Genomic DNA, 57671 nt, shown 5'->3' with positions numbered 1-57671 from the left:
TAATGTTAGTAATTTCTAATTCAAGTTCTATTCGTATAGATTTATAAATAGTATCATAAGTCGCAACTTCTTCTGTTTTGTTATTTATATAAATAGTTTTAAAATAAATAGTATCAATAAAATCCCGCAAGTTTTTAATTGATTGATCATTGAACATCCATATTTGGGAATTAATTGTTAAATGTGGAGACTTAAAAGATTTTTTGAGATCATCAAGTGATGAGGCAATACAATAATTTTTTATTTTAATTAAAGTATTCCAAATTTGATTAACTGTTTTTTTAAGCTTCGGTTCTACAAATTTTAATTCCATATTACTATCTCAAAATAATTAAAAAAATATTAAACGAATACGCCCAACTCTCCTACGCTTACGGAGAACTAGAAAGACAACTAATTATAGACCAAACCGCCAACCATTACCTACTACTAACACCCTTGCTGGGAAAATAATCAACAGCAGGAGGAGCATTTGTTTGGTTAGTCATAATTTTTATAATAATTACTTAATTTTTAGTATAGCTTATTATTTATTTATGATAAATCTCAACTTCCATCTCTCTCGCTTGACGCAACTTATCCAAATTAATATAGTATATACTGTAATATAAATTTAGCCCTATGCCAGCTAAAGACACTTACCATAATGCCGTTAGAAATGCCCTAGAAAAAGATAGTTGGCAAATCACCAAAGATCCATTTATTCTCAAATGGGGTACAAGAGATTTATATATTGACTTAGGTGCAGAAAAACTCATAGCCGCCGAAAAAAGCGGAGATAAAATAGCAGTCGAAATTAAAAGCTTTATAGGTGCTTCTCCAGTCACCGACCTAGAAAATGCTTTAGGGCAATATATCTTATATTACGATATTCTCGCTCGCTTAGAATCTGACCGCCGCTTGTATCTGGCTATTCGTCAAGAAACCTACTCAGAACTATTTCAAGAACCAATTGGTAAAATATTATTAGAAAATCAACGCCTTTGTTTACTTGTCTTCGATTCAAAACGAGAGGTGGTACTGCAATGGATACCTTAGATAATTATCGCCAAATCATTCAAAAAGTATTAACCGAATACGCCCAACTCCCCTACGCTTACGGAGAATTAGAAAGACAACTAATTATAGACCAAAGCGCGAACCATTACCTACTACTAACACTCGGCTGGGAAAATAATCAACGGGTACATGGTTGCTTAGTTCATATTGATATTATCAACGACAAAATCTGGATTCAAAGAGACGGTACAGAATACGGTATGGCCAACGAACTTGTTAACGCTGGTATTCCTAAAAATCAAATTGTTCTCGCCTTCCAACCAGCCGATATCAGACAGTATACTGAATTTGCAGTTAATTAAGCTTAAAAACTGCTGCTAAATCTGGAATAGTAATTGCTATAACTTAAAACTCTCAAGTTGATATACTAGAAATATTCATACATACACATCTCATGTTAACCGTAACAATTGATGAAATCCAGCGAAATCTAACTAGCTATCTTCAACAAGTGGCAGCAGGAGAAAGTATTATTATCATGCAAGCAGATAAACCTATTGCAGAAATTAAACAAGTTTCACCCACCTCTAAACAAATTAGACCTGATGGCTTATGTGCTGGTGAGTTCATTGTTCCAGATGATTTTGATAGTCCCTTATCTGAAGAGATTTTAAATAGTTTTGGAGGTAAATGAAACTATTATTAGATACCCATATTTTCTTATGGGTTACTCAAAATCTAGAATAGCCTAGACATTTTAAAAGTGCATAAGAGTATGTTTTTTTTCAACATTAAATAATCAGCGCTCACTCTCAGCGATGCCTGCGGCGGGCTACGCCTACGCAACAATAATCTATCTGATTGACTTACTTGATTTTTCTCTAAAAGCCGATCGCTCCGACTCAGTTTTCCAATTATGATGGACTCAAAGGCTTAAGTTTCAACCTCAGAAGCTCAAAAGCACCTTCCTAGCACTCTGGTAAAAAATACTTAAACTATTAAGATTAGAAGCATCTACCTACTGAATACCCACTAATCTTTCCCAACCATGCCTCTGTCACGCATAGTAACGCTGATTGTTGGTCTGATCGTCATTTTGGGGCTAGCCCTATGGCTAATTGATTCCCTATCGCGCCTCTATTGGCAATTGTCCTATTCGCCGTTGCTGGGCAATTTACTGCTGTTGCTGCTGATTATCCTCATCGGAGCGTTGGTTGCCGCTTTCGTTTATTATGTATTGGTGATTCAATCAGGGGAAAAGCGATCGCGCCGCAACCCGAAGCGAGTGACTGCGGCACAAATTCCTGCTGGCAAATCTGACGCTGCTTCTACAACTCTCCAGGCTGTGCGCCAACAGGTAGGGCAAATTCAAGATGAAGTAGCACGTCAAGCTTTATTAAGTAAATCGCGGGAGATTGAAGCGAACTTAGCACGGCGTGAGATTCAAGTAGTGGTATTTGGTACCGGGAGTGCTGGTAAAACTTCCCTAGTTAATGCGATTATGGGACGCATGGTTGGTCAAGTGGATGCACCGATGGGTACAACCCAAGTTGGGGAAACCTATTGTTTACGGTTGAAGGGATTAGAACGCAAGATTTTAATTACAGATACGCCGGGGATTTTAGAAGCAGGGGTGGCGGGAACGGAACGGGAACAAATGGCGCGAGAACTGGCAACAGAAGCAGATTTACTGTTGTTTGTGGTGGATAATGACTTACGGCGCTCAGAATATGAGCCACTACGGGGATTGGCAAAAATTGGTAAGCGATCGCTTTTGGTGCTTAATAAAACTGATTTATATACAGATGAAGATAAAGAAGCCATCCTCGCTAGATTGCGCCAACGGGTACGGGGATTTATTGCTACTAATGATGTGGTAGCGATCGCTGCTAATCCCCAATCTGCACAACTAGAAACTGGCGAAACTTTCCAGCCGGAACCGGATATTATTCCTTTGCTGCGGCGCACGGCTACTGTTTTACGGGCTGAAGGCGAAGATTTGGTGGCGGATAACATTCTTTTGCAATCTCTGCGATTGGGAGACGAGGCGCGAAAACTCATCGATGGCCAGCGTCGCCGTCAAGCTGACAAAATCGTAGAACGGTTTCAGTGGATTGGTGCTGGTGTAGTATCAGTCACACCTATACCAGTTGTAGATTTATTGGCGACAGCTGCTGTTAATGCTCAAATGGTTGTGGAAATTGGCAGAGTGTACGGCTGTGAATTGAATATGGAACGGGGACGAGAGTTAGCCCTTTCTTTAGCGAAAACGATCGCTAGTTTAGGCATTGTTAAAGGAGCAATTCAATTATTATCTACAGCTTTGCAGCTGAATGTTGCCACCTTTATTATTGGTAGAGCAATTCAAGGTGTAACGGCAGCTTATTTAACGCGAATTGCTGGTAAAAGTTTTATTGAATATTTTCGTCACGATCAAGATTGGGGTGATGGTGGGATGACGGAAGTTGTACAGCGACAGTTTCAAATTAATCGCAGAGATGAATTTATCAAGGCTTTTATTCAAGAAGCGATCGCGCGGGTAGTAAAGCCGTTAACAGATAAATCTGAAGTAGTTGAACACGATGAAGAAGTCAATAGTTAAACCCGAAGAACCCCACCCCGCCGGCGGGGAGGGGATTAAGGGGTGGGGTGGAATGACTATGGAATCATAACTAATTCTACAGACATGATATAACAGACACTCACACACTGCTCTTGTACGTAAAAATACTTAAAAAATTAAACTTGCATTCAAGGTATCAAAATTCTTCTTCAATTATTTTTAAAACTTTCCGGAAACTGGAGAAAATGCCAGTAAATCTAAACAAAAGGACTTACTGAGTAACCAGGTCATGACCTACCACATAATCGGTAAATTACTACAAGGGCGTTACCAAATTGTCCAAACCCTTAGTGCAGGGGTGTTTGGAGAAACATATATTGCCGTGGACGTAGATTATCCACAGAATCCCAAATGCGTTGTTAAGCAGATTAAAGTTAGCAGTTCCGAACCCGGTTACTTGGAGATGCTGAGGTTACTGTTTCTGACTGAAACCCAAACCCTGAAGCTTCTGGGAAGCCATCAGCAAATTCCTGAATTCATCGCCTGCTTTGAAGAAAACGAGCAATTTTATTTAGTGCAAGAGTGTATTGAAGGACACGCACTGACTGCGGAATTGCCCATCAATCAACAGTGGGGATGTCTATGGACTGAAAGCGAAGTTGTAGAATTTCTGATAGATGTCTTAGGTATTCTAGAATCTGTTCACTCTCAAGGCTTTATCCATTGCGATATCAAACCGGAAAACTTGATCAGACGTAATAGCGATCGCAAGTTAGTTTTGATTGACTTTGGCTCAATCCAGTCTATCGATTTTGGCATAGGTGCGGAATTGCCCATTTATAGAATTCCCGTCACTTCATTGGGATATATACCGCCAGAGCAATTTATTGGACAAACACAGCCCAACAGTGATATTTATGCTTTGGGTATGATTGCTATTCAGGCTTTAACAGGGTTAGAACCATTACAATTAAAAGCTGATCCTTATGCTAATAATAATGAAATTTTTTGGCGTTCTCAAAACACGCCAGTTAACGATTATCTAGCTGCTATTCTCAGCCAAATGATCCGCTACGATTACCAAAACCGCTTTCAGTCTGCGGGTGAGGTACTGCGGGTACTCAAACAAATAATATGGGAAACTCAGCCATCAGAAATATTAGAAGCAGATTCTCAATTTCTCCTAAAGGCGGCGATTGAAAATGATAATCCTCAGAATCCGGCATCTAGGAAATTATCGCCATTATTAACAGGAATGAAAGTAGGACTGGCGGCTAATTCTTTATTAATGGGATTTGGTGTATATTCTTTAGTTAATAGTTCACCTGCATACTCAGAAACAGATACTTTATATAAAGCAACCCAAGAATATCAAGCAGGAGATTTGCAAGAGGCGATCGCACTCGCTAAATCAATTCCCTCCCACAGTAATGTTTATCCAGAAGCGCAAGCGACAATCGAAGAATGGCAACAGCAATGGCAAGTAGCCGCACAGCAATATCAAATAGCTGAAACAGCTTTTCATGAGAGCAGATGGTCAGATGTTCTTCATGCTGCTTCTGAAGTTCCAAATATTTTATATTGGCAATCTAAAACAGGTAAACTAGTTCAGCAAGCATCGATCAACATTGAAACACAGACGCAAGATTTATTAGCCAAAGCTTACGAAAGAGCTAGGGAAAAAGATTTTTCTAGTGCATTACAATATCTGCGTCAAATTCCTCAAGAAAGTCATGCTGGTACTTTAGTTCAAGAAAAGTTGGCTGAGTACAATCGAAAGCGGCAAATCAGAGCAGCCTACTTTTTAAAAAAAGCCTACAAACAAGCATCTATTGGTGATTTTGATCGGGCTGTAAAATTTCTCCGAAATATTCCCCAAGATACTTTAGTTTATGCTCAAGCTCAAGTCAAATTGAATGAGTATACTCAAAAACAGCGCCTGCGGATTGACAATCAAAAGGTAGCTTCTGTAAACAGAATAAATTCATTTGTTCCCAAAAACTCAGTTACTAGGGTTGAATATCTTCAGGAAGAAAATTATCTGCAAGAAGTGAATATTCGCTAGCTTTAGTAATTTTTAGATGCATGAAATACAGTCATTGTAGGGGCACAATATATTGTGCCCCTACGCGTGTTCTCAATTAACGGGACTTAAACATTTTTTAGGGATAAACAAGCCTCAAACCCATACAGGGTAAGGGAAATACATCAAATGCTCAAAAACGGCTCAAACCCAGATATATCAATCAACCAAGCAAAACGATGTCAAAGTCTCTCTGTATATAGATTTGAGGCTTTTTTATGGGTGTTTTTTGTCCAAGTCCCATTAACTAAACAAGGGGCTTAAGCTTTTCACGGGATCTAGAAAACCTCTCTCTTGCAAGGAAAAAGGCTTTAAATTCTCCCCCTTCCCTAGTAGGGAAGGGGGCTGGGGGGTTAGGTTTTTGATTACTGAATCGATGCTTAGGGTCTTGTCTGCGGTGGATTATTAAGATTAGGAACTGGGATGATTGGCACGACGATTACAGGCTTTGATTTTTCGCCTTGCAGTTGAATTTGAGCTAGATTACGGGCGTCTATTGCTTGTTGATAATTAGGCTTGTATTTTATTGCTTGATTGTAAGAAGCGATCGCATCCTGATAGCGTTTTAAATTTAATAGGGCATTACCTCTGCTATACCAGCTTTCAGAATGGTCTGGTTTATAACGAACTGCCTTATCATAAGACGCGATCGCATCTTCGTATGTCTGCAATATGTATTGTGAATTCCCCATATTATACCATAAATTATAGTCATTTTGCTTAATTTTTGCGGCTTTATCATAATACTTTATTGCTTCTACATAGCGTTGTGTTTGATGCGACGACCAGCCCAAATTATACCATGCTTGATAGTTGCCAGGATTTAATTTAATTACTTGATTAAAAGATTCAATTGCTTCTGGATAACGTTGTAAATTCAGCAGTACATTACCTCTTGATAACCAAGCTTGATAATAATTTGGCTGGTATTGCACGGCTTTATCATAATCCGTAAAAGCATCTTTATAGCGTTGCAAATTCACTAAAGCATTCCCGAAATTATACCAAGCTTGCTCGTAGTCTGGCTTTAAATCAACAACTTTTTGATAGGCTGCGATCGCTTCTTCATATCGCTGAGAATTCTGCAAAGCTAATCCTTTTTTATACCAAGCTTCGTAATTATCTGGTTTGAGTTCAATCGCTTTTTCATAAGATTGAATTGCTTGGTCATATTGATTTAAATTACTGAAAGCTTCACCCTTAGCATTCCAGACTTCTGAGTTATCATTCTTTAATTCTAAGGCTTTGTCAAAAGAAGCGATCGCTTCTCGATATCGTTGTAAATTTCCTAAGACAAAACCCCGTCCAATCCAAGCTTCTAAATAATCTGGCTGAATTTGAATTGCTCTATCATATGCCGCTAATGCTTCTTTGTATTTTTTTAATTTATCCAGCGTTTTGCCTTGACCATTCCAGCCTTGAGAATAATCTGGTCTAATATTAACTGCTTTTTCATATACTTCTAGCGCGTCTTGATAGCGTTGCAAATCAAAAAGCGTATTTCCTTGTTTAGATAATTCTATGGCGTTATTAGAATTAATGTGATTCAAAACCAATATTGATGCTACTCCGCTAACACCAATTAAAAATATCGTTAGTAAAATTTTACCCAATATACCTTTTTTCGGTTGAGGTTTGCTGATATTTTTCGGTGGAGAAATAGGAGTTAACGCTATTGTGGCAACAGGTGGTAGTGTTAACTCTTTCAGCGCTTGTAATGCCACTGTTGCCGAAGGGTAGCGTTGCCGAAAGTCGTAGCACACCATTTTATCTAAGAATTGAGCGAATTCTGGCGTTACCGTGGCTTGATTATGCCAGATAATTTCATTAGTATCAGCATCTTTTACTATTTCCTCTGGTGATAATCCAGTCAGAGCTTGAATAGCAATTATTCCCACAGCATAGATATCACTACTTAATTTTGGCGTACCATGAGCTTGTTCACTAGGAATATATCCAGGCGTACCGATAGCAACAGTAGCTTGTGTTTGACCTTGGGGAGTAATCACTTGAGTAGCAATTTGTTTAACTGCACCAAAATCAATTAAGATTAATTTGCCATCTGGTTGGCGTCTGAGAATATTTCGGGGATTGACATCACGGTGAATTACATTCTGTTGATGGACAAATTCTAAGATTGTCAAAAGTTCTTGTAAAACTGAAATTACTTGCTCTTGACTTAGGGTTTTACCTGGTGTTAATTCTTGACTCAGGTCGTGACCTTCAATCAATTCCTGTACGAGATAGAATTCAGCATTATCCTCAAAGTAAGCTAAAAGTTGGGGAATGCGATCGTGAGTTCCTAATTTATATAGAACTTGTGCTTCTGTATCAAATAAACGCCTAGCTGTCTCCAAAGTTACAGGATCACTTGCCTGGGGTTTGAGTTTCTTAACGACACATAAAGGTGAACCGGGTAATTGAGTATCACAAGCCACAAAAGTTTCACCAAAACCCCCACCTCCCAAGTTGCTAATAATTTGGTATCTTCCTACAAGTGTGTTTCCCAGCATCTCGTTTGCCTACTTAAGTGCGATGCGATCTGATTTCAATCTTGCCACAGGTTAAGGAGTGGGGAGATGAGGGAGATGAGGGAGATGAGGAAGCAGGGGAAGAAGAACTATTGATTATTGCCCAATGCCCAATGCCCAATGCCCAATGCCCCATGCCCCATGCCCCATGCCCCATGCCCCATGCCCCATGCCCAATGCCCCTAACTCATATGATTCCTATTAGTGATAATATTCGTTGTCGGAATAAGCCAATTATTAATTACTGGCTGATTGGCATTAATCTTGCTGTATTTTTATGGGAACTTCAACTAGAATTTAGTGGTGAATTGGGCTATTTTGTCAATAGTTGGGGTCTGATTCCAGCCCAGATTAGTGGGGCAATTACAAATGCACTCTTCTTCAACAACTCTGCTGCATGGATAATTGTAGTGTGGCGAACATTTTCGCTATTTGTGGGAATATTTCTACATGGCAGTTTTAGTCAAATATTGGGAAACCTGCTATTTTTGTGGGTTTTTGGGAAGACTGTAGAAAATATTCTGGGACATCGAGGCTATCTCGGATTTTATCTGGCTGCTGGCGCGATCGCTTCTTTTGTCCAAATTTTAGCTGAACCGAGTTTGACAGTACCATTGATTGGGGGCAATGGCGCGATCGCAGCTATTTTAGGAGCATATATTATGAAGTTTCCTAAAGCTAAAATTGACACAATTTTGCCGCTAATAATCGTGTATATCCCCATCCAACTCCCAGCCTTTTTTTATATATTTTGGTGGTTTGTGCAGCAATTATTTTATGGTATTGGCAGTTTAAATATTCCTCCCTTTGGCGTAAATCAATCGGGTGTTGTCTTCTGGGGGCAGGTTGTGGGATTATTGATTGGTGCAGGTTTTATGCGATTGAAGAGATAAACAAAAGTTGTATTTTAAAATTTTGAATGCGTAAATTTTGAATTGTTTATGTGCCTTTTGAGGGATTACATTTTTTAGCTGAAAAATCCATAGTAAAAGTAGCGGATGCCTACTCTTCAAGTTGGTGTTATTAAGTATAAGCGGTGTACAGCAAGATGCCAAATGTTGATATTAACTTTCAACTCACTGATGAATTAGCAGTTATGCGGCAACGTGTAGCTGAGTTAGAGCAATCAGAGATATCTTATCAACAAAGGCAAGCAGCGCTTGAGGAACAATTAGCAGAACTAGAAAAAAAACTGGCAATAGCAGCACAAAATCCCCAGATTCAAGTTGTCGAGCATGACATTGAATGTCATCTTGAACAGGGGACATTCACAGCCTTAAATCTGCCAACAGATGCGGCAGCAATTTTACAGCAACTCCAACAAGAAATTGCACAGCGACAGCAGGTAGAAGCCTCCCTAAGGGAGAGTGAAGAACGGCTGAGGCTAACTCTAGAGGTTTCCCAGATGGGCTTGTGGGATTGGAATATTCTTACCAATAAAGTCATCTGGTCTGAAAATTATGATGTGCTTTTTGGTGTGCTTCCAGGTAGTTTTGACAGCCCTTATGAGGTGTTTCATAAGTGCGTTCATCCTGAAGACAGGCAATCTGTAATGCAAGGGATCACCCAGGCTTTAGGGCAAAAGACTGACTACAACGATGAATTTCGGATAGTTCGATTAGACCAAAGTGTACATTGGATTTCTGCCAAGGGAAAATTTATCTATGACGACCAGGGGCAAGCGGTGCGAATGATCGGAGTTTGTATGGAAAATACTGTCTGCAAGCAGGCAGTAGAAAGTACTCGCGAACTAACAAGCCAAGTACAAGAACAGGCAAATATTTTAAATGCCATCCTCACCGCATCAGTCGATCACATTTATATCTTTAATCGCACAGGTTGCTATCAATATGTCAGTCGTGATGGAGCTACTTTATTAGGCTTAAAACCCCAGGATATTATCGGCAAGACTTTGCAAGAAGTGGGTTTCCCCGCAGACATTGTAGAGCAGGTAGAGAATCAACGACAAGCTGTGATGAAAACTGGGCAGCCAATCAAGGATGAGTGTAAATATATTAGCGCCGATAGGGTGCATTATTATGAATACATCCTCACACCATTACGGAATTGCAACCAAACTATTGACGGTGTAATTACTGTTTGTCGTGATATTACAGAACACAAACGGGCAGAAAAGATATTACGTGAAAGTGAAGCGCGATTTCGGCGTTTGTTTGAATCTAATCTGATCGGCGTCGCTTTTTGGAATGTGGATGGCTTTATTATTGATGCCAATGATGCCTTTCTTCAACTAGCTGGTTACACTCGTGATGAATTTGCCATTTTAGATAGATTTAATTGGAAAGAACTTACTCCTGTGGAGTATAAGCATTTAGACGATCGCGCCCTTTTGGAGGTGCAAGCCACTGGAGTTTGCAGAATTTATGAGAAAGAATACATCCACCGCAACGGAAAACGAGTACCAATTGTTTTGGGGAAAGCCTTACTGAATGACTCCAAGGATAATGGTGTTGCTTTTGTACTGGATATTACCGATCGCAAATTGGTAGAGAAAGAATACGCTAATTTACTCCAACGAGAACGGACAGCACGCCAACAAGCAGAAATCGCCAACAAAATCAAAGATGAATTTCTGGCGGTTCTCTCCCATGAACTGCGAACCCCACTCAACTCCATCCTGGGGTGGTCGAAAATGCTGCGGACTCGTAAGTTTGATGAAAAAACCACTAACCACGCTTTGGAAACCATTGAACGCAACGCCAAGTTACAAACCCAGCTAATTGAAGATTTGTTAGATGTGTCTCGCATCCTCCAAGGAAAATTAAACTTGAATATCTGTCCAGTGAACTTGGTAATGGTAGTTGAAGCAGCTCTAGAGACAGTAAAATTAGCAGCACAAGCTAAGTCAATTCAAATTCAAACCATATTTGATCCCACTTTGGGACAAGTGATGGGCGACTCAAATCGACTTCAACAAGTTGTGTGGAACTTGCTCTCCAATGCTGTAAAATTTACACCAACAGGAGGACGGGTAGAAGTTCGACTTATGGAAGTTGATAAGCAAGCTCAAATTCAAGTCAGCGATACAGGTAAGGGAATTCCGCCAGACTTTTTGCCTTATCTGTTCGATTACTTTCGCCAAGCTGATAGCACAACTACCCGAACATTTGGTGGACTAGGTTTAGGATTAGCGATCGCGCGTAAGCTTATAGAGATGCATGGGGGAAATGTTCAAGCCGAAAGTCCTGGAGAAGGATTGGGTGCAACCTTCACTGTTGAGTTACCGCTTTTGGTCAGAAGTGAACAGGTTCGACGTGAAGAGAATGAGTCTTTAGATTCTCAGCCGGAATCCTCGCTGCTTTCGGACACTCAAGTTTTGGTGGTGGATGATGAACCCGATATCCGCGACTTAATTAGCTTTATTTTGCAAGACTACGGCGTGGAAGTGACCGCAGTAGCATCAGCACAGGAAGCATTACAAGCGCTGTCTGAGTCGATACCAGATGTTTTAATTAGCGATATTGGAATGCCAAAAACAGACGGTTATATGCTGATGCGGGAAGTGCGATCGCGATCGCCTCAACAAGGAGGATTAGTACCTGCGATCGCTCTGACAGCCTATGCAGGGGAAATGAATCAACAGCAAGCACTAGCAGCAGGATTTCAAATGCATATTTCCAAACCAGTAGATCCAGATGTATTGGTAAAGGCGATCGTTGATTTGATTAAAGGAAGCTGATATAGCAGTCTGCTTTGATTTTTGTTCGCGCAGGGTGGCGTAGCCATAATTATTTGCGTAGACAGGGAGTAGGGAGTAGGGAGTAGGGAGTGGGGAAGAAGCCTTAGCTTTGCCCAGTGCAGCGAGAGTATTGTTGGCAGAAAAGCTGGTTGAAAGTCTTGAGTTTGATGTAGACGAAATACTTCAAATGCTGTGGACAGATGAAGCCAAGAAGCGTAGAGATGAAGTCCGAAGCGGTGCAGTTTCTACCATTCCTGGAGAGGAAGTTTTAGAAGTTGTTTGAAAAGTCCTGTTGTCGGTATCAAAAGTTTTAGATCCCTCTAAATCTCCCGATAAAAAGGGAGACTTTGATTCCGGTTCCCCCTTTTTTAAGGGGAGCCAGTGCGTTGGGCGGCGAGCCACTCTTGTTGCACCTGGCGTGGGTTAGGGGGGATCTAAAAGTGCCTAAAGTCACAGCGAAAAACTTTTCAAACAACCTCTAAGGCTACGGTGTACACACAAGTCATCGAATGACCCAAAACAAAAACCTCAAAGAGTCCTAACGGACATCCCTCTCCTTACCAAGGAGAGGGACAGGTTTTGCGTAGCAGAACCAGGGTGAGGTTTCTTTGGGCTATTCGATAAACCGTAAATCCTATCATTGGAAATCAAAGGGTTGAAGACGCCTTCTCTACGAGACGCGGCGCGAACAATTTTGAATTGTTCGTTGTTAGACAGATTTCTTTCTACGTATTTTATCGTAGGTTTTTTTCAAAAATCAAATCTGATTCCTATATAAATATATTCAGGACTTACGCAAACAATAGCCGAAACCCTTATTTTCAGGTAGGGGCAATTCATAAATTGCCCCTACAGCGTGTGGTTTTGCGTAAGTCCTAATATTGTTTATTTTGTGATGGGTAACAGTCAAGGCTGCGATTATCAATGATTTTTTGGGCAATCTAAGTATAGTCCTTTTTTCTAGTTAGCGAACCAATTGTTTAAGGAAGGAATATTTGATAAGAGCCAACTCCAGCCCATCTGATGCCAAAATTCATTCCTCGCACAGTTTGCTGATCCGATTTCTTGTCGGCGGTACTACTCTTATTGTGAGTATTTCTGCTTATTTTAGCTATCAAGCTGCTCGGAAAATAACGCTAGAAGAGTTGAGAGGAAGAGCTTTTTTAGAAGTAAAAAGAGGGGTTGATGAAATTGAGGAGTGGTTACATGTTCGGAAAGTGGAGGTGCAAACCCTTGCTCAGACTTCAACTGTACGCTCCTTAGACTGGTCTGTAACAGAACCCTATTTAAAGTCAGAAGTTGACCGGATCAATGAATTTTTCGTTTTCCAAATAGCTACCCCAGATGGCTCGTATTTTAATACTATGGTTGGTCGGTCAAATAAGAATATTAAGGATCGAAACTACTTTCAAAAAGCACTAGCCGGAAAAAGTAACATTTCCGATCCCTTCATCAGCCGTTCCACAGGCATTCATTTAATTGCGATCGCCACCCCAATTTGGTCAAATCCTTCTCAAAGTCGTTCACCAATTGGTGTCTTCAACGGCAACGTTAAAGTCGATCATATTGTTGAAGTTGTCAACTCGCTGCGCTACGGCGAAAACAGCTATGCATTTGCTTTAAATTCCCAAGGAGAAGCGATCGTCCATCCCAACTCAACGTTAATGTCAACCTTAGAAAAACCTGCACCCAGCCTGCTGAAAATTCCCGATCGCAATTTAAATGCGATCGCGCAGCAGATGGTAAATAAACAACAGGGAATTCAGTTGATGGAAATTGACGGCACCAAAAAGTATGTTGCCTATGTACCGTTGCAAGAAGCTAATTGGTCTGTAGCTCTGGTGATTCCGCGCCAAAATATTGAATCTCGACTACAATTCCTCGATTTTATTGCCCTAATTCTGGGCGGACTAACAGTGATGATGATCACTGTCTTATGGAGAGTGCAAGCGTTTGAACAGGCTCAACTGAAAAAGTCCAAAGCGGCTGCTGATACCGCAAACCATGCTAAAAGCGAATTTTTAGCTAACATGAGCCATGAACTGCGAACGCCCTTGAATGGTATTTTAGGTTGCGCTCAAATTTTGCTGCGTTCCCAAGATTTGCCAGAGCCACAGCAATATCATGTAAACATCATTGAACAGTGTGGCTCTCATCTGCTGACTTTAATCAATGACATTTTGGATCTTTCTAAAATTGAAGCGCGAAAACTGGAACTGTATCCTCATGATCTGCATTTCCCGTCTTTTTTACAGGGAATCGCGGAAATTTGCCAGATTCGGGCAGAACAAAAAGGCATTTTGTTTGTCTATGAATCCGCGATCAATTTACCGACTGGGGTTCATGTCGATGCCAAAAGATTACGTCAAGTTCTCTTGAATCTGCTGGGGAACGCGATCAAATTTACAGATGAGGGTAAAGTTACTTTCAAGGTTGAGGTAATCGATCAACTTCCTGCTGATGGGGAGACGGTGAAATATCGCATTCGCTTGAGTGTAGAAGATACGGGAATTGGGATAACTCCAGCCGAGTTGGGCAAGATTTTTTTACCATTTGAACAAGTAGGAGAGAAAAAGCGTCAGACCGAAGGGACGGGGCTGGGTTTAGCTATTACTCGGCAGTTGGTACAGATGATGGGTAGCGATATCCATCTTAAGAGTCAGATCGGTCAGGGTAGTACTTTCTGGTTTGAAATAGCGATCGCCGAAGCAAGTCAATGGGTGCAGTCTGCGATGGCTGCATCAAAGAGACAAATCATTGGCTTTGAAGGTAGGCCGCGCACCATTCTGATGGTAGACGATCGCTGGGAGAATCGCACAGTAATTACAAACTTACTGCAACCACTGGGTTTTAATGTGGTTGAAGCTATCAACGGTAAAGAAGGTTTAGAAAAAGCGATCGCTCTGAAACCAGACCTGATGATTACAGATTTATTCATGCCAGAAATGGATGGGTTTGAATTGATTCAACACCTGCGTCATACCCCAGATATTGCAGATGTCAAGATTATCGTTTCTTCCGCTAGTGTCTTTGAAACTGACCAAAATCGCAGTCTAGAAGCAGGAGGTGACACCTTTTTAAATAAACCTGTACAAGTAGATGAATTACTGCATCAATTAGAGTTTAACTTAGGTTTGGCGTGGATTTACCAGCAATCTGAGTCTGAAATCAACTCTTTGGCTATAACAAGCGATCGCCCATCAGATAAATTGACTCCTCCTGCCCCCGATGTATTGCAAGAACTGCTGACCTTAGCCAGTAAAGGTAACTTCAATGCCATCCTCAAATTAGCCGATCAACTAGAGCAAACAGACACAAACCTCGCTCCCTTTGCTAACCAATTGCGCCAACTAGCGAGGCAGTTTGATGAAGATTTAATCCTCAACTTCTTGACTCAATATCAGGTAAAAACAGCATGAGCGCGACAATAGGCAACCAAAAAAACTCTCTGAATTGCGATCCTGCCAGAGGAATTATTTTAGTGGTTGACGATAACCTTGCCAACTTAGAAGTTTTATCGAGCTTTTTGGATCAGTCTAACTTTGAAGTTTGGGCGACTCGTAGTGGTAAAAAAGCCATTCAAAAATTAGACACCGATCATTTACCTGATTTAATTTTGCTTGATGTGATGATGCCGGGCATGGATGGGTTTGAAACTTGTAAACACCTAAAAAGCGATCCTCGTATCCAAGATATTCCAATTATTTTTATGACTGCTCTTTCAGATACTGCTGATAAAGTTAAAGGATTGCAATTGGGAGCCGTAGACTACATTACCAAACCTTTTCAGTATGAAGAGGTCTTCGTGCGAATAGAGCAACAACTGAAGCTGAGAAATTTGACCAAAACCTTGATTGCCAAAAACGCCGAATTACAACAGGCTCAAACCCAACTGATCCAAGCAGAAAAGATAGCAACCTTAGGACATCTGACAGCAGGAATTGCCCATGAGGTGAATAATCCGATCAATTTTATAGCTGGCAACTTAAATTTTGTAGAAGAGTATGTTCAGGAAGTTGTTGATTTACTCAAGCTATATCAAAAATATCTGCCCGACCCACCTGTGGAAATTAAAAATGCTATTAAAATAAAAGATATCAGCTTTTTGTTAAATGATTTATCTAAAATTATTCAATCCATGCAAGTTGGTACAGATCGTGTTATAGAAATTGTGTCATCCTTGAATAACTTCTCTCGCCACAGAGAAGCAGGCAATAAACTAACTAACCTGCATGAAGGTCTAGAAAGCACGCTACTCATTCTCAGTCATCGACTCAAAGCAAATGCTCATCGTCCGACAATCCAACTAATCAAAGAATATGGAGAATTGCCACCTATTCAGTGCTATCCAGGCGAAATAAATCAGGTCTTTATGAATTTGATTTGCAATGCGCTCGATGCAATTGAAGAAATCCAAAAAAATCAAGACTTTGAGGAAATCTCCAAATATCCTGGTGTGATTCGGATTCAAACTGAGTCAATTGGAGAACGAGTTATTCTCCGAATTGCCGACAATGGCTCAGGAATCAGTGAAGCAGACCGGACAAAAATATTCGATGCTTTCTACACCACAAAAAGCATCGGGAAAGGAACAGGACTAGGTTTATCTATTGCTTACCAAATTGTAGTTAACAATCATCGCGGCAAGTTAACTTTTCATTCAACAGAAAGTGACGGCACAGAGTTTGTGATTGAATTACCTATCCGTTGAAGAAGAATTCAGAATTCAGAATTCAGAAGCGGAGCTTGGGATTGCTCCGCCGAGGCGTCAGAATCAATCAGTCGGGGATTGGGACCCGCGACTGATTGAAGTATGTTATTATACCTCAATCTTTGTCGCCAATTTTGATGGGTTTGCCCTGGAGGCAATAGAGAAGCTACCCATTAAGTACCTTGCAACAATGCATGGTTCTATTATTCACGGGGAGTCCATCTCGAAGCTTCTTTCAAAAATGAAGCGAACCTTTGGTTCTTAAGTTGATTGTAGCCGTGAAAAGTCAGGCTTGTTAACGAGTAATGGGGATTGGGGACTGGGGATTAAATTATTTGTTGATACTTAATGCCCAGTCTTAAAATATCTGCTCAAAACCCTCAATTAGGCTGTTAACTTCCTCAAGAGTGTTGTAATGCACCATACTCACCCGGACTATTCCACCTTGCGATGCTAACCCCAGATATTCAATCAGCCGTTTAGCATAAAAGTCCCCGTAGCGAATCCCAATATAATGTTGGTCAATTTTTGCCGGAATGGTTGAGCTATTTATTCCATCTACCACAAAAGATATAGTTGGCACACGGGATTGACGGTCAGCTTTTGATTTACCAATCACTCGTACATTAGATTTGCTATTGAGATAATTTAGGAGGCGATCGCTAATCTTTTCTTCATGTATGCTAATTAAATCAAACGCCTGCACCATTTGATTTCTCAAATCAGGTGCAGTTTCATTACCGTAGTGCAATTGTGCTAACTCACTGAGATAATCACATAAACCCAACATTCCATAGCTTAATTCAAAATTGACATTCCCTAACTGAAATTTATAAGGTATATCTGTCTGTTCAATAAAATAATGGTTCAGACCAGGCAATCTTAATAAATGTTCTTCTTTACCATAAAGTAAGGCATGATGTGGCCCATAGACTTTATAGCAACTCAAAGTATAGAAATCAACATCTAAATCTTGCACATCAACTAATCTGTGGGGTGCATAAGCTACACCATCCACACAAATCATCGCGCCGCGATCGTGTACAAATGCAGCAATTTCTTTGATCGGGTTGATGGTTCCCAAAACATTAGAAGCATGAGTCAAGGCTACTAGTTTGGTGCGCTGACTCATCAATGGTTCTAAATCTGCTAAATGAAGTTCCAAGGTATCTGGGCGAATTTGCCAGACTTTAACCTTCATACCTTGTTTTTCAAGAGCGACCCAAGCACCAATATTGGCCTCATGGTCACAATTAGTAACAATAATTTCATCACCAGGTGTGAAGGTTTGACCCAGACAAATTGAGAGAACTTTCAACATCAGTGTAGTAGATGGACCCATAACTACTTCTTTAAAAGAATTGGCATTTATGAAAGTAGCCATTCCCTTAGTTGCTAGAGCCAATCTTTCTCCTGCAAGTTCAGAAACTGCATAAGAAGCTCCCAACTGAACATCAGAACTTAGGAGATATTCGCTAATTCTATCTACTACTTTTTTCAGGGTTTGTGACCCGCCAGCGTTATCAAAAAAAGTCCATTCACCAGCTAGGGCAGGAAAATATTGACGAACTTTATCAAGATTCAGGAGCATAGTATAAGTTTTCTAGAGAATGTTCTTTACCTTAGTTTACCTTTTGGCAAGTCGCCCAGAGAGCATCTAAATCCTCTTTTGGTGTTTACAGCTTGTTGTGCCAGCTTTCTGATTCTGCAAGAATCTCTCTAAAGGGGGTGTATATTTGGACACTCAAAGAGTAGCTTAATGACATATCTAACTTCCACCAACGGTTAATGTCTTGATTCTTCACAATTCTTCCCAATTTTATTTGATAAGTTTAAGGGAGAGTCAAAGCAACTATTGTTTGCATTCTTAATTCCTTGATTGAAAACAAAGGAACCAGCTATGAACACTACGGTTAAATACGACATTGAGGTTATCAAGGAAGAAGCACTTCAACTTGTTAAAAAGAGACTTGTTAACCGTCAGCAGCCAATTTATACCCTCTGTAAATATATTCCTGATTGCGACCGGGTTAATTTTGAGCTTGAATTAGAAAAAAACGAATTTCTACTCAGAGATAGAATTATCGACCTACTGAATCAGGAATCGTGGCAAGACGATTGAGGCTGCATTTAGAAGCTGAACCTGATTAGCAGCATCCCAATCAAATCAAAATTACAACTTAATTTTTTAGCAATAAAAACCCTCAAATTAAGTCGGGGGTTATAAACAAGAGATTATTAAAGCAATAAATCTTGATGGATGCGTTAGATGCTTGAAAAGAGGAGAGAACCACCGCTAGCGTAGCAATACTTCTGTATTAAAGAGGCTACGGTGTACACATAGTTTATCGAATGCCGAAAGAAACCTCAAGAAAGGTTCTGCTACGCAAAACCTGTCCCTCTCCTTATCAAGGAGAGAGATGTCTGTTAGGACAGGGTGAGGTTTTTGTTTTGGGTGACAATTTTTTTTCCCTTGTCTCTCCGAAGTTCTGGCTAATCCGGCTGATGAATATGGTTAGGAAAATTGATGAGAAGTTAGCGATCGCTGAAATTTTGCTGTACTGCTTTTTGATTGGGTTCTTTCATACACTTTAACTAAGAAGGCGTACATTGCAGTATAAGCTGCTTTTTCAGTCAGATTGATACTCATTAATTACTACCTTCTGGTGTAAGACTATTGTCAATCTTTGCTCCTCTGCTCCCTCATCCCATAGATTTGAAGTTCTCACAGCCTTTCATCCCAGAGGTAGACACGAACATTGTTATAGTAATTTACCATTGCGGGGGGAATGTACCTCACAGAACTGGAGACTGGAAATAAAAGTGAGGTCGTCACCTAGCTAAATTTCTGGAATTCGTCATCATGTATGAACTAGTTCAAGCTGTCTTCAACGGTGATGAAAAAGCTGATCTACGTCAGTTGATTTATGCGTTGAGTGCTTCAGGTAAGCATTACTTCCTGAGAAATGAGATTTTGCAAGCTTTTGCCGATTACTGCGATCAATCCCAAAAAGCAGCCTATTTTTACCACTCTTCTTCTGTTGGCAAACTGATATATTACACCCACGAAATAATTCTTGAAGAGGAAAGTATTTGGTTCGTGGTTCGACCTAAAATTGCTAACCAACAAGCTTGGCAACTGACAGCCGACTTTAGTAGGTTCGAGCAGATAACGCCTCAAGCGCTGCTAGATGTGAGAGATCGCCTAGTCAACCGCTATCAACCTCAGATCCTCGAAATTGACCTCCACCCCTTCTATGAGAGTTCCCTAAGAATCGACGACGCCAGAAATATCGGTCAAGGTTTAGCCTTCCTCAACCGTTACCTGTGCAATAAATTGTTGACTGACCCCGAATATTGGTTAGAAAAATTATTTCAAGCATTACATAGGCTGGAATACGATGGAATTCGCCTGTTGTTTAGCGATCGCATTCCCTCTGGTGTTCAGTTAGCCAAACAAATTAAGGAAGCGCTCAAATTCCTCAGTCAGCTTGAGCCTGATGAACCATATCAAAAATTTAGCTTTGACTTGCAAGAACTAGGCTTTGAGCCGGGTTGGGGTAACACTGCGGCGCGAGTCTCCGAAACCCTAGAACTCCTCGACCGACTCATTTATTCCCCAGAACCTGGCATCTTAGAAGCATTTGTCAGCCGCATTCCCGTTGTCTTTCGCGTCGTCCTCGTTTCCATCCACGGTTGGGTGGGACAGGAAGATGTTTTGGGAAGAAATGAAACACTCGGTCAAGTTATCTACGTCCTCGAAGAAGCTCGCAGCTTAGAAAACGAACTGCGTGAACAAATCAAACTCGCTGGTCTTGACCAGCTGGGCATTAAACCCCATGTAATTATTCTGACTCGGCTAATCCCTAACTGTGAAGGGACATTGTGCAACCTGCGCTTAGAAAAAGTTCTAGATACTGAAAATGCTTGGATATTGCGGGTTCCTTTTGGTGAATTCAATTCGGAAGTTACTAACAATTGGATTTCTAAATTTGAGATTTGGCCTTATTTAGAACAATTTGCTTTAGATGCAGAAAGAGAATTACTAGCTCAATTCCAAAGCAAACCTAATCTGATCGTCGGCAATTACAGCGATGGGAATTTAGTCGCCTTTATCCTATCTCGCCGGATGAAAGTTACTCAGTGCAACATTGCCCATTCTTTGGAAAAACCTAAATATCTATTTAGCAATTTATATTGGCAAGATTTAGAAGATGAATATCATTTCTCAGTACAATTCACCGCTGATTTGATTAGCATGAATGCAGCCGACTTCATCATCACATCGTCCTATCAAGAAATTGTCGGCACACCAGACACCATGGGTCAATACGAGTCGTATAAGTGCTTTACGATGCCGCATTTGTATCATGTGGTTGATGGGATTGATTTGTTTAGTCCTAAATTCAACTTAGTGCCGCCGGGAGTCAATGAGAATATTTTCTTTCCCTATAGCCAAAAAGAAGACCGAGATTCTAACCTTCGCACACAAGTTCACGAACTACTATTTAGCCGCGAAGACCCCCAAATCTTTGGTAAATTAGATTGCCCTAACAAGCGACCAATCTTTGTTGTTGATACCATCACTTCAATCAACAATCTCAGTGGTTTAGCTGAATGCTTTGGTAAAAGCCAAGCGTTGCAAGAGCGTTGTAACCTAATCCTCTTAAGTAGTAAACGGCATCCACATGAAGCAATAAACCGAGACGAAGCAGAAGAAATTCAAAAACTCTACGACATTATTGATCAATATCATCTCAATGGCAAGATTCGCTGGGTGGGGATGCGTATTCCCAGCAATGAACTCGGCGAAGCCTACCGAGTAGTTGCAGATTCTCAGGGAATTTATGTCCATTTTGCCCGCTTTGAATCCTTCGCACGGAGTATTTTGGAAGCAATGATTTCTGGCTTGCCTACTTTCGCTACTCAATTTGGCGGCTCTTTAGAAATTATCGAGAACCAAGAAAACGAGTTTAATGTTAATCCTACGGACTTAGAAGGCACAGCAAATAAAATTTTAGACTTCCTTGACCAATGCAATACTCATGCTGAACACTGGCAGGATGTATCAGAATGGATGAGTCAGCGAATTCATCACAAATATAATTGGCATTTACATAGCAATCAATTACTATTACTTGCTAAAATGTTTAGTTTTTGGAACTTTGTTGCTCCCGAAAATAACGAAGCCAGAGATCGGTATATGGAAGCCTTATTTCATCTCATTTATAAACCCAGAGCCGAAAAGATTTTGGAAAAGCATAAGGGAGGGTGAGGGAGTGGGGAGTGGGGGAAGATGAGGAGGATAAGGAAAATTAGAGACTCGTTCATCCACCTTTGATACTCGTTCATCCACCTTTGATACTCGTTTATCCACCTCGGAACTCCATTCATCCACCTTTGATACTCGTTTATCCACCTCGGAACTCCGTTTATCTAGCTCAAAGACTCATTAACGAAGTTCAAAGACTCATCATCTAGCTCAAAGTGCCCAATGCCCAATGCCCAATGCCCCATTCTCCAATCCCAATTTATGGACACAAAAGGTCGTTCCCGCCATTTTATCTACACAGACTGGATATTAATCGAAACCCAGTTTGACCCTGAGCAATTGCACTCCAAAGAAACCGTTTTTACAATCGGCAATGGATACCTGGGAACAAGGGGCAGTTTTGAGGAAGGTTATCCTCATGGATCGTCAGCTACTTTTATCCACGGTGTCTATGATGATGTGCCGGTGGTGTACACTGAACTGGTAAATTGTCCTGACTGGCTACCCTTGATAGTAATTGTGAATGGCGATCGCTTCCGTCTCGATCAAGGTGAGATATTGGGCTACGATCGCCAGCTTGATTTACGCTACGGACTTCTCAGCCGCGCATTGCGTTGGCGCTCTCCCAGTGGAAAGACCATAGACATCAGCTTTGAACGCTTTGCTAGTCTTGCAGATCCCCATGTGTTGGCGCTACGCTGCCATTTAACGCCAGTAGATTTTGATGGGTTAATCGAAGTTCAAGCTAGTATCAACGGCTATCCAGAAAATCAGGGTTTCAATCACTGGGAAGGACTAGATCAGGGCAAGACTGACCAAGGAATCTGGTTGCAACGCTCTACCCGTAGTTCCCGAATTGAACTCGGTATGGCAGCTAAGGTGAGAATATTAGGCACTGAAGCATCATTGCAAGTCAATACCGCACCTGGTTATCCGAGCTTAAGTACAACGTTCTTGGCGAAAGCGCAACAGACCGTAACTGTCGAAAAAGTTGTGACGGTTTTTACCTCGCGGGAGATTGAAACACCAGTTACAGCAGCTCAAGAAAAACTCGCGGACTTGCCAGACTACGCAACATTACTAAAAGCCAATGAACAGGCATGGCATGAGGTTTGGCAGCAAAGTGATATCCTCATCGAAGGGGATAGCACAGCTGCTTTTGCTGTTCGTTATAATCTGTTTCAGCTGCTGATTGCTGCTCCACAGCATGATGACAGGGTGAGCATTCCGGCGAAAACTCTTTCGGGGTTTGGCTATCGCGGTCATGTCTTTTGGGATACAGAAATTTTTATGCAGCCCCTGTTTCTGTTTACCCAACCAGCGATCGCCCGTAACCTACTCACTTACCGTTGGCACACTTTGAATGGAGCTAGACGCAAGGCAGCCCATTACGGCTATAAAGGAGCAATGTTTGCCTGGGAAAGTGCTGTTACCGGAGATGAAGTGACACCACGTTGGGCTATCGGTAGTGATTTTTATGGTGAAGACGTGCGGATTTGGTGCCGCGATCAGGAAATCCATATCAATGCAGATATCCCCTACGCCATTTGGAATTACTGGCAAGCCACTGGTGATGATGACTGGATGCAAAAGCGCGGCGCAGAGGTGATCTTGGATGCTGCTATCTTTTGGGGTAGCCGGGTCGAATTCAATTCTGAGCGCGAACGGTATGAAATTCGGGGAGTGATTGGAGCGGATGAATACCATGAATTCGTCCATAACAACGCTTTTACAAACCGCATGGCGCAATGGCATTTAGAGAAAGCGATCGCTGTCTATGATTGGTTGGCTGACAATTTCCCCGAACGAGTCACCGAACTAGAAGAGAAACTAAAGCTCACCTCAGAGGAGCGAACGCACTGGCAAGATATCATCGCTAAAATGTTGTTTTTCTATGACCCATCAACAGAACTAATCGAGCAGTTCGAGAGATTTTTCCAATTAGAAGATATTAACTTAGCAGACTATGAACCACGCGATCGCTCCATGCAGCCGCTCTTGGGTATTGAGAAAACCAACAAATGTCAAGTACTCAAGCAGCCAGATGTATTAATGCTCCTATATTTAATGCGAGAATCAGCAGATTTTCCCTACAACGAAAAAGCATTAGAGACAAACTGGGACTACTACGCACCCCGCACTGATATTACCTATGGTTCATCCCTTGGCCCAGCAGTTGAAGCCATTTTAGCTTCAGATTTAGGTAAATCAACCGAAGCTTACGAACTGTTTATGCGGGCGTTAATGGTGGATCTTGATGATAACCGAGGTAACACCAGCGATGGAATTCACGGCGCTAGTGCTGGTGGCATTTGGCAAGCTGTAATTTTTGGCTTCGGCGGCATCCAACTAACCGAAAATGCCCCGGTAGCCAACCCCCACCTACCACCGGGCTGGACGCGCCTAAAGTTTAAACTCCACTGGCGCGGCAAATGGCACGACTTCGATCTGCATGAAAAACAAGTTGCCAAGGAAATAGGAGACAGGAGGCAGCAGGTAGGAGACAGGAGGCAGCAGGTAGGAGATAGGAGGCAGCAGGTAGGAGATAGGAGGCAGCACACAGGAGACAGCAGGCAGCAGGCAGGAGACAGAAGACAGCAGACAGGAGACAGAAGACAGCAGACAGGAGTTAGTACTTATTCTTCCTTATCCCCCTCATCTTCCCCCACTCCCCACTCCCCATTACCCCTTATCCCCAGAAGTGACCCCACCTTCCCCACTCCCCACATCCAAGGAGTCATCTTCGACCTAGATGGTGTGCTGACAGATACAGCAGAACTTCACTATCTAGCTTGGAAAAAGCTAGCAGATGAAGAGGGTATACCATTTAATCGGGAGGCTAACGACGCGCTGCGGGGTGTATCCCGTCGTGCTTCCCTGATGCTGATTCTTGGGGATAGACCGTATTCGGAAGCTCAAATCCAGGAGATGATGGAGCGGAAAAATCGCTATTATGTGGAATTGCTGCAAAACATGACAGCCAAGGATTTGTTACCAGGTGCGATCGCTCTCTTGGATGAACTGCGGCAAGCTGGAATTAAGATCGGTATTGGTTCAGCTAGCAAAAATGCCCAGACAGTGATCGAGCGATTGGGCATTGGTGACAAAGTAGATGCGATCGCTGACGGTTACAGTGTAGAGCAACCCAAGCCAGCACCCGACCTATTTCTGTATGCAGCCAAGCAACTAGGAATTGAACCAGGGCAATCTGTAGTTGTAGAAGATGCCGCAGCAGGTGTTGACGCGGCTCTAGCTGCTGGTATGTGGGCAGTAGGACTCGGCCCGGCTGAACGAGTTGGAGCAGCTCATGTTGTTTTGCCCAGTCTAGAAGGTGTCAAATGGGCAGATTTAACCGCCAAATTAAGCAAAATTCCCAGACAAAACCAGTGAAGTACCACGACTGTATTCGCATCTCCATGCCTAACTGACTTTTCACGGTATCTAGAAAACCTCACTTCTATTTCTTGTTTCCCCCCAATATATCGAGGGGATTAAGGGGGGTAATTCGACTTATGTGTAATAATGCCATTGTCAGTCGATACAATACCATTGTCAGCCGATACAATGCCATTGTCAGTCGATACAATGCCATTGTCAGCCGATGCAATGCCATTGTCAGCCGATACAATGCCATTGTCAGCCGATACAATGCCATTGTCAGCCGATGCAATGCCATTGACTTTTGTGTACACCGTAGCTCCTAAAAGGAGAGAGTCAGGTGACATTAAGAGTCATGCGAGGTTCAAAACTGATGAACTCCAAAAGCTAAGATCGTCCAAGTAGGGAATTTCAAATAGAACCCAACTTTATTAGGAGTAAGAGCGTGAATGTGGACGATTTAGCCTTACAGTTAGAGAATATGCATAAGCGCGTCGCCCTTTTGCAACGCCAGAGTGAACAGCAAAAAGCACAGAAAGATATTGAACTCCTCACCGAAGTATTCCAAGAAATCCACCTAGCTTTGGAAGAACTGCAAATAGCTAATGAAGACCTAGAGCAGCAGAATGAAGAATTATTCAACGCTCAACAGGATTTGGTGGCACAACGTCAACGCTACCAAGAACTGTTTGAAGAAGTACCAGACGCTTATTTGGTAACTGATACCAAAGGGGTAATCCAGGAAGCTAATTCTGCCGCCACTACCCTACTAAACATTTCCAAGAGTTTCCTTTTGGGCGAATTCCTGGAGATTTATGTGCTTGAGAAAGAGCTGATTGATTTTCATCTGAAACTGACTCATCTGCGCGATCGCACCGAAATCCCAAACTGGAAAATCCAAGAGTGGGAACTGAACCTGCGACCACGTAACAGAATGCCCATTATTGCTGCCGTTAAGATGGTTGCTATCCGTAATCAATATAGTAAGTTAGTCGGTCTGCGCTGGCTATTCCGGGACATTAGCGAAAGCAAGCGAACCCAAGCCAAGCTGCAATGTGCAGAAGAGGCGATGCGACAAGCGCTTGCCAAAGAAAGGCAGTTTAGTGAACTTAAATCCCGCTTGCTCACCATCACCTCCCATGAGTTTCGCACCCCTTTGGCAACCATCCACTCTTCTGCGGAACTACTAGAACATTATCGCCATCTCTGGAGCGAAGAACGACAACAGACCCACCTGCGTCGGATTCAAACATCAGTTATGCACATGACTCAATTGTTGAATGATGTATTGGTGCTGAGTCAGAATGAAACAGGCAAGTTAGAGTTAAATCCAACACCCCTGAACTTGGTGGAATTTTGCCACGATCTCTTAGAAGAATTACAACAGAGCGATCGCTCACAACATGCGATCGCTTTTAGCGGCGAGTGCCAATGCACATCAGCTAACTTAGACGCTAAACTACTGCGGCAAATTTTAAGTAATTTATTCTCGAATTGTCTAAAATACTCTCCCATTGGTAGCACAGTTAAGTTTTCTGTCACCACTGCCAACGATCAAGCTATATTCCAGACTCAAGACTCTGGTATTGGCATTCCCCCTTCTGACATTGAACACATTTTTGAACCCTTCCATCGCGCCAGTAATGCCAGCAATATCCCAGGAATGGGATTGGGGATGTCCATCGTCAAGCAGGCTGTGGATTTACATGGTGGCGAGATTATTGTCGAAAGTGCGATCGGCGCGGGAACTACCTTTACAGTCATTTTGCCATTTTCGATAAATTTGCATGTATAGCAACTTGCACTCAGAATTTTGCTGCGATCCAATTCGATATTCAAAAGTTGAAGAAGAATTCAGGAGTCAGAACAATAAACTCGGAAATAATCAATAATTTTTATTTATGGAATTAAAAACAAAATATAATTGCTTTTATGCTATAAGGTCTTTAAACTATGGTTAATCGGTCAACAATAAGTTGATTGTAAAGTTTTTCTTAACAGTAGCTTAGGAAAACGAATTCAAAGACTTTGTATCTTTAAGTGTGAGTTAAAATATTACGACTGTGGTAATCTCTAACAAATCAGAATACGCACTTCTAGCCCTGTTAGAGTTGGCAAGCTGCTACCCTAAGGGTGAAGCCCTGCAAATTCGAGAGATAGCGGTATTGCAAGACATCCCGAACCGCTATTTGGAACAACTCCTGGCAACATTAAGGCGTGGAGGTTTAATTAAGAGTATACGCGGAGCCAAAGGTGGCTATGTTCTGGCACGAGATCCCCAGAAGATTACAGTATTAGATGCTTTTAGCTGCATGGAAGGGTCAGATATTGTTGTCTCTACTTGTGAGCCGACTCCTAACACGGTAGAAGGTGAGTTAATTCAGGAAGTCTGGCAGGAAGCACGTCAGGCGGCTAACTCGGTTTTGGAAAAATATACACTCCAAGACCTTTGCGATCGAAGAGCAATCCGAAAACAGAAGGAACTGATGTATTACATTTAGGGTCACAAACCATTGGGAATTCTGTAATGCTCTGGAAAATTACAGATGTAACAGCTTATCCCGATTTAAAAAGTCTTTCTTTTTCATAACTGAGATATGCCTTTTGTTAGAAGGATAATTATCTTTTTATAGTTAATCTTTATTTGTACTCAAAAAAACAAGCTAATTGGCATGATAAATTTGATTTCTAGGACGATTGGTAACATCAGTTCTCTGCTTAAAGGACTTCAGATAAAAGGTTTTTTGGCTGTTGTCGTAGTTGGTTTTCTAGTGCTGACGACGAATGTTACTTATGGTCAGAATGATAAAGCATTAGGTGAGAGAGTCCGCGAACAGGTACAGCAAGATGATTCTCAAAGACCAAAAACAATAGGTGAGTGGAATAAAGAAGCTCGTCAAACGGAAGGTTCTCCTGGTAAACGACTTCAGAAGATTGGTGAAGAGTCAGCAGAAGCCTTTAAACAATTTGGGTCTAAGTACGTAGAAGGTGCTCAGAAAACTGCTGGTGATGTAGGGGACAATGCAGCACAGACAGCCAAAGATATCTCTAACAAAATTGGACGCTAAATGCCTTACAATCTTCATCTGCCAGCGAGTACTAATAACTTTTCCCCAATAAATGAGTCTCAATAGGGGCGCTGGTGTCTAACCACCAAACTCTTCTAATACTTGGGTAACGCGCTTACTCTTGCTGATGACAGATTATAGCGTTTCTCAGTTGCATAAAATATAGGTCTTTTGTAGGGTAGCACAGTGATCTGTGCTACCCTACAAATTTCTCTACTTCACGCATTCAATATCTTGGGCAGAGTGTATGACCATTTTTTGAATTCAAAATTCAAAATTCAAAATTAGGATGAGAAATAATTTTGAATTAATCAATTTTGGGTACAAGCCCCCACTCATGGTTACTGAGCCTGTCGAAGTATTGATTATGACTCCTGAATTCTGGCGAATGTATTCTTCTTCAAGAAATTTGTATATCTTGCAGCTTTGCGACCATTTCCGCACGCGCCGAAACCTTCAACTTCCGAAACATCCTCTTCAAAGCTTGTTTGACGGAATTTTGCGTAATCCAAAGTTTTTCCCCAATTTCTGCGTTCGTTAACCCCTGCGCTACCAACTCGGCAATTTCTAACTCACGCGCTGTTAGAGGATTTACTATCAGTGAATTGGATGTTTTTGGTTTTATCCGTAGAGTCGCCATTTTTGCTGACAAATGAACGCATAAGGCGCTCAAGTCAGCTAAATCGTTGCCATTAAAAGCCGGATTTCCCTTGTCACGAGCTAAGTTAAACGTTCCGACAAGACGACCATTGCAAACAATTGGCCCAGTCATTACGTGTTCATGATCGGAACGTGAGCAAAAATGCTTCCAGTCTCCTGGTGATAATAATAACTGCTCATGGGCGGGAGCATGACGTTCAACCACGTAACGCCCGACTGGATTGCTTTCTAAGCATACTGCCGGAATACCCTGAACATCAATATCAGTGGTTGGCTGCTCATTGAGGAAATAAATACCCCAATTTTGCACGCCAAAATGTTCGCCAATTTTATCTGTGAGAGCTAGTCTTAATTCTTGCTCATTTCTGACATTAGCGATCGCATCAAATACGGCGTGGAGAGAATTAGCCATAAGTGTACCCAGTTGGGGACTATCCAAGCCTCAACAATTACTTCTATGCTAATACCAAGATAACTAAAACGCTAATTTACAGTAGCGACTAGGAGAAGCACATGACAGTTACACAACTCTCTGCTCAGGAACTTTTCCGGGCTGCTTATGAGAACCGCTATACTTGGGACAAGAATTTCCCCGGTTATACCGCAAATATTACCTTTAAGCATGATGATCAAGTGTTTACAGGCAAAGTTATCATCAACGCCAATCTCAAAGCCGAAGTTTTGGATGTAGATGACGAGTCAGCCAAGCAAGCAATTCATGGTCAAGCATGGGAAATAGCAATTCACCGTATCCGCCGTAGCTTTGAAGACACCCACAGCGCCAATACGTTTAGCTATGGTAAAACTGATGAAACTGGTGCGGTTGAGCTTTTAATTGGTGGTAAGGCTGAGGGCGATAAATACAAAGTCCGCAACAATGAAGTATGCCATGTTCACCGTCTAATCCACGGTACTTTCGTGACAATTGACACCTTCAGCAGTCACGACACCGGAGAAGGCTACCTGTCTCACCGCTATGACTCTGTGTACCATGACCCTAAAACTGGGGAACAAAAGGGCGGTAGAAGCGAATTTATCGATGAGTATGAAAAAGTTGGTGACTATTTCATCCTAAATCGTCGGGAGATTCGCACCGAGACAGCAGGACAAGTATCTATTCAGGAATTTGTCTTCTCTGATATCAGATTGTTGGAACCTGTTGCTGCTTAAGCTGTATTCTAGATTATAAATAAAAGCGATCGCTCCCTTCAACTAAAGAGCGATCGCTTTTATTTGTTGGAAGTCCCAGTATTTCACACTCAGTTAAGGTGCAAGGGCATTACCCCGAATTAGGCTACCAATGGTTTTGGCAGTAATTTTCAGTTGGGTGATCGGATTAGCTGGGACAACTGTCTTATACAGATAGCTATCGAATGTCAATCGCTGCACATCGAGGTCATCGCACATTTCGACAAACGCCTCGCGGGTAGCATTAGAACGATAGAACACGCTTTGCAAAATGTCCAGCACCTTGTAAGTAAGTCCATATCTTTTATCCCAACGTTTCAGATAAACCTTGAGGTCATCTTCCGTAGGAATACGGCTACCACTGTTAGATGTTTCTACAATGGTTTCAGCACACATCCGCCCAGATTTAGCGGCAAAATAAATACCTTCACCAGAGGACTTGGTAACGTAACCAGCAGCATCTCCCACCAAAGCGATGCGACCGACAACACGACGGGGACGAGGATGTTCAGGAATGGGATGGGCTTCGACTTTGATGATTTTACCGCCTGCCAACTTTTCCGAAGCACGGGCACGGATACCAGCTTGTAACTGTTTGATGCTGGCTTTATTGACGTGCATTGTACCAGTACCGACAGCTACGTGGTCATATTTGGGGAAAACCCAAGCGTAGAAATCAGTAGAAACGTCATCACCGACATACATTTCGGCGAGGTCGTTATAGTACGCCATTTTGTCTTCGGGTAAACGAATCCGCTCTTGGAAGGCGATCGCATAATTGTAATCCCCAGCGTCCATTTCTTTCGCAACGCGGGAATTAGCCCCATCCGCCCCAATAATTAAATCTACCTTCAGAGTTTTAGCAATACCCTGTGATATACCTTCTGTGTGGTCAATGTAATGGATGGTATAAGGGTCAGTATTGTTTCCTGGTATATCAAGTTTATGAACAGTAGCATTAATTAAATTTGCGCCTACTTTTGCCGCGCGATCGCGCAAAAACCCATCTAGCACTTCCCGGCGGCACATTCCTATATATTCATCTTCATTTACCAGATTGATATCAACCTCACGATTGGAAGGCGAAATCATTTTCATCTTCCGTACCCGGCGATCGATAATCTCTGGTGGTAGATCAAATTCACTCACCATACATAGGGGAATTGCACCCCCACAAGGCTTTGCATTGTCTAGCTTCCGCTCAAACAGGTAGGTTTCAATCCCAGAGGCTGCCAGCGTTTCTGCGGCAGATGAACCAGCAGGGCCTGACCCAATAACAGCAACCCGTAGTGTCAAAGGTCTTTCTCCCAAATCTTCACATTTACCGAGAGCATACTATCACGGTCTTTCGGCTGATTTGACGCTTTCCCCTCAGGTTTCTGTTGAAATGCAATATTCCTTAATGTTTCGATACGAATGGGGAGTAGGGAATGGGGAATAGGGAATGGAAAATTTACCAAATTCTGGGTGTTTAACCGACATTCCGCACTTCTTCGGGTAAGATTTGGCAAATCTAGTACTAAATCTAGGGTGAATTGGCTCTCTAGTGGTTGGACTACCTGCGGAAAGAGATATTTCAGAAGTTCAAAAAATTCTGAGGGAAGCGAGTTGAAAAACTTTCTTCACTTTTTTTATGATTAAAATACTTATTTTTATTGTGCCTAAGTTAAGTAGATTTTTCTGTCCGTGCTTCGGGTTGGTTAGTCATAGTAATGCGTTAATAAACTTCATCGTGGCTACCGATATCGACTAAAACAATCGTTTCATCTTGTATTAGAAATACGCAAATAATTCGATATTCATAGGTTAAGCTGCATGAATGAAAATCGCTGAGTTCGCCTTTTAATTTGTGTGTTTTTAGTGATATGTCAAATGGGTTAGTTTTTAACTTTTCTAAGACTTCTCCATATTTATCAATTAAATGAGCGCGTTTTTCAAGAATTTTCGTTCTTTCCGGCTATAGTCATCATCTTTAACTAATTTCATTTTTTAAGTCTTGAATGTATGTTTTGACATCACCAATCTCACTAAAACTTGATAAATCGCCCTGCTTAATTTTCTGCAAGGTATTCAGACATAGATTTTTATCTATTTTTAAGTCTTCGTCCTCACTAGATTGTTTTTCCATCTCACTATTAATCCCAAGCCTAAAATAGTGAATTAGTTCGTATAGTGCCTGTAGTTTGGATTCAGGAATATATTGCAGTTCGTTAATGATGTCATCTTTAATCATGATAAAGTGCCTAGTTTGCTTGTGGACGTGAGGGAAATTAACCGCCATGTAGTTCGGGGTGAAAGGTTTCGAGCATTTGCTCTAATGTTGGCTTTTGGTTAAGTTCTGGTTTGATAGTACCTTGATCGCTAACATCTGTTTCTCCTTATTCAAAAGCTCTTTCAGCAATTTTGCAGCCTGATCATTACCTTTTGGTATAAATTTGGGCAACCAGTATGAAGCCTTACGTACTTGCTGAGGGTGTTCTGATAATTTGTCAGATAGGATGGACATAACACGTCGGAAGCAAGACGCGGGAGTAAATACTTTAGCCAAAGTTCTATTTCACTAACATTTGCTTCTGCTACTCCTCGCTCAAGCAGAATCTCAAAATATTTTTTGTTCTTCAGTATTGCGTCCTAAAAAGTAGAGCCGACCGGCGTATTTTACATGCTCTCCCTTTGCTAAATCTATATGACCAATGGCTCTATCTGCAACCCTAGCATTGGCTCTACGAATAAACACTATTTCCTCTAGAGTGACAATAAAATTATAGACTCCTGATGCGGTGCGTTCTTCGCGTTTGTATCTAAGCTCTCGCCATTTTCCTTCCTTGAGAACAAGCCGGGATCTTTGAATGATTCTTGGCGAGTCTTGGGGAAACAGGTTAGGGAATTTCTTCAACCCGAAGGCTCCTCACACTTTGCTCCTCATTGTAGCTTCCTCGATCGCAGCAGATGCGGTAGCGAAATCTTGTTCATCTCTAAATAATTATGTATGGTATATGTAAGACACAGTAATCCTAGCAAGGAACTGTAGATTTAGTTGCAGAGGTATAGCAGTAGTGGGCATAGTAGTTGAGAACGTCTCCAAACAATTCGGGAGTTTCAAGGCAGTTGATCAGGTCAGCCTGGAAATTAAGAGTGGTGCGCTAGTTGCGTTGCTCGGTCCATCTGGATCAGGTAAATCTACGCTACTACGGTTAATTTCAGGTTTAGAAATGCCAGATAGCGGCAAAATCCTGCTTACCGGTAAGGACGCTACATACCAAAGCGTGCAACAGCGAAATATTGGGTTTGTGTTTCAACACTATGCCCTATTCAAGCATCTAACTGTCAAGCAAAATATTGCCTTTGGCTTAGAAATTCGGAAGGCACAGCCAAAGAAGATTAAGGGGCGGGTAGAACAGTTACTAGAATTGGTGCAATTGACTGGACTAGGCGATCGCTATCCATCACAACTTTCTGGTGGTCAAAGACAACGGGTAGCATTAGCAAGGGCACTGGCAGTAGAACCAGAAGTATTATTGCTAGATGAACCCTTCGGCGCACTTGATGCTAAAGTCCGCAAAGACTTACGGGCATGGTTACGCCGCCTCCATGATGAGGTTCATGTTACCACGGTTTTCGTCACCCATGACCAAGAGGAAGCAATGGAAGTCTCCGATGAAGTTGTGGTCATGAATAAAGGGCGTGTCGAACAAGTGGGCACACCATCAGAAATTTACGATAATCCTGCCACCGCATTTGTGATGAGCTTCATCGGCCCGGTGAACATATTGCCCAGCACCTCCAGGATTTTTCAAAGTAGCGGATTTGATGCGCCACACCCACAAGTGTTTTTGCGCCCGCAAGATGTGATTTTAGAAAAGGTTGCCAACGGTGCCACTACACCTGCAACAGTCAGCCGATTGGTACATTTGGGTTGGGAAATTCAGGTGGAATTAACTTTCGATGATGGACAAGTGGTGATGGCGCATTTAACACGCGATCGCTTTAATGACTTAGAGTTAGAAGCGAAACAGCGAGTGTATGTGAAGCCAAAAGATGCGAAGTCTTTCCCACTGTCTTATTCAGTTTAGTTAGCAGTATTGCCTGAAATTCTAAACCATTTACCTACATCTCTAAATATTCTGGGTTTATAGTCAAAAAAGACTTGTTCGCGGAGAATATCCGCGAACAAGTCTTTTTTGTCCAAAGTCCAAACTTTCTACATCCAGCGCTATATCTGTCTCTACTAACAACGAGTAAAAGTAAACTTAATTTGATAGCCCTGAGCGATTAGAATTTTGGTTTGCTGCCCCGCAGCGACACCTCTAGCACGCGCTATCAAATTTGTGTTAATGCCGAAAACCGAATTCACTGGGTTAGCACAGGCGTCTATTGCATCTGGTGTAATAGCTACATTTTTTAACCATCCATTTGAAAAGCCAGACGGGAAGTTTGCGTTTGGATCATTACTAGAATTTGGAACATTTTTGCCTTGAAACACTAATGTAACTTTTAGGTCAGCACTGCCTCCCTTAGGCACATTTGCAAAGCCAACATACCTGATGTTAATGGGCTTAACTTTGTACCCCTTAGGCACATTAAGACCAATTCTCAGATTGCAAGAGTTGGATACAACCTTAGGAGATACAGCTACAGCCTCAAATGAAGGTAAAGTTACAAACAGAGTATCTCCTTTCAAACTTGGTTGGGGATTTCCCGACGGGCAACCATTTCCGAAAAGAGTTAGTGGAACTTGTTGAAACTGAAATCCCTGTGTTTGAGCCTGTGCTTGAGATAAACCCACAATATTTAAACTCAGTAGCGTCAAACTAGAAACAAGAGCAGTTAAAACTTTCATATCAAATAAGGTGAGGTTATCAGCTTTGTTGTCAATACGATTCCTAAAGACAGAGAGTTAAAGATTTCTTCAGAGCGATTGGAAGAAATCTTTTGATAAGTTGCTAAAGCAGCTTTAGAAGGATCATCTCTTGTGAAAAATTAAATGCAAAACTTAACTATGCATTTCAAAAACCTAACAAGGATTAAAAGCAAACTTGATTTGGAACAATACAGGACCGATTGCTGTGTCGATTGTATCAATTCGGATTTGGGTTTCTTGATTTGCAGGTATATTTCGACCTCTTGCCGTCAGATTTGAATTGATACCAAAAATCGAACTCACTGGGTTCTTACATGCATTTATTGTGCCTAATACAATACCTACATCTTTGCTCCAAACATTTGAGAAGCCAGGCCCAAACGTTGCGTTTGGATCATTGATAGTTGGAACTTCTTGACCTTGAAAGAGTACTTTAACATTCAGGTCAGCACTGCCTCCTTGAGGCACATCTGCAAAGCCAAGATACTTGATGTTAATCGGCTGAAGGTTAAACCCAGAAGGGACATCAAGACCGATCCGCAGATTGCAGGATGCTGATACAACCTTAGGAGGTGAAGCTAAAGCTTCAAACTCTGAAAATGTTATTGAAAGAGTATCGCCATTTAAAATTCCCTCTGCTGTTCCCGATGGGCAACCATTTCCGAAAAGAGTTACTGGAACTTTTTGAAGCTGCAATTGTTGTGTTTGAGCCTGTACCTGAGATAAACCCACAACATTTAAACTCAGTAGCGTCAAACTGGAAATTAGAACACTTGAAATTTTCATATAATAACTCCTAAGAACTCCGCGAAAATGTGAAATCTACCGTGCATATTAGCGGCAAGCTAAAATTCCGTAGTACCCTTATACACAAAGAAGTTTTACTTAGTAGCCTCTTTGGGGTTTGGGATTTTATACCAATTCTTAATTCTGTGCAATACGCTCTAGTTAAGGAAGACAGAGAGTCAAAGATTTCTTCAGAGCGATTGGAAGAAATCTTTCGATAAGTTGCTAAAGTAGGTTTAGAGGGATCAGCTTTTGTGAAAAATTAAATGCAAAACTTAACTATGCATTTCAAAAACCTAACAAGGATTAAAAGCAAACTTGATTTGGAACAATACAGGACCCAGTGTTGCGTCGATTGTATCAATTCGAATTTGGGTTTCTTGATTTGCAGATACATTTTTAGCTTTTGCCGTCAGAATTGAATTGATACCAAAGACCGAACTCACTGGGTTCTCACACGCATTTATTGTGCCTAATGTAACACCTACATCTTTGCTCCAAACATCTGAGAAGCCAGAATCAAACGTTGCGTTTGGATCATCATCAGTTGGTACTTCTTGACCTTGAAATAATATTTTAACGTTCAGGTTAGCACTGCCTCCTTCAGGCACATCTGCAAAGCCAAGATACTTGACGTTAATCGGCTGAACGTTAAATCCAGAAGGTACATTAAGACCGAGCCGCAGATTACAGGATTTTGATACAGTCTTAGGAGGTGAAGCTTTAACTTCAAACGCTGAAAATGTTACTGAAACAGTATCACCATTCCAAGTTCCCTGTGCTGTTCCTCCTGGGCAACCATTTCCGAAAAAAGTTACTGGAACGTTTAGAAACTCAAGTCCTTGTTCTGATTGAGCCTGTACCTGAGATAAACCCACAACATTTAAACTCAGCAGCGTCAAACTGGAAATAACACCACTTAAAACCTTCATACTAACCACTCCGTGAAAATGTCTAATCTCCTATGCACATTAGCTGCAACTTAAAATTCCGTAGTATCCTTTTGAAAGATCAGCTTTTGTGAAAAATTAAATGCAAAACTTACTATGCATTTCAAAAACCTAACAAGGATTAAAAGCAAACTTGATTTGGAACAATACAGGGCCGATTGCTGTGTCGATTGTATCAATTCGGATTTGGGTTTCTTGGTTTGCAGGTATACCTTTAGCTCTTGCCGTCAAATTTGAATTGATACCAAAAATTGAGCTCACTGGCTTCTTACATGCATTTATTGTGCCTAATACAATACCTACATCTTTGCTCCAAACATCTGAGAAGCCAGGCTTAAAGGTTGCGTTTGGATCATTGATAGTTGAAACTACTTGACCTTGAAAGAGTACTTTAACGTTCACGTCAGCACTGCCTCCTTGAGGCACATCTGCAAAGCCAAGATACTTGATGTTAATCGGCTGAAGGTTAAATCCAGAAGGTACATTAAGACCGATCCGTAGATTACAGGATTTTGATACAACCTTAGGAGGTGAAGCTAAAGCTTCAAACTCTGAAAATGTTACTGAAAGAGTATCGCCATTCAAAATTCCCTCTGCTGTTCCCGCTGGGCAACCATTTCCGAAAAGAGTTACTGGAACTTTTTGAAACTCCAATTCTTGTGGTTGAGCCTGTGCCGGAGATAAACCGACAATATTTAAACTCAGTAGGGCCAAACTGGAAATCAGACCACTTAAAACTTTCATATTCATATTCAGGACTCCGCGAAAATGTGTAATTTCTTGTTTACATTAGCTGCAAGTTAAAATTTCCTAAGATACTTCTAAACAAAGGAATTCTACCCAGCAGCCTCTTTGGTTTTTGAGGATTTATACCAATTCTTAATTCTGTGGAATACGCTCTGGTTAAGGAAGACAGAAAATAGTAAAAGGCAGGGAATGTCTGACTCTTAAATTATTTATGAGCGTATTTCATTTATTTAGAAAATTGCCATAAACAAGATTCCGTAAAAAAGAATAACTAACTTGAGAAATAGATTAAATCTATCCAAAGGAATATATTTTGCAAATGTTATAAATATTAACTAATAGCTGAAAATTTGCTCATTTTTTATAAAGTTAAAAGAAGAGTTGAGTAGAATCTAACGCTATTTTATTACTCTCACGAGAGAATATTCAAAAGCTTGTTTCTCTGTGCTTGGTTCCAAACAAGGATTTTTAGCTTTGTTGATCAAGCAAGGCTGTTCATGTTGGGTTTCGTTCCTCAACCCAACCTACATTGTTAATGAAGTCGGAAGTCGGAAGTCGGAAGTCGGAAGTCGGAAGTCGGAAGTCGGAAGTGCAGTTTTGTAACGGGGATTTAGACCCCGCCACAAAACTTAAAGCCGTGCTAGAAGCACGGGGTTTTAAACCCAATTTTTTGATAAATTTTATTATAAGTAATCACCCGAATATGATATTAAATATTGGTGAATATGAAGTTAAATTTTGGTAAATACGAACGTAAGTAACAAAGTTATTTGGACTATGATTGAACAATTTGGTGTTATCTAGAATAAATATTATGGGTACATTCAGTCCTAAATTAGCTACTATTTAATAGTAGCTGACAAATACTTTCCTTCTTACCTAAGTTCCTCTCAACGGTGGTAACATTTCCAAAACTGCAATGCTTAAATCAGGAAACTGTAAAGGTGAAATAATCCCATCTTCCTCTACAATTACTTCACTTTGATAGCCATCCTCAGTCGGTTGCCGAAAAACGTGCAATTGCCGGCCAATCACATCTAGCACCCAATAATCTATAATTCCCGCCTTGGAGTAAGCTTTTCCTTTAGTTTCACAGTCTAGTTTAAGGCTGCTATCTGCTACCTCAATAATTAGATAAACCTCAGAAGGGCTAGGATGGTGGTCTGCATAGTCCAGTGGGTCTACTTTAACGACAGCAATATCCGGTTCTGGTTCAGACCGTTCATTTAACTTTACTGGGTCTTGAACACATATCAAAGCCCGATTCGTTAAACTGTTTTGCAGCAATCTATCTATTCTCCCCACTGCTGACCTATGGGCTGTCCCTTTTGCAATCATCCAGATAATCTTTCCTTCTAGGAGTTCCACTCGTTCATCTGCACCAAAAATCCCAGCATCAGCCATCCGGTGGTATTCCTCTACTGTCCACAGGCGGAGTTTTAAGGTCGTTTCTGTGTTTTGCATGGCTTGTTTAGCAACTGTGAGAGCAATTAATATCCTAGCATCTTTAACTTGACACACCATAAATAGTATGATATAAGCAATATATTTTGCTTTAGTATGAATTACGAATTATTTAAGTTGACTACACTACAAATTGCTGTACTTCGCGCAATTGAAAACTGCCATAAATTAATCCTCTAAAATCTGGATTTGATCAAGTTGATTAATCACTACATCCGCACCTCGGACATTATCTGACTTACCCACCCAAGTGATGCCAATACAACCTGCGGCTTTAGCATCATGCGCCATTTGCATATCACCAACTGAATCACCCACCATCAATGTAGCGCCTGGTTCGACTCCCAAAGCTTGGCAAGCTTGCAAAAATAGGACTGGATCTGGTTTACTCGGCCCCTCATCTACTCCCATTTCCAACTGGATATAATCACTTAATTGGTGATTAGCTACAAACTTACGTACTTCTTGAGTTGTCGCAGCGGAGAGGATACCGAGTTTTAGTCCACCTTCCCACAGAGATTTCAAAACTTCTAAGCTACCCACAAATAGTGGTGAAGGAGTTTGTCCAATGTATTTCTGTGCTTCATCCAAAGCTTGACGGGCTATTTTTAAGGACTCAAACCAACCCTTACCAGTTTCGGCTATATATGCTGCTGCCGCCACTTCTGTTTCTCGGCGGCTTGCGACTGATATTAAACCTGCGGGATCTAGAAGATTGCCATTGACACCAAATGCCATTAATAGGGGTTCCCCAGTTCCAGGCATTTGAGCATCTATTAATCTTGCTGCTTTTTGTGCGATCGCTCGCAAATACATTTCAGAATCTTCTAGAGTACCGTTTTTGTCAAACAAAATTGCCTGGATATTATCAAAAGTAATATTTCTACATTTAATGGTTGCCACAATATTTAACTCTTAACTACTGCCAAATCTTAACTTTTACCGATTTTCCACATAAAAAAAGAGGGTTTTCCCTCTTTTTATAATGATTTTATACTCTTACTTAAACACAAGTAAAACTAGAAAAAATCTATTACTCTTTAATAGCTGCTGGAATTTCCTCTTCAGTTTCCGTGGCTGCTGGAATTTCCTCTTCAGTTTCCGTGGCTGCTGGAATTTCCTCTTCAGTTTCCGTGGCTGCTGGAATTTCCTTTTCAATTTCCGCAACTACTGGAATTTCTTCTTCAAGTTCTGCTGCTGGTGGAATTTCTTCTTCAAGTTCTGCTGCTGGTGGAATTTCTTCCTCTGCTAAAACTTCCACAGGTGCGGCCGGCGCAGCAGTAGCACCTTGCTGCTTGGCTAACAGCTGTTCACGATACTTAGCAGCCATTTCTTCTGCCTTATCGTAGACCAAATCCCGGTTTTTAATCATGTCGCCGGGTTCGGGTTCTAGCTGCTTGGTAGATAGGGAAATCCGACCCCTTTCTGCATCCAAGTCAATGATCATAACTTTCACTTCATCATTGACATTGAACACGCTGTGAGGCGTATCAATATGTTCGTGGGAAATCTCAGAAATGTGCAGTAGACCACTGACACCACCGATGTCGATGAAAGCACCGTAGGGCTTGATCCCACGAACAGTACCAATTACTACTTCGCCGACTTCTAGGCGGTTCATCTTGCGCTCAACCAGCGCCCGACGGTGAGATAGAACTAGGCGATTACGTTCTTCGTCCACCTCTAGGAATTTCAATGGTAAATCTTCGCCTACCAATTCTTCTTTAGGTTTGCGGGTACTGATGTGGGAACCTGGGATAAAGCCACGTAATCCTTCAATCCGTACTAATGCTCCGCCGCGATTGGTTGCAAACACGCCAGAACGTACAGTCGCATCTTCTGCTTGCAGCTGTCGCACGCGCTCCCAAGCCCGCATATATTCAATACGGCGAATGGAAAGGGTTAATTGACCATCTTCATTTTCATCGGTAAGGATGAAAAATTCCCTCGTTTCGTTTGACTGTAAGACTTCTTCCGGGGCATCTACCCGGTTAATAGACATTTCTTGTATAGGTATATATGCTGCGGTTTTAGCACCAATGTCAATCAGAGCGCCGCGCGGCTCTATACTGAATACTGTTCCTGGGACAACATCACCAGGGCTAAAATGATAATCGTATTTGTCAAGTAGAGCAGCGAAATCTTCGTGAGTGAATCCAATTTCTGTAGCGGTTAAATTCTGATTGACCATGCTGATTTGTTCCTGGTTCTAGTCTCCGTAAAGGTTGTGCGACAAGCGTAATGTGTTTGTAAGCGCTTTTATGGCAGCCTACACTTAACATCCTTTTTCATCCTAGCGCAGAAAAGCTAGTATTAACACATATCTACTCCCAAGATTGGAAATTATATCACAATATTAAGATGATTGATGATTTACTTAGTAGTTAGAAATAACAAAGGACAAACACAATAATATCCGTTGCTACTAAGGATGGTAGCAACGGATATTAACATTAAATCTTCTTAAAGAAAGGTCTGGTAATCGGATCTACTTATCTTTTGGTTTCTCAAAACGAGGGGGTTCGCGAAATGCGATCGCAAAAAAGAGAGTACCTATACACAGAGTAAAAATTAAGATGTACGCAACGCTTTCCATATTACGATTTCCTCCCTATCCAGCCAGTAATTAAAGTTATGAGTGGCTGAGTCCTGAGTACTGAGTCAGAGCCTTAACTCGAAACACAGCACTCATAACTCAGCACTGAAATTAGAGAGCTTCCTTGCGGCGGGTTGACTTGTCACCCACTTTCTGGAACAGACCCCACTCAACTTGCTCTTCTAAATCGGCGTCAACACCAGCAAATACGTCTCGGTAGATTGTCCGAGCGCCATGCCAGAGATGACCAAAGAAGAACAGCAGAGCAAATACGGCGTGTCCAAAGGTAAACCAACCTCTAGGACTGGTGCGGAATACACCATCAGAGTTCAAGGTTTCCCGGTCAAATTCAAAGATTTCACCGCCTTGAGCCTTACGAGCATATTTCTTCACATCAGCTGGCTCTGTAAAGGTCTTACCATTCAGATCGCCGCCGTAGAAACTAACGGTGACACCAGATTGCTCGAAGCTATACTTAGATTCTGCCCGACGGAAGGGAATGTCAGCGCGGACAACTCCATCTGCGTCGGTCAAAACTACTGGGAAGGTTTCAAAGAAGTTGGGGAGACGACGCACGGTCAATTCCCGTCCTTCAGAATCTTTGAATACGGCGTGACCTTGCCAAGACTGGGCAATGCCATCACCCTTGACCATCGGCCCTGTACGGAATAGACCGCCTTTAGCGGGACTATTGCCGACATAATCGTAGAAAGCCAGCTTTTCTGGAATCTGCGACCAAGCTTCCGTTAGGCTTGCGCCTTGAGCAACGCTAGTTTGAACGCGACGATCAATTTCCTGACGGAAGTAGCTTTGATCCCATTGATAGCGGGTAGGGCCAAACAATTCAATGGGTGTGGCGGCATTACCGTACCACATAGTACCAGCAACAACGAAAGCAGCAAAGAAGACTGCTGCAATACTGCTAGAAAGTACTGTTTCAATGTTCCCCATCCGTAGGGCTTTGTAGAGCCGTTCGGGGGGTCTGACTGTGAGGTGGAATAAGCCTGCAATAATACCAACAACACCAGCGGCAATGTGGTGAGCCGCAATGCCACCAGGGTTATATGGATTAAAACCATCTGGGCCCCATTCCGGTGCTACTGCCTGCGCGGCGCCAGTTATACCATAGGGGTCAGAAACCCATATCCCCGGGCCAAATAGTCCGGTGACGTGAAAAGCACCAAAGCCAAAACAAAGTAGACCAGATAAGAACAGGTGAATGCCAAACATCTTTGGCAAGTCTAGGGCAGGTTCACCAGTGCGGGGATCTCTAAAGAGTTCCAAATCCCAGTAAACCCAGTGCCATACGGCGGCTAGGAACAAAAGACCGGAAAGAACAATGTGAGCCGCAGCAACGCCTTCAAATGACCAGAAGCCAGGATCAATTGACGGGCCACCAGTAACATTCCAACCACCCCAAGATTGAGTGACGCCCAAACGTGACATGAAGGGGAGAACGAACATCCCTTGACGCCACATCGGGTTGAGAATCGGATCGCTAGGGTCAAAAACAGCCAGTTCGTAGAGTGCCATCGAACCAGCCCAGCCTGCTACTAAGGCTGTATGCATCAGGTGTACAGAAATCAGTCGGCCTGGATCATTCAGAACAACTGTATGTACTCGATACCAGGGTAGTCCCATCGACTACGCTCCTCCTCGATGAGTTAGTTTACAAAGCAATTTTCTTACTGAGATTCTGAGAGACGAAAGCCGACACTCAGAAAACTCTCTCTTGTTTTTTGTTATTGCCAGAGCCAGAGTCTTAACACAGCTTAGTCTTAGAAGTCAGACAGCGTGGGAGATGAGGCAATGCTGACTCGCTTCGGGAGGTTTACCCTGTAGGGTAGCCATCGCCAAGCAAAAATGAGAATGTTTTAAAAAGTGTAACTATTGATGGAATTGTTTGCAAGCGTGTAAATTGATGCGATCGCGTAGCATCTCCAAGTTTTTTCGCTACCAATCACTGTCGGGGATTAAATTTGCTTATATTTTCTTTACGACGAGGGTGGGGATGAGGGGGATGAGGGCGATGAGGGAGATGAGGGGGATGAGGGCGATGAGGGAGATGAGGGGGATGAGGGCGATGAGGGAGATGAGGAAGAATAAATAATGCCCTATGTATGCCCTATGCCCCATGCCACTATCTACTAAACCACCAACTGGATATTTTGCAATTGACACTTCGCCTCAGCCGTACCCAGGCGTTCAATTACCTGTTCAGCACTCATCAGACGCTTGAGTACTACTTGACCTATGGTCTTACTGGCAATTACTGGTGTTGTTGGCTTGACTTCCACGGTTAAAATGGCTTCTTCAACTCGATAAAGCCATAGCAATTCGTTTTGTTCGACTAAACAAATATTCATTCGCTGAATATCTGGTTGGCGTCGCCATGCAGTTATTTGCCATAGTCCATCAGATGCCCAGACTCTAGCAACTGTCCATCCCTCAGATAGAAAGAAATACTTCACGGTCTTAGTCTCACTATTAGACTTTCTATTTCCTATTTACCATATCTTACATATCTGATTTGTTAATGTATAACTAATAAGACTTTAAATTAAGGCTATTTAAGTTATTGCCCACGTTTCAATAGGAAAAATCATTACTTAGATCACTTGGAGCGGTACGAAAAATCACAAGATTATAATATCTAATTTGACGCTAACGATTTTATTTTTTTGCCAAGTTGACAAGACATCTTTATGTATAATATGTTAGCAAAGCACCAACATATTATGACTACTTTAGGTAATTATGAACAAACCTATAAACTCACCATTTAGATATCCAGGCGGCAAATTTTATGCTCGTAATTTGATTCTTAATCATATCCCCTCTCACTCTTATTATACTGAACCTTTTGCTGGCGGTGGGTCTATCTTCTTTGTCAAAGATAAAGTAAATAGTAATTGGGTCAATGATATTGATGAATTATTAATAAATACATTATTAATAATTCGAGATCAACCCGAAGAGTTAATAAATTTTTTAGAAGGTGAATCTGCCACTAAAGAAAGGCATACATATTATAAAAATGAATTCATACCACAAAATCAATTAGAACAAGCTGGTAGATGGTTTTACCTCAACAGAACCTCCTACTCTGGTATCATGAAACATCAGAACTGTTATTGGGGATATGGTGAAAAATACAGTATGCGTCCAGAGAATTGGCCTAGAAATATACGTCGAACTTCTGAGAAACTTCAGAACGTTAAAATTACTAATCTCGACTTTGAAGAAGTGATCGAATCTGTACCTGATGGATCTTTTTTATTTATTGATCCTCCTTATTTCAATGCAGATCAAGATAAATTTTATGTTCATTCATTTGCTAAAGATGATCATTTCAGGCTATGCCAAATATTAAATAGACATAAGCAAAGAATAAAATTTCTTATAACTTATGATAATAGCGACGCAATTAGAGAACTATATGATTGGGCATTGGAAATACACGACAAAGAATGGAATTATACAATTAATAGAACCGATGATCAAAAAAATGGAAAAAGAAAACAAGATAATTTTAAAGGCGAACGATATAAGGGAAAATAAATTTTTATATTAAACTACTGTTCTATTGACTATACGTATCAAAGCTGGGAACAATTAATTTTAAACGAAAACACTTTGGAAAATTAAAGACACAATAGCTTATTATTTAATAATCCCAAATATACAGCAGATTGCAACTTCGTGAGTTAAAAGGACGGTTAGAAACCGCGTCTACACGAGGCTTTACCCACCTCCGTGGGTTAAGAATCCTTGATTTTGTATTAGTCCACGGAGGTGGACGAGAGTTTGTGTAGCCGCGTACTCCTACGGAGAAGCAAGCTACGCGTCAGCGTGCCGGAGGCTCTATTCCATTCGCCAAGACTGAAGCTGACTTCATTTACCTGAAAAACGCTGTATCTAGCTGTATCTATATTATTAGAGCAAAACCCTGTATCAAAAGTGGGCACATTAGTAATTAATTGTAATAAATGCTATAAAACTAGCGAAGATATAGTATAATCACTGACCGATAATTACATAAAATTTAACTGTATGACCTGGTTTTCCTTGTCCGTGAAACTGTGGGGTCGAATTACACAATTCTTATCTTTGTTCTGTGTATGTTTATTATTAGTTGTTAGTTGCGCTCCTCGTCCACAGCAAACTACGCCACCATCCGGTTCTGTAAATAGCCTTACAGGTGATGGTCGGATTACTATAGGTACAACAGCAAAGCCAAGAACCCTTGATCCGGCTGATGCTTATGAGTTAGCATCTTTAGGTTTGGTGTTTAATATGAGCGATCGCCTCTACACCTACGAACCAGGAAGCACGGAAATTAAACCCCAACTAGCTACAGCATTACCCAAAGTCAGTCAAGATGGCTTAACTTATACTATTCTCTTACGTCAGGGAGTAGTTTTTCACGATGGGACTCCTTTCAACGCCCAAGCAATGGCATTTACCATCCAGCGCTTTATTGAAAATAAAGGCAAACCCTCATTCTTACTAGGTGATATAGTAGATTCGGCAAAAAGTACAGGCGAGTATGAGTTAACAATTAAACTGAAAAAGCCCTTTTCAGCCTTTCCTTCACTGCTGGCGTTTCCTGGAATATGTGCAGTTTCGCCAAAAGCTTACGAAGTTGGTGCTGGGAAATTCAAGCCGAATATTTTTGTGGGGACTGGCCCTTATAAGTTAGCGCAGTATGGCACCGATTCACTGCGATTTGATGCGTTTGATAAGTATTGGGGAGAAAAACCAGTTAACAAGGGTGTTAACGTCCAAATTCAAACTAGTCCGGTTAATTTGTTTAATGCTTTCCGTACAGGCGCAGTCGATGTAGCTTATCTTTCCCTGCAACCAGATCAAACTCGTAGCTTGGAAGACGGTGCTAAAAAAGGGGATTGGCAAGCGATCGCTGCTAACGGTAGTGTAGTAAGTTATTTAGTATTAAACCGGAATCAAAAGCCTTTAGATAAATTAGAGGTAAGACAAGCGATCGCCTCAATAATTGACCGTCCACTTTTAAACGAGCGAGTATTACTTGGTCAAGCAGATCCGCTTTATAGCATGATTCCCACGACGTTTAAAGTTTCTGTGCCATTATTCAAAGATAAATATGGCGATGCTAACTTTGAGCAAGCTAAAAAATTGTTAACTACTGCTGGTTTCTCCAAAGAAAATCCCGCAAAAGTGCAAATTTGGTATCCTTCCAGTTCGCCTACTCGTAGTTTGGCAGCACAGACACTCAAATCCCTTGTTGATGTCAAAATGGATGGAATACTGCAATTTGAAGTTACCCCCGCCGAAGCCCCTACCTTTTTTAAAGACATCTCCAAAGGATTATATCCAGCAGCTTTACTTGATTGGTATCCAGACTTTTTAGACCCAGATAATTACGTCCAGCCGTTTTTGTCTTGTGGCAAAGGTTCAGTTGCCAAAGGATGCGAAGATGGAGGCAGTCAAACTCAGGGTTCGTTTTACTATAACGAAGCCATGAATAAACTGATTGATCAGCAACGCAAAGAACAAAACCCCGAAGTGCGTCAGAAAATTTTTACAGAAATTCAAACGCAAGTAACTACTGAAGTACCTTACGTTCCCTTATGGCAAAGCAAAGATTATGTATTTGCCCAAAAAGGTGTTAGCAGCGTACAACTTAACCCTACCCAAATTCTGGTTTACCAGACAATTAAAAAATAAGTTGGGCATTGGGCATAGTGGAGATGTAGCCCACATTCCGCAGGGTGGGAGAAGAATAATTAATAACCGATGCCCAATGACAAATGACAAATGACAAATGACAAATGACAAATGACAAATGACAAATGACAAATGACAAATGACAAATGACTAAAATATGTCTCGCTCTAAAGCTTTACAATATTACATTGTTTCTCGGTTGCTTCTCGCGCCACTTCAGTTATTAACGATTATCACCATTGTATTTCTCTTACTAAGAGCAACACCAGGAGATCCAGCAGATGCAATTCTCGGTGGACGTGCGCCAGAAGCTGCTAAGGAAGAATTGCGAAAACAACTAGGTTTAAACCTTCCCTTGTGGCTACAGTACCTCAATTATTTAGGAAGCATACTGCGCTTTGACTTGGGAACCTCTTTAATGAGTCGGGGAGAGAATGTTTGGGACATAATTGGGCAATATTTCCCGGCGACGGTGGAGTTAGCAGTATGTAGTATGGCGGTTGCACTCATCGTTGGAATTGCGGTTGGAACTCTTTCGGCTTCCCGTCCTGGGACATATTTTGATGTCGGTGGGCGCTTATTTGGGATCATCACCTACGCACTCCCCATGTTTTGGGCGGGAATGCTTTTGCAGTTGATTTTCTCAGTCCAATTGGGTTGGTTTCCCAATTCCAACCGCTTTCCGCCCAATCTTCCGGCTCCCACGACTGTCACAGGATTGTATACAATTGATAGCTTACTCGGTGGAAATTTCACCCAGTTTTTCACATCTTTGCACCATCTGGCTCTACCGAGTCTCACACTAGGAATTTTGCTGAGTGGGATTTTTGAGCGAATTGTGCGAGTGAATTTAAAGCAAACCTTGCAAGCAGATTATGTAGAAGCCGCTAGAGCCAGAGGTATTGGTGAAAATAAGATTTTAGCCTCCCATGCTTTAAAAAATGCGCTAATCCCAGTGATTACAGTCTTAGGATTAACTTTTGCGTCTCTGTTGGGTGGGGCGATTTTGACAGAGGTGACATTTTCTTGGCCTGGGTTAGCCAATCGACTGTATCAAGCGATCGCCGATCGCGATTATCCCACAGTTCAGGGAGTGCTAGTATTTTTTGGTGCGATCGTTGTGAGTGCTAGCATTTTAATTGATATTTTAAATGCTTATGTAGATCCGCGAATTCGATATTAAGCTGTTTGAAATTTTGTTAATTTTATTGAGAAATACCACTGGCTAAAATACCAAGAATTTTATTCACATCTTTGAGATAATATTCGCTTAAATCAATGGTCAATGTTTGTTCTTCTAGTTTGAGGAATTGCCAAATACTGCCCGTTGTGACTGCTCCGTAAATTGTTTTAATCTCAGTTGCAGCTTGCTCATTAAAAATTTGGGCTGCTACCATTTCTGCTGCACACTGACCCAAACCCGCATTAATATTCTCTTTTTTAGCTTCTACAACTGTAATTACTGGTGCTGTCAAAATTAGAATTTCTGGAGATTTCGTAATAATAAAATCGCAAGTGCCATTTAATCCTTTACTATTATCGACAGTGAAATCTACCCCAGAAAATAAACCAATCTGTTCTCGTAATTGTCGGCGTAAATCCACTAAAATTGGAGCAATAATTAACTCAGAGCGAGCTTTTTCACTATTACTACCTAAAGCGATCTCCAGGTTATAATTGAGTGTTTCTGCAAGTAAATTACTCGCTATTAATTCAGGAACAGCAGCGAAAATATCGCGTTTTTCTAATGTGGTTAAACTAAATTCTTGTTTTGCTTTAGCTAAACTAAACTCGCTGTAAGCCATAAAACTACTACTCCCTTTCGCTTTTAAACAGAAGACTGAAATTACTGTCCAATATCCAAATTAAAGTAAAAACTACCATCAACAATTCTGTTGCTGCCAACATATTTGATAATGGGTATGCTAACTCGGTGCTGTCCTGGTTCAAGCTTCCAAGTTTGTTGGAAGTTACCAATATTATGGCAACCAGCATTAATCGGGAAGGTACTAGGGCTGAAAAGACCATTTTTATAACTCTCAACTCCATTTTTAAATAAATATCCTTTTACTTCTACTTTATTGAGTAGAGTTTGAGATGGTATACAATAATTGAGGTTTGATAATCTTAGAATATCTCTAGCTTTGAGAAATAGGCGATCATGATTTGTCACTTGCTGAAGTTCGTTGCTATTAACCTGCACTGTAAGATTAGCGACACAGACTTTATCGGCAAGAACTTTGTCACATATTGCAGAGGTGGCGGTGATAAAAGGCTTTGGTTCTGAAGAAGATTTTTTATCCCGCTCAATTAATGCAGGCGCTACTGTAGCTAGTATGGCGCCGATAGCAGCGATGAGAGCAAGTACAAGCTGTTGTCTAAAAGTTGCCATTTTTCAAACTCCTTAACTTTTTTTGGTATAACACCATCATCACTTGAGACATAAGCTCTATAGGTAGGCGCTAGTAGGGAGTTTGAGTGATTAAATTGTTGTAAGGGAAAGTAGGCAAATGTAGGTTTGTAGGGTAAAGTATTACACTAATAGCTAATTTTAATTTTGCTCTGCCAATTCAACTACATCTAATGGACTCACAAGAAGGATTAGCATTCATTAATAAGTTGCTGACAGAAAAGAAAAAACAAGTCTTAAATGAGTTGGAAGAAAAGCTCTTTTTAGGAATATGGGAAGGTCAGACTTTTTCAAATATTGCTGCTCAAACTTCTCATGCTGAACAATATTTGAGAGAAGCAGCTACAGATTTATATGCCAAGATAGCAAAAGAGTTAGAAATAAAAGTTAGTAAAAGAAATTTTAAAAATCCAATAAAATATTTATATCAAAAGTATTCAGAACAAGCTTCACTTTCCCAAGAACTAATTGTAGAACCAACTAATCCACCACTAAGAGATGAATCACACTCAGCTAATCTATTGCCGCAAAATTATAATCCTTTTATTCCCCAACACGGCAGAATAGAAGATCCACAACAGTTTTTTGGCAGGGAACGCGAAATATCGCGGGTATTTGAAGTACTTAACAGTAATAGTAGTGTTGCGCTCATAGGAGAAGAAGGAATCGGCAAGTCATCTTTGTTATGGGTGATTTGCCAACAGGCAGAAAATTATTTACAGTTACTACGTGAGCCAGTTTTTTTAGATTTAAATAATGGAGTTCATGATGAAAATGAATTCTACATTGCTTTGTGCGATAAAATTGGTATTCCTGAAAGCAAAGGCTATAGACTAACTCGCAATTTGCAAAAGAAAAAAGTGCTATTAGCTATAGATAATTTAGGAAAGTTAATCGAAAACGGCTTTACTCGCCAAGTTAGGGATCAATTGCGCGGTTTAGCTGAAGGGCGTGATGCTTCTTTGCGGTTGATTTTAGCTGCTAGCGAACCTCTGGACAAGCTATTTAACGACAGTCAGAATAATGGCAAAACATCTCCACTGGCAGGTATTTGCCAAGAAGAACACATTGATCCTTGGCATGAAGGCACTATGCGTGCTTTTATTACCAACCGTTTGGCTAACACTTCAGTGAGTTTTACTGAAGACAAAATCATCCAACTCATCCAAGAAAGTGGCGGACATCCTCGCAAACTGATGCAACTGTGCTATAGAACTTATTCGCAGTATGTGGAGAGTGTGCGATGAGTGATATTCCTTTGACCTCTCCCTCAACCCCTTTCTTACAAGGGAAGCAAGATTACTCCTACTCTCGCTTGCTTTATAGGAAGGTCGTTGGGAAGGTTAGGTTCTTCACGGTTAATGATGGAGGCTGAATTGACCCCTGTACCCCGCCTAGACTTAGCACCCAAGTTAAAGCGTCCTCTCTCTCTATGGAACCCGCTGGATTATCTGCGCCTTTTGTACTGGGTGTTTTTCTTCCCCCAAGCTTTGCGATGGTATGTGGATACATTCGCGGGTGGGTGTATTCCTGGACAAGAAATGATTTGGCCAAAGGGATGGGAGTTATTACGTCAAAATGCTATCCAGCGCCATTTACTTTTCCAAGGATTATTTTTGACAGTAGTTACACCCGTAGTTATAGGCTTAATTTTTCAGACTCTAAATGTTCCCGTTGACTGGTTCTACGTGGCGTTCGGCGTGGCGTTCGGCGTGGCGATAAGCATGGCGTTCGGCATGGCGGGAGGCGTGGCGTTCGGCGTGGCGTTCGGCGTGGCGGCAGGCGTGGCGTTTGGCGTGGCGTTCGGCGTGGCGGCAGGCGTAACGGGAGACGTGGCGGCAAGCGTGGCACTCGGCGTAGTGGCAGGCGTGGCGGCAGGCGTGGCGTTCGGCATGGCGGCAGGCGTAACGGGAGACGTGGCGGCAGGCGTGGCACTCGGCGTAGTGGCAGGCGTGACGGGAGGCGTGGCGGCAGGCGTAACGGGAGACGTGGCGTTCGGCATGGCGGCAGGCGTAACGGGAGACGTGGCGTTCGGCGTGGTGGTACTGCGTCCAGAAACCTGGCTTATTGGCTCACCTTTAAACTTGCGAACTATTCAAAACAGTAGTTGGCTACTTCCTCGTATCACTCCGCTTCCCCTTCCTAATCTTGTTTGGCGCTTGCAAAATTGGTTGCAAAATGATTGGGAAACTGGTTTACATAATATTAATGAACTGCTGGCATATACCCTACAATTCATTCCTGTTGTTCAAGCAGTCAATAAAGTACTTGCCAAAATCCCCTTAGAGCAACTTATTTGGACTGTCTCTCGACTGGCGGCAAATCCTTTTGATTGGAATATAGTACGTTTTGCTTCAGCTTCTCTAAATGAAACCATAAAATCAACGTTTATCAAAGGTTCCTTCTCTTTCCCCTTGTTCTTTTTCTTGCCTCGTTCTTGGCGAGAAGGTTTACAGGCTCGTTTTAACACAGACACTCGCTTAGATACTCCTGCCCGCGCTGCTGCTGCTGGTTTCTGGCATCTGCATGAACAAGAACCAGCCAGAGCAATAGAGGCTTTTGCTGTAGTGCGTTCTCTTATCTATGGCGAGGAAATGTTTACCCTTGCCCAAACTCTAGCGGCGTTTGATAAAGCTCAAAAACCAGCCTCTATTGCTGCTATCCAAGTTCCTCCTTTTCCACAGGAACCGCTTTTACGTCCAGTTTCTTGGAAATTTCTTGCTAATTTACGTCAAGTTGTTGAAGATGTTCAGTTTGTTAATCGCAGCGTATCACGTTCAGCCAGGTCTTTAGCTCTCAATCGAGCATTAGGCGAACTGACAAAAATCCTAAATCAAGCTTATACCTTGCCACAAGCAGAGCAAGGGTTAATTATAAATATCGCTCAAACTTGGAAAGAAAGCCTTTTACAAATCACTGGTGAAGTGGGAGAAATTTCCATCACCAAGCCTGTGGTTAATCCTTATGTTGTAGGCGACCCGGTTCAAGCTCATCTCTTTGTTGGGCGAGAAGATATCATCAGACAGTTAGAAGAACTCTGGGTGATGGGTAATCAACTCCAGTCTATAGTTCTCTACGGTCACAGGCGCATGGGCAAAACTTCTATTCTGGTTAACGCTGCTCAATGTCTAGGCTCACAAATACAGCTAGCTTATGTCAACTTGCTACGTTTGGGAGATAGCCCCCAAGGTGTGGGTGAGGTGCTAATGGCAATTTGTGATGAAATTTCTCAAACGGTGAAACTTCCAGCACCAACTGATGCTGATTTACTAAATCTCCCCTACCGGACTTTTGAACGCTATTTAAAACAGGTTGAAGCAAACCTAAACGGTGGGTTAATCATTGCCTTAGACGAGTTTGAGAAAATTGAAGATTTAATTGAAGCGAAAAAAATCCCTATCGACTTTATGGGTTTTTTGCGCGGTTTAGTGCAAATGAGTTCTAAAATCGCCTTTGCATTTGCTGGTTTGCACACTTTAGAAGAAATGACAGCAGATTATTTTCAACCCTTCTTTGCCAGTGTCATTCCTATTCATGTAGGCTTTCAAGAACGTGCAGCTACTCGCCAAATTCTCGCTAACCCAGGTAATGAAGACTTCCTCCTCGACTACATCCCGGAAGCTTTAGATAAAATTTATGCTTTGACACATGGTCAACCATATTTAGTGCAACTGCTGGGTTTTCAGCTAGTGCGCGGCTACAATGACTTTGTTTTTGAGCAAGGACGATCGCGTGACCCAGTTTTCACAGTAGAAGACGTAGAAGCAGTTATCAATGACCCTGAGTTTTTCAAGCGGGGACGTTATTACTTTGATGGGGTTTGGGGTCAGGCGGCGCGGGGTGCTGAGGGTCAACAGGTAATTCTACAAGTGCTTGCACCTGATTCAGAAGGGCTAAGTCTGGATGCCTTAGCTCAGTCTACAGGTATGAACGACGCCGATTTACAGGAAGCGCTGAATACTCTGAAGCGTCATGATGTAGTTGAGGAAACTCAGGGAAGCTGGCGGATTATGGTAGAACTTTTTCGCCGTTGGGTTTTGCAGGAGTAGGCGAATAGAAGAAGGCGAATGGAAGAAGGCGAATGGAATTCGCGGCTACACAGGCAAAGTCCGCCTTCGCGGACTAATTTCAGCGATCGTATTTGTTATTTCAGCGACAGCATTTGCTATTTCAGCGATCGCATTTGCTATTTCGGCGACAGCATTTGCTATATCAGCGATCGCATTTGTTATATCAGCGATCGCATTTGTTATATCGGCGATCGCATTTGTTATATCGGCGATCGCATTTGTTACTTCGGCGACAGCATTTGTTATATCGGCGATCGCATTTGTTATATCAGCGATCGCATTTGTTATATCAGCGACAGCATTTGTTATATCAGCGATCGCATTTGCTACTCTAAAAGCTTATCTTCTTAAACTACGAGGGTCGAGGGCATCTCTCAGCCCATCACCAAGTAAGTTGAATGCTAGCACTGTGAGGATAATCAGCACAGCCGGCGGCCAGATTAACCAAGGTTGCAGTACCAAAATTGAAGCATTGCTAGCCAGAGAAAGCATATTACCCCAAGAGGGGTCTGGTTGTTGAATTCCCAAGCCGATGAGACTCAGTATCGCTTCTGCGCCAATAAAGCTGGGAATAGCAAGAGTCGCAGAGATAACTATATAACTAGCCGTTTGCGGCAAAACGTGGCGGAGGATAATATAAAGTGGATTACCGCCCATTGCGCGTGCCGCTTGGACAAATTCTCGCTCTTTAATTGATAGTACCTGTCCGCGAATGACCCGTGCTAAACCAGCCCAGCTAATAACCGAAGTAATCACCACAATCAGCAAAAATCGCTGGGTACTAGTTAAACCAGCTGGTAAGACTGCGCCCAAAGTCACCAAAAGATAAATACTGGGGAAAGTCATTAGCACTTCCGCCAAGCGCATGATGACGCTATCAGTCACACCGCCGAAATAGCCAGAAATTCCCCCGATGAGCAAACCGAGGGGATAGGTAATGATAATGCCAAAAATCCCAATAAACATACTGATGCGACCGCCATGCAGCAGGCGACTTAATTGGTCGCGGCCTTGGTCATCAGTGCCGAAGACGTTGAATTTTGCCCCACTTGTTGTGCCAAATAAATGCCAATTTAAGGGGATACCAGAAAAGATTGTGACTTCATCCCACTTCGGGGGTAGTGGCAAACTCATCTGCAACAATCGGTATTCTGGCCCGGAGACAAATAGACGCAGGCGTGAGGGCTTTTTGAAGTCTACAATGAGTTGGCGATCGCCTGTTTCTAAATTAGTGTCTCCCTGAGTCGTCGGATAAACATGGGGCCCGATAAACTGCCCTGACTGAGAAAGCCAATGTATCTTAGTTGGTGGCAGCAGTGAACCATTAGGCTGTGAAGCATAGGGGTCATAAGGAGCGATGAAATCAGCTGCAATTACTGCTATGTAAAAAACTAACAGCAAAATTGCCCCAAATCGTGCCAAAGGATTTTTCTTCAGTCGTCGCCACCAATCCATAGTAGTTAGGAATTATAAGTTATGAGTTATCTTATATCTTGCACCAGGCGACTGGAAGTCGCGGCTATACAAACGAAGTCCACCTCCGTGGACTAAGAGAAAATCAAAGGTTTTTAACCCACGGAGGTGGGTTTCGCCTGTGTAGCCGCGATTTCTAATCGCCAAGGCTAGGTGCAAGATGTGAATTATGAGTTATCAAAGTTTTATCTTAATTCATAACTCATTCATGATTAATAATTCTTAACTGTCCCACTCCCTACTCCTAACTCCCTACAGACGCGATTAATCGCGTCTCTACCCACTCCCCACTCCCCACTCCCCACTCCCCACTCCCAACTCCTAACTCCTAACTCCCAACTCCTAACTTCTCTAAATAGCGCTCCTGTTCTTGCTGTTGTTTTTCGTGTTCTACAACAAACACATTTGAGTAGAGATTAGCCAGAATTTGTTTTCCCTGCTGTGTCAGTGATAAATAATGCAGTCCCTCTTGAATATAGGGAAAGACACCATTCCAGTAAAACTTAGCGTAGTTATTACGTAAATCGGCAGGGGTTTTATAGCCCAAAACTTTATTTACACCAGTTTCTTCAAACTCGTAAAATAAAGAAGTAATTTTCTTCAAGTAACGCGGGTCACTTAGTTGCCCAATCAAATCAGCAGCACGTACTATTCCTGCAAAGCATTTTGTATCTTGCTGATCTTCTGCCGCAGGCACGGGAAATCGAGTCAATTCAATATTGCTCTTAATTGCCTCAGCATCTATTAACTTGTGACCTCCAAAACGCTCATCAATAAAAAGCTTGGCTCGATCAACATGATACGGTGTGAGACTGGCATCAGAAGCGCCAGAAACTACAGAAATCATTCTGCCATTTTTACCTGTAGCATATAAGTCTATTGCTTCTCGGTCTTGTCGGCAAACTCCCTTAACGTAGCCAATATCATGACACACTAAGGAAATGATACAATGCAACCAGTCTTCACTGGAAACACCGCCTTCTCTAATGTGTTTGCCACGTAAGATTTCTTGCCCCACTAGAGTGACAAGGACAGTGTGTTCAACATTGTGATAAAGAGCGTCGCTATTGGCAATGTTTTCCAAAGCCATGTTACCAGCCCAAGCGATAATATCCTGATAATCATTTTTGAAGCAGCCATAGGTGCGACGATAGCCTTCTCGAATTTCATCTACAAAGGCATCAATTAAAATTTCAGTGGCATTGAACATATCTGATTACTCTGGTAAATACCAATTATTTATTGATTTGATTGATTTCAAAATTCCATAATCAAGGCTACCCTTGCTGGAATCTAGGGTAATGGAGTTTGATCCTTTGTAACTCATATATAGCTGTGGATGCTAACTTGACCTATGCTTGGATTGCATGATGTTGCATAGCTTACTGGCAACACAAAGGCTTTAGAGGAATTCTGGGTTACGTAGAAAAAAGAATTTGCCCGATTTTAATGATTTCTCTGGCAACGATCGCTGCTATTCTGCCCTTAGCATTAGGAATTGGCGCGGGTTCTGAAGTTCGCCAACCAATGGGAATTGCCATTATGGGCGGTTTCACAACTTCCACCCTGCTGACACTGGTGGTAGTACCAGTGATATTTAGCTATATTGACAACTTGCAGAATTGGGTTAAGCATACATTACGCTATGGTTTTGATCAGAAAGCATCGCGCCCATAACGCCCTTTAGTAGTTAGGAGTTCTGCCCCCATTCCCTACTCCCTACTCCCTATTCCCCACTCCCCATTCCTTAAGACTGTGCGATCGCACTTACAAGTGGGAATCATAACAAACAGATTCACCTGAGTAAATATCCAATGTCTTACCAAAATATCACCGGCTCCCTTTCCCCAGCAGATATCCAAGAGATTAAAGCAGCGTTTGCGACTATTGAAGCAAAGTTACCTTTTCTCGTAACCCTGAGTGCAGAAGAACGACGCAACTTATTTAAGATGGGCGATAAAAGACTAGCTTTTGTCAACACTAGCCTGATTGCTGCCCAATCTAACCGAGACATTTTACCAGCCAGTTTTGATGTAGACGAATTTCTGCGGGATTATCAACTAGTCTCCACACTGACCGAAGTTTTGATTGGACTGCGACAACTGACAGAACAGGTAGATGATACCCTCATGGCTGTCGGTAGCGAAGCAATGGGTAGCAGTTTGACAGTTTACGATTACGTGAAGACGGCTGCTAAGAAAACTCCAGGGTTAAAAACTCTTGCTCAACAGTTGGGTGAACGGTTTAAAGCTATTAGAAGTAAACCTGCTAAAACTGCTGTCGATTCTTAAAGGATTTTTTAAAAGCCTTTAGTGATGTAGCAAAACGTTTTAGATCCCCCTAAATCCCCCGATAAATTGCTATCCATTACCCACATCTTTCTTAACATAAGGTTTGACAAAAGCCAGAAATTGTGTATCCTCTATGCCAATAACTAGAGTCAAACCAAAGTCAG

Annotated in this window: 53 protein-coding genes (1 of these 53 running past the window's edge); 27 read left to right on the top strand and 26 right to left on the bottom strand. The window is 41.8% G+C overall.

Annotated elements, in window-relative coordinates; genetic code table 11:
- Positions 1–313: the 5' portion of a hypothetical protein gene (locus tag V7L05_RS07230; RefSeq protein ID WP_335163170.1), read on the bottom strand. Its footprint begins 497 nt before the window's first position; the window shows 313 of its 810 coding nt (coding positions 1–313); it begins with the start codon at positions 311–313; its stop codon lies off the left edge, out of view.
- Between V7L05_RS07230 and V7L05_RS07225 the strand changes: the two genes are divergently transcribed.
- The 6 genes from V7L05_RS07225 to V7L05_RS07200 all read left to right on the top strand — a co-directional run bounded on the left by V7L05_RS07225 (position 301) and on the right by V7L05_RS07200 (position 5627).
- Positions 301–453: an element excision factor XisI family protein gene (locus tag V7L05_RS07225; RefSeq protein WP_335163205.1), complete on the top strand. Its 153-nt coding sequence runs from the start codon at positions 301–303 to the stop codon at positions 451–453. The two genes, V7L05_RS07230 and V7L05_RS07225, sit on opposite strands and share 13 nt — an antisense overlap.
- A 168-nt stretch (positions 454–621) precedes the next feature.
- Positions 622–1038: an element excision factor XisH family protein gene (locus tag V7L05_RS07220; protein ID WP_335163167.1), complete on the top strand. Its 417-nt coding sequence runs from the start codon at positions 622–624 to the stop codon at positions 1036–1038.
- Entirely contained in the window at positions 1026–1361 is a 336-nt protein-coding gene (locus V7L05_RS07215; protein ID WP_335163165.1) for a XisI protein, read from the top strand. The genes V7L05_RS07220 and V7L05_RS07215 overlap by 13 nt, the downstream gene beginning before the upstream one ends.
- 92 nt (positions 1362–1453) lie before the next feature.
- Complete coding sequence (locus tag V7L05_RS07210; RefSeq protein ID WP_335163163.1) at positions 1454–1693, top strand: type II toxin-antitoxin system Phd/YefM family antitoxin; 240 nt, start codon at positions 1454–1456, stop codon at positions 1691–1693.
- 354 nt (positions 1694–2047) lie between these two features.
- Positions 2048–3601 (top strand): YcjF family protein, encoded by a 1554-nt coding sequence (locus V7L05_RS07205; RefSeq protein ID WP_335163161.1) that lies wholly within the window; start codon positions 2048–2050, stop codon positions 3599–3601.
- A 250-nt stretch (positions 3602–3851) separates the two neighbouring features.
- Positions 3852–5627 carry a serine/threonine-protein kinase gene (locus tag V7L05_RS07200; RefSeq protein WP_335163159.1) on the top strand — a complete coding sequence of 592 codons (1776 nt, stop codon included), beginning with the start codon at positions 3852–3854 and terminating at the stop codon, positions 5625–5627.
- Positions 5628–6025: 398 nt separating this feature from the next.
- On the opposite strand, the gene V7L05_RS07195 is transcribed toward V7L05_RS07200, so the two are convergent.
- Complete coding sequence (locus tag V7L05_RS07195; protein WP_335163157.1) at positions 6026–8158, bottom strand: tetratricopeptide repeat protein; 2133 nt, start codon at positions 8156–8158, stop codon at positions 6026–6028.
- A 209-nt stretch (positions 8159–8367) separates the two neighbouring features.
- Between V7L05_RS07195 and V7L05_RS07190 the strand changes: the two genes are divergently transcribed.
- From V7L05_RS07190 to V7L05_RS07170, 5 genes are all read left to right on the top strand, one after another.
- Positions 8368–9069, top strand: coding sequence for a rhomboid family intramembrane serine protease (locus V7L05_RS07190; protein WP_335163204.1), 702 nt, complete (start codon positions 8368–8370; stop codon positions 9067–9069).
- Between the two features lie 155 nt (positions 9070–9224).
- Positions 9225–11876, top strand: coding sequence for a PAS domain-containing hybrid sensor histidine kinase/response regulator (locus V7L05_RS07185; protein WP_335163155.1), 2652 nt, complete (start codon positions 9225–9227; stop codon positions 11874–11876).
- 109 nt (positions 11877–11985) lie between these two features.
- On the top strand, positions 11986–12159 hold the full coding sequence (locus tag V7L05_RS07180) for an addiction module protein (RefSeq protein ID WP_335163153.1): 174 nt from the start codon (positions 11986–11988) through the stop codon (positions 12157–12159).
- A 712-nt stretch (positions 12160–12871) separates the two neighbouring features.
- Entirely contained in the window at positions 12872–15295 is a 2424-nt protein-coding gene (locus V7L05_RS07175; protein ID WP_335163151.1) for a hybrid sensor histidine kinase/response regulator, read from the top strand.
- A complete protein-coding gene (locus V7L05_RS07170) occupies positions 15292–16587 on the top strand; it encodes a sensor histidine kinase (protein ID WP_335163149.1) in 1296 nt (431 codons plus the stop codon). Before V7L05_RS07175 ends, V7L05_RS07170 begins: the two co-directional genes overlap by 4 nt.
- Positions 16588–16945: 358 nt before the next feature.
- On the opposite strand, the gene V7L05_RS07165 is transcribed toward V7L05_RS07170, so the two are convergent.
- Both V7L05_RS07165 and V7L05_RS07160 read right to left on the bottom strand, forming a co-directional pair.
- Entirely contained in the window at positions 16946–18178 is a 1233-nt protein-coding gene (locus V7L05_RS07165) for a cysteine desulfurase-like protein (protein ID WP_335163147.1), read from the bottom strand.
- A gap of 85 nt (positions 18179–18263) precedes the next feature.
- Positions 18264–18392, bottom strand: a complete 129-nt coding sequence (locus V7L05_RS07160; protein ID WP_335163146.1) for a hypothetical protein — start codon at positions 18390–18392, stop codon at positions 18264–18266.
- Positions 18393–18487: 95 nt separating this feature from the next.
- Here V7L05_RS07160 and V7L05_RS07155 point away from each other — a divergent pair, with 95 nt between their 5' ends.
- Entirely contained in the window at positions 18488–18709 is a 222-nt protein-coding gene (locus V7L05_RS07155) for a DUF4327 family protein (RefSeq protein WP_335163145.1), read from the top strand.
- Between the two features lie 393 nt (positions 18710–19102).
- Here V7L05_RS07155 and V7L05_RS07150 read toward each other — a convergent pair whose 3' ends face one another.
- On the bottom strand, positions 19103–19237 hold the full coding sequence (locus V7L05_RS07150) for a hypothetical protein (protein ID WP_335163143.1): 135 nt from the start codon (positions 19235–19237) through the stop codon (positions 19103–19105).
- 213 nt (positions 19238–19450) lie between these two features.
- Between V7L05_RS07150 and V7L05_RS07145 the strand changes: the two genes are divergently transcribed.
- Together V7L05_RS07145 and pgmB are read left to right on the top strand one after the other, a co-directional pair.
- Positions 19451–21862: a sucrose synthase gene (locus V7L05_RS07145; protein ID WP_335163141.1), complete on the top strand. Its 2412-nt coding sequence runs from the start codon at positions 19451–19453 to the stop codon at positions 21860–21862.
- A gap of 258 nt (positions 21863–22120) precedes the next feature.
- Entirely contained in the window at positions 22121–25249 is a 3129-nt protein-coding gene (gene pgmB, locus V7L05_RS07140) for a beta-phosphoglucomutase (RefSeq protein ID WP_335163202.1), read from the top strand.
- Between the two features lie 101 nt (positions 25250–25350).
- Here pgmB and V7L05_RS07135 read toward each other — a convergent pair whose 3' ends face one another.
- Positions 25351–25584, bottom strand: a complete 234-nt coding sequence (locus tag V7L05_RS07135; protein WP_335163139.1) for a hypothetical protein — start codon at positions 25582–25584, stop codon at positions 25351–25353.
- Between the two features lie 98 nt (positions 25585–25682).
- Here V7L05_RS07135 and V7L05_RS07130 point away from each other — a divergent pair, with 98 nt between their 5' ends.
- From V7L05_RS07130 to V7L05_RS07120, 3 genes are all read left to right on the top strand, one after another.
- Positions 25683–27032: a PAS domain-containing sensor histidine kinase gene (locus V7L05_RS07130; RefSeq protein ID WP_335163137.1), complete on the top strand. Its 1350-nt coding sequence runs from the start codon at positions 25683–25685 to the stop codon at positions 27030–27032.
- Positions 27033–27300: 268 nt separating this feature from the next.
- Positions 27301–27738 carry an RrF2 family transcriptional regulator gene (locus tag V7L05_RS07125; protein WP_335163135.1) on the top strand — a complete coding sequence of 146 codons (438 nt, stop codon included), beginning with the start codon at positions 27301–27303 and terminating at the stop codon, positions 27736–27738.
- A gap of 171 nt (positions 27739–27909) precedes the next feature.
- Complete coding sequence (locus V7L05_RS07120) at positions 27910–28305, top strand: hypothetical protein (RefSeq protein WP_335163133.1); 396 nt, start codon at positions 27910–27912, stop codon at positions 28303–28305.
- A 400-nt stretch (positions 28306–28705) separates the two neighbouring features.
- Here V7L05_RS07120 and V7L05_RS07115 read toward each other — a convergent pair whose 3' ends face one another.
- Positions 28706–29377, bottom strand: a complete 672-nt coding sequence (locus tag V7L05_RS07115; RefSeq protein WP_335163131.1) for a LuxR C-terminal-related transcriptional regulator — start codon at positions 29375–29377, stop codon at positions 28706–28708.
- Positions 29378–29478: 101 nt separating this feature from the next.
- On the opposite strand from V7L05_RS07115, the gene V7L05_RS07110 reads away from it, so the two are divergent.
- Positions 29479–30135, top strand: a complete 657-nt coding sequence (locus tag V7L05_RS07110; RefSeq protein WP_335163129.1) for a DUF3386 domain-containing protein — start codon at positions 29479–29481, stop codon at positions 30133–30135.
- A 93-nt stretch (positions 30136–30228) separates the two neighbouring features.
- Here V7L05_RS07110 and chlP read toward each other — a convergent pair whose 3' ends face one another.
- From chlP to V7L05_RS07090, 4 genes are all read right to left on the bottom strand, one after another.
- Complete coding sequence (gene chlP / locus V7L05_RS07105; protein ID WP_335163127.1) at positions 30229–31449, bottom strand: geranylgeranyl reductase; 1221 nt, start codon at positions 31447–31449, stop codon at positions 30229–30231.
- 421 nt (positions 31450–31870) lie between these two features.
- Positions 31871–32095, bottom strand: a complete 225-nt coding sequence (locus tag V7L05_RS07100) for a type II toxin-antitoxin system RelE/ParE family toxin (protein ID WP_335163200.1) — start codon at positions 32093–32095, stop codon at positions 31871–31873.
- Between the two features lie 30 nt (positions 32096–32125).
- Positions 32126–32386 (bottom strand): hypothetical protein, encoded by a 261-nt coding sequence (locus tag V7L05_RS07095; protein ID WP_335163125.1) that lies wholly within the window; start codon positions 32384–32386, stop codon positions 32126–32128.
- A gap of 366 nt (positions 32387–32752) precedes the next feature.
- Positions 32753–33049, bottom strand: coding sequence for a hypothetical protein (locus V7L05_RS07090; protein WP_335163123.1), 297 nt, complete (start codon positions 33047–33049; stop codon positions 32753–32755).
- 160 nt (positions 33050–33209) lie between these two features.
- Here V7L05_RS07090 and V7L05_RS07085 point away from each other — a divergent pair, with 160 nt between their 5' ends.
- Complete coding sequence (locus V7L05_RS07085) at positions 33210–34226, top strand: sulfate/molybdate ABC transporter ATP-binding protein (RefSeq protein ID WP_335163121.1); 1017 nt, start codon at positions 33210–33212, stop codon at positions 34224–34226.
- Positions 34227–34381: 155 nt separating this feature from the next.
- On the opposite strand, the gene V7L05_RS07080 is transcribed toward V7L05_RS07085, so the two are convergent.
- From V7L05_RS07080 to V7L05_RS07030, 11 genes are all read right to left on the bottom strand, one after another.
- On the bottom strand, positions 34382–34993 hold the full coding sequence (locus tag V7L05_RS07080) for a DUF4360 domain-containing protein (protein ID WP_335163119.1): 612 nt from the start codon (positions 34991–34993) through the stop codon (positions 34382–34384).
- A gap of 174 nt (positions 34994–35167) precedes the next feature.
- Complete coding sequence (locus V7L05_RS07075) at positions 35168–35800, bottom strand: DUF4360 domain-containing protein (RefSeq protein ID WP_335163117.1); 633 nt, start codon at positions 35798–35800, stop codon at positions 35168–35170.
- Positions 35801–36096: 296 nt separating this feature from the next.
- On the bottom strand, positions 36097–36732 hold the full coding sequence (locus V7L05_RS07070; protein WP_335163115.1) for a DUF4360 domain-containing protein: 636 nt from the start codon (positions 36730–36732) through the stop codon (positions 36097–36099).
- Between the two features lie 129 nt (positions 36733–36861).
- Positions 36862–37500, bottom strand: a complete 639-nt coding sequence (locus V7L05_RS07065) for a DUF4360 domain-containing protein (protein WP_335163112.1) — start codon at positions 37498–37500, stop codon at positions 36862–36864.
- Positions 37501–38376: 876 nt separating this feature from the next.
- On the bottom strand, positions 38377–38961 hold the full coding sequence (locus tag V7L05_RS07060) for a Uma2 family endonuclease (protein WP_335163198.1): 585 nt from the start codon (positions 38959–38961) through the stop codon (positions 38377–38379).
- A 168-nt stretch (positions 38962–39129) separates the two neighbouring features.
- Positions 39130–39864, bottom strand: coding sequence for an HAD family hydrolase (locus tag V7L05_RS07055; protein WP_335163110.1), 735 nt, complete (start codon positions 39862–39864; stop codon positions 39130–39132).
- Positions 39865–39994: 130 nt separating this feature from the next.
- Positions 39995–41152, bottom strand: a complete 1158-nt coding sequence (locus V7L05_RS07050; RefSeq protein ID WP_335163108.1) for a 30S ribosomal protein S1 — start codon at positions 41150–41152, stop codon at positions 39995–39997.
- A gap of 297 nt (positions 41153–41449) precedes the next feature.
- Positions 41450–41557: a photosystem II reaction center protein T gene (locus V7L05_RS07045; RefSeq protein ID WP_084227385.1), complete on the bottom strand. Its 108-nt coding sequence runs from the start codon at positions 41555–41557 to the stop codon at positions 41450–41452.
- Between the two features lie 111 nt (positions 41558–41668).
- The gene (gene psbB / locus V7L05_RS07040; RefSeq protein WP_335163105.1) at positions 41669–43198 is read right to left on the bottom strand and encodes a photosystem II chlorophyll-binding protein CP47; all 1530 of its coding nucleotides are present in this window, start codon (positions 43196–43198) and stop codon (positions 41669–41671) included.
- Positions 43199–43540: 342 nt separating this feature from the next.
- Positions 43541–43693 (bottom strand): hypothetical protein, encoded by a 153-nt coding sequence (locus tag V7L05_RS07035; protein WP_335163103.1) that lies wholly within the window; start codon positions 43691–43693, stop codon positions 43541–43543.
- A gap of 11 nt (positions 43694–43704) precedes the next feature.
- Positions 43705–44028 (bottom strand): hypothetical protein, encoded by a 324-nt coding sequence (locus tag V7L05_RS07030; protein WP_334950853.1) that lies wholly within the window; start codon positions 44026–44028, stop codon positions 43705–43707.
- Positions 44029–44314: 286 nt separating this feature from the next.
- Here V7L05_RS07030 and V7L05_RS07025 point away from each other — a divergent pair, with 286 nt between their 5' ends.
- From V7L05_RS07025 to V7L05_RS07015, 3 genes are all read left to right on the top strand, one after another.
- Complete coding sequence (locus V7L05_RS07025; RefSeq protein ID WP_335163101.1) at positions 44315–45118, top strand: DNA adenine methylase; 804 nt, start codon at positions 44315–44317, stop codon at positions 45116–45118.
- A gap of 492 nt (positions 45119–45610) precedes the next feature.
- On the top strand, positions 45611–47263 hold the full coding sequence (locus V7L05_RS07020) for an ABC transporter substrate-binding protein (protein ID WP_335163099.1): 1653 nt from the start codon (positions 45611–45613) through the stop codon (positions 47261–47263).
- A 157-nt stretch (positions 47264–47420) separates the two neighbouring features.
- A complete protein-coding gene (locus V7L05_RS07015) occupies positions 47421–48446 on the top strand; it encodes an ABC transporter permease (RefSeq protein WP_335163097.1) in 1026 nt (341 codons plus the stop codon).
- 22 nt (positions 48447–48468) lie between these two features.
- On the opposite strand, the gene V7L05_RS07010 is transcribed toward V7L05_RS07015, so the two are convergent.
- Together V7L05_RS07010 and V7L05_RS07005 are read right to left on the bottom strand one after the other, a co-directional pair.
- On the bottom strand, positions 48469–49068 hold the full coding sequence (locus tag V7L05_RS07010; RefSeq protein ID WP_335163095.1) for a hypothetical protein: 600 nt from the start codon (positions 49066–49068) through the stop codon (positions 48469–48471).
- Between the two features lie 41 nt (positions 49069–49109).
- Complete coding sequence (locus V7L05_RS07005) at positions 49110–49655, bottom strand: hypothetical protein (protein ID WP_335163093.1); 546 nt, start codon at positions 49653–49655, stop codon at positions 49110–49112.
- 191 nt (positions 49656–49846) lie between these two features.
- On the opposite strand from V7L05_RS07005, the gene V7L05_RS07000 reads away from it, so the two are divergent.
- From V7L05_RS07000 to V7L05_RS06990, 3 genes are all read left to right on the top strand, one after another.
- Positions 49847–50920 carry an nSTAND1 domain-containing NTPase gene (locus tag V7L05_RS07000; RefSeq protein ID WP_335163091.1) on the top strand — a complete coding sequence of 358 codons (1074 nt, stop codon included), beginning with the start codon at positions 49847–49849 and terminating at the stop codon, positions 50918–50920.
- Positions 50921–51034: 114 nt separating this feature from the next.
- Positions 51035–53722, top strand: a complete 2688-nt coding sequence (locus V7L05_RS06995; protein ID WP_335163089.1) for an AAA family ATPase — start codon at positions 51035–51037, stop codon at positions 53720–53722.
- A gap of 18 nt (positions 53723–53740) precedes the next feature.
- The gene (locus tag V7L05_RS06990) at positions 53741–54094 is read left to right on the top strand and encodes a hypothetical protein (RefSeq protein ID WP_335163087.1); all 354 of its coding nucleotides are present in this window, start codon (positions 53741–53743) and stop codon (positions 54092–54094) included.
- Here V7L05_RS06990 and V7L05_RS06985 read toward each other — a convergent pair.
- Both V7L05_RS06985 and V7L05_RS06980 read right to left on the bottom strand, forming a co-directional pair.
- Entirely contained in the window at positions 54083–55198 is a 1116-nt protein-coding gene (locus V7L05_RS06985) for an ABC transporter permease (RefSeq protein WP_335163085.1), read from the bottom strand. The two genes, V7L05_RS06990 and V7L05_RS06985, sit on opposite strands and share 12 nt — an antisense overlap.
- A 346-nt stretch (positions 55199–55544) precedes the next feature.
- Positions 55545–56426 carry an Npun_R2479 family HD domain-containing metalloprotein gene (locus V7L05_RS06980; RefSeq protein WP_335163083.1) on the bottom strand — a complete coding sequence of 294 codons (882 nt, stop codon included), beginning with the start codon at positions 56424–56426 and terminating at the stop codon, positions 55545–55547.
- A 167-nt stretch (positions 56427–56593) separates the two neighbouring features.
- On the opposite strand from V7L05_RS06980, the gene V7L05_RS06975 reads away from it, so the two are divergent.
- Both V7L05_RS06975 and V7L05_RS06970 read left to right on the top strand, forming a co-directional pair.
- The gene (locus tag V7L05_RS06975; RefSeq protein WP_335163197.1) at positions 56594–56893 is read left to right on the top strand and encodes an efflux RND transporter permease subunit; all 300 of its coding nucleotides are present in this window, start codon (positions 56594–56596) and stop codon (positions 56891–56893) included.
- 137 nt (positions 56894–57030) lie between these two features.
- Positions 57031–57507, top strand: a complete 477-nt coding sequence (locus V7L05_RS06970; protein ID WP_335163081.1) for a hypothetical protein — start codon at positions 57031–57033, stop codon at positions 57505–57507.
- Positions 57508–57671 lie beyond the last annotated feature (164 nt).

Origin of the sequence: Nostoc sp., assembly GCF_036917755.1 — a bacterium.
Classification (GTDB): Bacteria; Cyanobacteriota; Cyanobacteriia; order Cyanobacteriales; family Nostocaceae; genus Nostoc.
The sequence above is the reverse complement of the archived record's forward strand: the minus strand, read 5'-3'. Positions and strand labels throughout refer to the sequence as shown.

Excerpts from the sequence above, each read along its gene's own strand:
- V7L05_RS06980 (WP_335163083.1), bottom strand. The coding sequence starts at position 56,426 with ATGTTCAATGCCACTGAAATTTTAATTGATGCCTTTGTAGATGAAATT.
- V7L05_RS07165 (WP_335163147.1), bottom strand. The coding sequence starts at position 18,178 with ATGCTCCTGAATCTTGATAAAGTTCGTCAATATTTTCCTGCCCTAGCT.
- V7L05_RS07065 (WP_335163112.1), bottom strand. The coding sequence starts at position 37,500 with ATGAATATGAAAGTTTTAAGTGGTCTGATTTCCAGTTTGGCCCTACTG.
- V7L05_RS07005 (WP_335163093.1), bottom strand. The coding sequence starts at position 49,655 with ATGGCAACTTTTAGACAACAGCTTGTACTTGCTCTCATCGCTGCTATC.
- V7L05_RS07015 (WP_335163097.1), top strand. The coding sequence starts at position 47,421 with ATGTCTCGCTCTAAAGCTTTACAATATTACATTGTTTCTCGGTTGCTT.
- V7L05_RS07215 (WP_335163165.1), top strand. The coding sequence starts at position 1,026 with ATGGATACCTTAGATAATTATCGCCAAATCATTCAAAAAGTATTAACC.
- V7L05_RS07190 (WP_335163204.1), top strand. The coding sequence starts at position 8,368 with ATGATTCCTATTAGTGATAATATTCGTTGTCGGAATAAGCCAATTATT.
- V7L05_RS07195 (WP_335163157.1), bottom strand. The coding sequence starts at position 8,158 with ATGCTGGGAAACACACTTGTAGGAAGATACCAAATTATTAGCAACTTG.
- V7L05_RS07035 (WP_335163103.1), bottom strand. The coding sequence starts at position 43,693 with ATGGGGCATAGGGCATACATAGGGCATTATTTATTCTTCCTCATCTCC.
- V7L05_RS06985 (WP_335163085.1), bottom strand. The coding sequence starts at position 55,198 with ATGGATTGGTGGCGACGACTGAAGAAAAATCCTTTGGCACGATTTGGG.
- V7L05_RS07185 (WP_335163155.1), top strand. The coding sequence starts at position 9,225 with ATGCCAAATGTTGATATTAACTTTCAACTCACTGATGAATTAGCAGTT.
- V7L05_RS07115 (WP_335163131.1), bottom strand. The coding sequence starts at position 29,377 with ATGGCTAATTCTCTCCACGCCGTATTTGATGCGATCGCTAATGTCAGA.
- V7L05_RS07110 (WP_335163129.1), top strand. The coding sequence starts at position 29,479 with ATGACAGTTACACAACTCTCTGCTCAGGAACTTTTCCGGGCTGCTTAT.
- V7L05_RS07170 (WP_335163149.1), top strand. The coding sequence starts at position 15,292 with ATGAGCGCGACAATAGGCAACCAAAAAAACTCTCTGAATTGCGATCCT.
- V7L05_RS07200 (WP_335163159.1), top strand. The coding sequence starts at position 3,852 with ATGACCTACCACATAATCGGTAAATTACTACAAGGGCGTTACCAAATT.
- V7L05_RS07070 (WP_335163115.1), bottom strand. The coding sequence starts at position 36,732 with ATGAAGGTTTTAAGTGGTGTTATTTCCAGTTTGACGCTGCTGAGTTTA.
- V7L05_RS07075 (WP_335163117.1), bottom strand. The coding sequence starts at position 35,800 with ATGAAAATTTCAAGTGTTCTAATTTCCAGTTTGACGCTACTGAGTTTA.
- V7L05_RS07025 (WP_335163101.1), top strand. The coding sequence starts at position 44,315 with ATGAACAAACCTATAAACTCACCATTTAGATATCCAGGCGGCAAATTT.
- V7L05_RS07135 (WP_335163139.1), bottom strand. The coding sequence starts at position 25,584 with ATGTCACCTGACTCTCTCCTTTTAGGAGCTACGGTGTACACAAAAGTC.
- V7L05_RS06995 (WP_335163089.1), top strand. The coding sequence starts at position 51,035 with ATGATGGAGGCTGAATTGACCCCTGTACCCCGCCTAGACTTAGCACCC.
- V7L05_RS07060 (WP_335163198.1), bottom strand. The coding sequence starts at position 38,961 with ATGCAAAACACAGAAACGACCTTAAAACTCCGCCTGTGGACAGTAGAG.
- V7L05_RS07210 (WP_335163163.1), top strand. The coding sequence starts at position 1,454 with ATGTTAACCGTAACAATTGATGAAATCCAGCGAAATCTAACTAGCTAT.
- V7L05_RS07150 (WP_335163143.1), bottom strand. The coding sequence starts at position 19,237 with ATGAGTATCAATCTGACTGAAAAAGCAGCTTATACTGCAATGTACGCC.
- V7L05_RS07045 (WP_084227385.1), bottom strand. The coding sequence starts at position 41,557 with ATGGAAAGCGTTGCGTACATCTTAATTTTTACTCTGTGTATAGGTACT.
- V7L05_RS07080 (WP_335163119.1), bottom strand. The coding sequence starts at position 34,993 with ATGAAAGTTTTAACTGCTCTTGTTTCTAGTTTGACGCTACTGAGTTTA.
- V7L05_RS07205 (WP_335163161.1), top strand. The coding sequence starts at position 2,048 with ATGCCTCTGTCACGCATAGTAACGCTGATTGTTGGTCTGATCGTCATT.
- V7L05_RS06970 (WP_335163081.1), top strand. The coding sequence starts at position 57,031 with ATGTCTTACCAAAATATCACCGGCTCCCTTTCCCCAGCAGATATCCAA.
- V7L05_RS06990 (WP_335163087.1), top strand. The coding sequence starts at position 53,741 with ATGGAAGAAGGCGAATGGAATTCGCGGCTACACAGGCAAAGTCCGCCT.
- pgmB (WP_335163202.1), top strand. The coding sequence starts at position 22,121 with ATGGACACAAAAGGTCGTTCCCGCCATTTTATCTACACAGACTGGATA.
- psbB (WP_335163105.1), bottom strand. The coding sequence starts at position 43,198 with ATGGGACTACCCTGGTATCGAGTACATACAGTTGTTCTGAATGATCCA.
- V7L05_RS07050 (WP_335163108.1), bottom strand. The coding sequence starts at position 41,152 with ATGGTCAATCAGAATTTAACCGCTACAGAAATTGGATTCACTCACGAA.
- V7L05_RS07220 (WP_335163167.1), top strand. The coding sequence starts at position 622 with ATGCCAGCTAAAGACACTTACCATAATGCCGTTAGAAATGCCCTAGAA.
- V7L05_RS07010 (WP_335163095.1), bottom strand. The coding sequence starts at position 49,068 with ATGGCTTACAGCGAGTTTAGTTTAGCTAAAGCAAAACAAGAATTTAGT.
- V7L05_RS07145 (WP_335163141.1), top strand. The coding sequence starts at position 19,451 with ATGTATGAACTAGTTCAAGCTGTCTTCAACGGTGATGAAAAAGCTGAT.
- V7L05_RS07120 (WP_335163133.1), top strand. The coding sequence starts at position 27,910 with ATGATAAATTTGATTTCTAGGACGATTGGTAACATCAGTTCTCTGCTT.
- V7L05_RS07155 (WP_335163145.1), top strand. The coding sequence starts at position 18,488 with ATGAACACTACGGTTAAATACGACATTGAGGTTATCAAGGAAGAAGCA.
- V7L05_RS07095 (WP_335163125.1), bottom strand. The coding sequence starts at position 32,386 with ATGATTAAAGATGACATCATTAACGAACTGCAATATATTCCTGAATCC.
- V7L05_RS07000 (WP_335163091.1), top strand. The coding sequence starts at position 49,847 with ATGGACTCACAAGAAGGATTAGCATTCATTAATAAGTTGCTGACAGAA.
- V7L05_RS07020 (WP_335163099.1), top strand. The coding sequence starts at position 45,611 with ATGACCTGGTTTTCCTTGTCCGTGAAACTGTGGGGTCGAATTACACAA.